Source organism: Streptomyces sp. AM25, from assembly GCF_058146165.1.
In genome coordinates this window covers 1-54,499 of record NZ_JBKIWN010000024.1, presented here as the reverse complement: position 1 = coordinate 54,499, position 54,499 = coordinate 1, and the positions used below count along the sequence as shown (strand labels likewise).

At 70.4% G+C, this 54,499-nt stretch carries 58 protein-coding genes, 1 tRNA gene and 1 pseudogene (1 of these 60 cut by a window edge); 36 read left to right on the top strand and 24 right to left on the bottom strand.

Features of this window, described 5'->3' with window-relative positions; all coding sequences use genetic code 11:
• Positions 1-150: the beginning of a hypothetical protein gene (locus tag ACLHRZ_RS28390; RefSeq protein WP_490421399.1), read on the bottom strand. Its footprint begins 651 nt before the window's first position; the window shows 150 of its 801 coding nt (coding positions 1-150); the start codon lies at positions 148-150; the stop codon falls past the left edge of the window.
• 3 nt (positions 151-153) lie between these two features.
• A complete protein-coding gene (locus ACLHRZ_RS28385) occupies positions 154-657 on the bottom strand; it encodes a hypothetical protein (RefSeq protein ID WP_490421398.1) in 504 nt (167 codons plus the stop codon).
• Positions 658-1,151: 494 nt separating this feature from the next.
• Here ACLHRZ_RS28385 and ACLHRZ_RS28380 point away from each other — a divergent pair, with 494 nt between their 5' ends.
• The 15 genes from ACLHRZ_RS28380 (at position 1,152) to ACLHRZ_RS28310 (ending at position 10,595) form a co-directional block, all read left to right on the top strand.
• Complete coding sequence (locus ACLHRZ_RS28380) at positions 1,152-1,499, top strand: hypothetical protein (RefSeq protein ID WP_490421397.1); 348 nt, start codon at positions 1,152-1,154, stop codon at positions 1,497-1,499.
• 23 nt (positions 1,500-1,522) lie between these two features.
• A complete protein-coding gene (locus ACLHRZ_RS28375) occupies positions 1,523-2,269 on the top strand; it encodes a RecB family exonuclease (RefSeq protein ID WP_490421396.1) in 747 nt (248 codons plus the stop codon).
• Positions 2,270-2,554: 285 nt separating this feature from the next.
• The gene (locus ACLHRZ_RS28370) at positions 2,555-3,379 is read left to right on the top strand and encodes a BRO family protein (protein ID WP_490421395.1); all 825 of its coding nucleotides are present in this window, start codon (positions 2,555-2,557) and stop codon (positions 3,377-3,379) included.
• A complete protein-coding gene (locus ACLHRZ_RS28365; protein WP_490421394.1) occupies positions 3,379-4,200 on the top strand; it encodes an AAA family ATPase in 822 nt (273 codons plus the stop codon). Before ACLHRZ_RS28370 ends, ACLHRZ_RS28365 begins: the two co-directional genes overlap by 1 nt.
• Positions 4,201-4,259: 59 nt before the next feature.
• Complete coding sequence (locus ACLHRZ_RS28360; protein ID WP_490421393.1) at positions 4,260-4,583, top strand: hypothetical protein; 324 nt, start codon at positions 4,260-4,262, stop codon at positions 4,581-4,583.
• Complete coding sequence (locus tag ACLHRZ_RS28355; RefSeq protein ID WP_490421392.1) at positions 4,580-4,999, top strand: endonuclease VII domain-containing protein; 420 nt, start codon at positions 4,580-4,582, stop codon at positions 4,997-4,999. Before ACLHRZ_RS28360 ends, ACLHRZ_RS28355 begins: the two co-directional genes overlap by 4 nt.
• Positions 5,000-5,011: 12 nt before the next feature.
• Positions 5,012-5,449 carry a CHC2 zinc finger domain-containing protein gene (locus ACLHRZ_RS28350; RefSeq protein ID WP_490421391.1) on the top strand — a complete coding sequence of 146 codons (438 nt, stop codon included), beginning with the start codon at positions 5,012-5,014 and terminating at the stop codon, positions 5,447-5,449.
• Positions 5,397-5,969, top strand: coding sequence for a toprim domain-containing protein (locus ACLHRZ_RS28345; protein WP_490421390.1), 573 nt, complete (start codon positions 5,397-5,399; stop codon positions 5,967-5,969). The genes ACLHRZ_RS28350 and ACLHRZ_RS28345 overlap by 53 nt, the downstream gene beginning before the upstream one ends.
• Positions 5,970-6,100: 131 nt before the next feature.
• Entirely contained in the window at positions 6,101-6,367 is a 267-nt protein-coding gene (locus tag ACLHRZ_RS28340; protein ID WP_490421389.1) for a hypothetical protein, read from the top strand.
• Positions 6,364-7,185, top strand: a complete 822-nt coding sequence (locus ACLHRZ_RS28335) for a metallophosphoesterase (RefSeq protein ID WP_490421388.1) — start codon at positions 6,364-6,366, stop codon at positions 7,183-7,185. The genes ACLHRZ_RS28340 and ACLHRZ_RS28335 overlap by 4 nt, the downstream gene beginning before the upstream one ends.
• Complete coding sequence (locus tag ACLHRZ_RS28330; RefSeq protein ID WP_490421387.1) at positions 7,175-7,741, top strand: hypothetical protein; 567 nt, start codon at positions 7,175-7,177, stop codon at positions 7,739-7,741. The genes ACLHRZ_RS28335 and ACLHRZ_RS28330 overlap by 11 nt, the downstream gene beginning before the upstream one ends.
• Positions 7,742-7,757: 16 nt before the next feature.
• Positions 7,758-8,300, top strand: a complete 543-nt coding sequence (locus ACLHRZ_RS28325; RefSeq protein WP_490421386.1) for a hypothetical protein — start codon at positions 7,758-7,760, stop codon at positions 8,298-8,300.
• A gap of 86 nt (positions 8,301-8,386) precedes the next feature.
• Entirely contained in the window at positions 8,387-10,186 is a 1,800-nt protein-coding gene (locus ACLHRZ_RS28320) for a DNA polymerase (protein WP_490421385.1), read from the top strand.
• Between the two features lie 8 nt (positions 10,187-10,194).
• On the top strand, positions 10,195-10,431 hold the full coding sequence (locus tag ACLHRZ_RS28315) for a hypothetical protein (RefSeq protein ID WP_490421384.1): 237 nt from the start codon (positions 10,195-10,197) through the stop codon (positions 10,429-10,431).
• 8 nt (positions 10,432-10,439) lie between these two features.
• Positions 10,440-10,595, top strand: a complete 156-nt coding sequence (locus tag ACLHRZ_RS28310) for a helix-turn-helix domain-containing protein (protein WP_490421383.1) — start codon at positions 10,440-10,442, stop codon at positions 10,593-10,595.
• Positions 10,596-10,628: 33 nt separating this feature from the next.
• On the opposite strand, the gene ACLHRZ_RS28305 is transcribed toward ACLHRZ_RS28310, so the two are convergent.
• The gene (locus ACLHRZ_RS28305; protein WP_490421382.1) at positions 10,629-11,171 is read right to left on the bottom strand and encodes a hypothetical protein; all 543 of its coding nucleotides are present in this window, start codon (positions 11,169-11,171) and stop codon (positions 10,629-10,631) included.
• Between the two features lie 114 nt (positions 11,172-11,285).
• Here ACLHRZ_RS28305 and ACLHRZ_RS28300 point away from each other — a divergent pair, with 114 nt between their 5' ends.
• Positions 11,286-12,644: a hypothetical protein gene (locus ACLHRZ_RS28300; protein ID WP_490421381.1), complete on the top strand. Its 1,359-nt coding sequence runs from the start codon at positions 11,286-11,288 to the stop codon at positions 12,642-12,644.
• 157 nt (positions 12,645-12,801) lie between these two features.
• On the opposite strand, the gene ACLHRZ_RS28295 is transcribed toward ACLHRZ_RS28300, so the two are convergent.
• Positions 12,802-12,889 (bottom strand) — tRNA-Leu (locus tag ACLHRZ_RS28295).
• A gap of 106 nt (positions 12,890-12,995) precedes the next feature.
• On the opposite strand from ACLHRZ_RS28295, the gene ACLHRZ_RS28290 reads away from it, so the two are divergent.
• Positions 12,996-14,315: a DUF2254 domain-containing protein gene (locus ACLHRZ_RS28290; RefSeq protein WP_490421380.1), complete on the top strand. Its 1,320-nt coding sequence runs from the start codon at positions 12,996-12,998 to the stop codon at positions 14,313-14,315.
• A gap of 88 nt (positions 14,316-14,403) precedes the next feature.
• Here ACLHRZ_RS28290 and ACLHRZ_RS28285 read toward each other — a convergent pair whose 3' ends face one another.
• Positions 14,404-15,960, bottom strand: coding sequence for an aldehyde dehydrogenase family protein (locus tag ACLHRZ_RS28285; RefSeq protein WP_490421379.1), 1,557 nt, complete (start codon positions 15,958-15,960; stop codon positions 14,404-14,406).
• A 200-nt stretch (positions 15,961-16,160) separates the two neighbouring features.
• Here ACLHRZ_RS28285 and fdhD point away from each other — a divergent pair, with 200 nt between their 5' ends.
• Complete coding sequence (fdhD, locus tag ACLHRZ_RS28280) at positions 16,161-16,994, top strand: formate dehydrogenase accessory sulfurtransferase FdhD (protein WP_490421378.1); 834 nt, start codon at positions 16,161-16,163, stop codon at positions 16,992-16,994.
• A gap of 151 nt (positions 16,995-17,145) precedes the next feature.
• Here the strand turns inward: fdhD and ACLHRZ_RS28275 are convergent, their stop codons facing one another.
• Complete coding sequence (locus ACLHRZ_RS28275) at positions 17,146-17,637, bottom strand: MarR family winged helix-turn-helix transcriptional regulator (protein WP_490421377.1); 492 nt, start codon at positions 17,635-17,637, stop codon at positions 17,146-17,148.
• Between the two features lie 130 nt (positions 17,638-17,767).
• Between ACLHRZ_RS28275 and ACLHRZ_RS28270 the strand changes: the two genes are divergently transcribed.
• Positions 17,768-18,700 carry a quinone oxidoreductase family protein gene (locus tag ACLHRZ_RS28270; RefSeq protein WP_490421376.1) on the top strand — a complete coding sequence of 311 codons (933 nt, stop codon included), beginning with the start codon at positions 17,768-17,770 and terminating at the stop codon, positions 18,698-18,700.
• Between the two features lie 122 nt (positions 18,701-18,822).
• Positions 18,823-20,754, top strand: a complete 1,932-nt coding sequence (locus ACLHRZ_RS28265) for an exo-alpha-sialidase (protein ID WP_490421375.1) — start codon at positions 18,823-18,825, stop codon at positions 20,752-20,754.
• A gap of 71 nt (positions 20,755-20,825) precedes the next feature.
• Here the strand turns inward: ACLHRZ_RS28265 and ACLHRZ_RS28260 are convergent, their stop codons facing one another.
• Entirely contained in the window at positions 20,826-21,863 is a 1,038-nt protein-coding gene (locus ACLHRZ_RS28260; RefSeq protein ID WP_490421374.1) for a bile acid:sodium symporter family protein, read from the bottom strand.
• 65 nt (positions 21,864-21,928) lie between these two features.
• Between ACLHRZ_RS28260 and ACLHRZ_RS28255 the strand changes: the two genes are divergently transcribed.
• The 5 genes from ACLHRZ_RS28255 to ACLHRZ_RS28235 all read left to right on the top strand — a co-directional run bounded on the left by ACLHRZ_RS28255 (position 21,929) and on the right by ACLHRZ_RS28235 (position 27,739).
• Positions 21,929-22,831, top strand: coding sequence for a LysR family transcriptional regulator (locus ACLHRZ_RS28255; protein ID WP_490421373.1), 903 nt, complete (start codon positions 21,929-21,931; stop codon positions 22,829-22,831).
• A gap of 102 nt (positions 22,832-22,933) precedes the next feature.
• A complete protein-coding gene (locus ACLHRZ_RS28250; protein ID WP_490421372.1) occupies positions 22,934-23,767 on the top strand; it encodes a PP2C family protein-serine/threonine phosphatase in 834 nt (277 codons plus the stop codon).
• Positions 23,764-24,741 carry an MASE1 domain-containing protein gene (locus ACLHRZ_RS28245; protein ID WP_490421371.1) on the top strand — a complete coding sequence of 326 codons (978 nt, stop codon included), beginning with the start codon at positions 23,764-23,766 and terminating at the stop codon, positions 24,739-24,741. Before ACLHRZ_RS28250 ends, ACLHRZ_RS28245 begins: the two co-directional genes overlap by 4 nt.
• 233 nt (positions 24,742-24,974) lie before the next feature.
• Positions 24,975-26,798 carry an AMP-dependent synthetase/ligase gene (locus ACLHRZ_RS28240; RefSeq protein WP_490421370.1) on the top strand — a complete coding sequence of 608 codons (1,824 nt, stop codon included), beginning with the start codon at positions 24,975-24,977 and terminating at the stop codon, positions 26,796-26,798.
• A gap of 98 nt (positions 26,799-26,896) precedes the next feature.
• Positions 26,897-27,739, top strand: coding sequence for an aldo/keto reductase (locus ACLHRZ_RS28235; RefSeq protein WP_490421369.1), 843 nt, complete (start codon positions 26,897-26,899; stop codon positions 27,737-27,739).
• Positions 27,740-27,792: 53 nt separating this feature from the next.
• Here ACLHRZ_RS28235 and ACLHRZ_RS28230 read toward each other — a convergent pair whose 3' ends face one another.
• Positions 27,793-28,098 (bottom strand): 4a-hydroxytetrahydrobiopterin dehydratase, encoded by a 306-nt coding sequence (locus ACLHRZ_RS28230; RefSeq protein ID WP_490421368.1) that lies wholly within the window; start codon positions 28,096-28,098, stop codon positions 27,793-27,795.
• Between the two features lie 149 nt (positions 28,099-28,247).
• On the bottom strand, positions 28,248-28,796 hold the full coding sequence (locus ACLHRZ_RS28225; protein ID WP_490421367.1) for a TetR/AcrR family transcriptional regulator: 549 nt from the start codon (positions 28,794-28,796) through the stop codon (positions 28,248-28,250).
• Positions 28,797-28,933: 137 nt separating this feature from the next.
• On the opposite strand from ACLHRZ_RS28225, the gene ACLHRZ_RS28220 reads away from it, so the two are divergent.
• Together ACLHRZ_RS28220 and ACLHRZ_RS28215 are read left to right on the top strand one after the other, a co-directional pair.
• Positions 28,934-30,379 carry an aldehyde dehydrogenase gene (locus tag ACLHRZ_RS28220; RefSeq protein ID WP_490421452.1) on the top strand — a complete coding sequence of 482 codons (1,446 nt, stop codon included), beginning with the start codon at positions 28,934-28,936 and terminating at the stop codon, positions 30,377-30,379.
• Positions 30,380-30,413: 34 nt separating this feature from the next.
• On the top strand, positions 30,414-31,223 hold the full coding sequence (locus tag ACLHRZ_RS28215) for a helix-turn-helix domain-containing protein (RefSeq protein WP_490421366.1): 810 nt from the start codon (positions 30,414-30,416) through the stop codon (positions 31,221-31,223).
• Here ACLHRZ_RS28215 and ACLHRZ_RS28210 read toward each other — a convergent pair.
• Entirely contained in the window at positions 31,213-31,587 is a 375-nt protein-coding gene (locus tag ACLHRZ_RS28210; RefSeq protein WP_490421365.1) for a nuclear transport factor 2 family protein, read from the bottom strand. The genes ACLHRZ_RS28215 and ACLHRZ_RS28210 overlap by 11 nt on opposite strands.
• A gap of 143 nt (positions 31,588-31,730) precedes the next feature.
• Entirely contained in the window at positions 31,731-33,113 is a 1,383-nt protein-coding gene (locus ACLHRZ_RS28205; RefSeq protein WP_490421364.1) for an amino acid permease, read from the bottom strand.
• 362 nt (positions 33,114-33,475) lie between these two features.
• Between ACLHRZ_RS28205 and ACLHRZ_RS28200 the strand changes: the two genes are divergently transcribed.
• Both ACLHRZ_RS28200 and ACLHRZ_RS28195 read left to right on the top strand, forming a co-directional pair.
• Entirely contained in the window at positions 33,476-34,000 is a 525-nt protein-coding gene (locus ACLHRZ_RS28200) for a GNAT family N-acetyltransferase (RefSeq protein ID WP_490421363.1), read from the top strand.
• A gap of 291 nt (positions 34,001-34,291) precedes the next feature.
• Positions 34,292-35,581, top strand: a complete 1,290-nt coding sequence (locus ACLHRZ_RS28195) for an RCC1 domain-containing protein (protein WP_490421362.1) — start codon at positions 34,292-34,294, stop codon at positions 35,579-35,581.
• Here the strand turns inward: ACLHRZ_RS28195 and ACLHRZ_RS28190 are convergent.
• A complete protein-coding gene (locus tag ACLHRZ_RS28190) occupies positions 35,559-36,593 on the bottom strand; it encodes an MBL fold metallo-hydrolase (RefSeq protein ID WP_490421361.1) in 1,035 nt (344 codons plus the stop codon). The genes ACLHRZ_RS28195 and ACLHRZ_RS28190 overlap by 23 nt on opposite strands.
• A gap of 47 nt (positions 36,594-36,640) precedes the next feature.
• Positions 36,641-37,849: an aminotransferase class I/II-fold pyridoxal phosphate-dependent enzyme gene (locus ACLHRZ_RS28185; protein WP_490421451.1), complete on the bottom strand. Its 1,209-nt coding sequence runs from the start codon at positions 37,847-37,849 to the stop codon at positions 36,641-36,643.
• A gap of 179 nt (positions 37,850-38,028) precedes the next feature.
• On the opposite strand from ACLHRZ_RS28185, the gene ACLHRZ_RS28180 reads away from it, so the two are divergent.
• Entirely contained in the window at positions 38,029-38,829 is an 801-nt protein-coding gene (locus ACLHRZ_RS28180) for a class I SAM-dependent methyltransferase (RefSeq protein ID WP_490421360.1), read from the top strand.
• 57 nt (positions 38,830-38,886) lie between these two features.
• A complete protein-coding gene (locus ACLHRZ_RS28175; protein ID WP_490421450.1) occupies positions 38,887-39,243 on the top strand; it encodes a VOC family protein in 357 nt (118 codons plus the stop codon).
• Positions 39,244-39,251: 8 nt separating this feature from the next.
• On the opposite strand, the pseudogene ACLHRZ_RS28170 reads toward ACLHRZ_RS28175, so the two are convergent.
• The 7 genes and pseudogenes from ACLHRZ_RS28170 to ACLHRZ_RS28140 form a co-directional block, all read right to left on the bottom strand.
• Positions 39,252-41,120: pseudogene (locus ACLHRZ_RS28170) on the bottom strand (DUF5107 domain-containing protein); the annotation flags it as partial.
• A complete protein-coding gene (locus ACLHRZ_RS28165) occupies positions 41,101-42,480 on the bottom strand; it encodes a CoA transferase (RefSeq protein ID WP_490421359.1) in 1,380 nt (459 codons plus the stop codon). The gene ACLHRZ_RS28165 and the pseudogene ACLHRZ_RS28170, both read right to left, overlap by 20 nt.
• A gap of 53 nt (positions 42,481-42,533) precedes the next feature.
• Positions 42,534-43,553, bottom strand: coding sequence for a methyltransferase (locus ACLHRZ_RS28160; RefSeq protein ID WP_490421358.1), 1,020 nt, complete (start codon positions 43,551-43,553; stop codon positions 42,534-42,536).
• A 32-nt stretch (positions 43,554-43,585) separates the two neighbouring features.
• On the bottom strand, positions 43,586-44,332 hold the full coding sequence (locus ACLHRZ_RS28155) for a polysaccharide deacetylase family protein (RefSeq protein WP_490421357.1): 747 nt from the start codon (positions 44,330-44,332) through the stop codon (positions 43,586-43,588).
• Between the two features lie 159 nt (positions 44,333-44,491).
• Positions 44,492-44,707, bottom strand: a complete 216-nt coding sequence (locus tag ACLHRZ_RS28150; protein WP_490421356.1) for a DUF397 domain-containing protein — start codon at positions 44,705-44,707, stop codon at positions 44,492-44,494.
• Positions 44,704-45,252, bottom strand: a complete 549-nt coding sequence (locus ACLHRZ_RS28145) for a DUF5753 domain-containing protein (RefSeq protein ID WP_490421355.1) — start codon at positions 45,250-45,252, stop codon at positions 44,704-44,706. Before ACLHRZ_RS28145 ends, ACLHRZ_RS28150 begins: the two co-directional genes overlap by 4 nt.
• Positions 45,152-45,445 (bottom strand): helix-turn-helix domain-containing protein, encoded by a 294-nt coding sequence (locus ACLHRZ_RS28140; RefSeq protein WP_490421449.1) that lies wholly within the window; start codon positions 45,443-45,445, stop codon positions 45,152-45,154. Before ACLHRZ_RS28140 ends, ACLHRZ_RS28145 begins: the two co-directional genes overlap by 101 nt.
• Before the next feature lie 204 nt (positions 45,446-45,649).
• Here ACLHRZ_RS28140 and ACLHRZ_RS28135 point away from each other — a divergent pair, with 204 nt between their 5' ends.
• The gene (locus ACLHRZ_RS28135; protein WP_490421354.1) at positions 45,650-45,820 is read left to right on the top strand and encodes a hypothetical protein; all 171 of its coding nucleotides are present in this window, start codon (positions 45,650-45,652) and stop codon (positions 45,818-45,820) included.
• A complete protein-coding gene (locus ACLHRZ_RS28130) occupies positions 45,775-46,071 on the top strand; it encodes a DUF6255 family natural product biosynthesis protein (protein ID WP_490421353.1) in 297 nt (98 codons plus the stop codon). The genes ACLHRZ_RS28135 and ACLHRZ_RS28130 overlap by 46 nt, the downstream gene beginning before the upstream one ends.
• 12 nt (positions 46,072-46,083) lie before the next feature.
• Here the strand turns inward: ACLHRZ_RS28130 and ACLHRZ_RS28125 are convergent, their stop codons facing one another.
• Entirely contained in the window at positions 46,084-46,917 is an 834-nt protein-coding gene (locus ACLHRZ_RS28125) for an NAD(P)H-binding protein (protein WP_490421352.1), read from the bottom strand.
• A 131-nt stretch (positions 46,918-47,048) separates the two neighbouring features.
• On the opposite strand from ACLHRZ_RS28125, the gene ACLHRZ_RS28120 reads away from it, so the two are divergent.
• The 3 genes from ACLHRZ_RS28120 (at position 47,049) to ACLHRZ_RS28110 (ending at position 51,657) form a co-directional block, all read left to right on the top strand.
• Positions 47,049-47,327, top strand: a complete 279-nt coding sequence (locus ACLHRZ_RS28120; protein WP_490421351.1) for a hypothetical protein — start codon at positions 47,049-47,051, stop codon at positions 47,325-47,327.
• Between the two features lie 69 nt (positions 47,328-47,396).
• Complete coding sequence (car, locus tag ACLHRZ_RS28115) at positions 47,397-50,879, top strand: carboxylic acid reductase (RefSeq protein ID WP_490421350.1); 3,483 nt, start codon at positions 47,397-47,399, stop codon at positions 50,877-50,879.
• 22 nt (positions 50,880-50,901) lie between these two features.
• Positions 50,902-51,657: a helix-turn-helix transcriptional regulator gene (locus ACLHRZ_RS28110; RefSeq protein ID WP_490421349.1), complete on the top strand. Its 756-nt coding sequence runs from the start codon at positions 50,902-50,904 to the stop codon at positions 51,655-51,657.
• Positions 51,658-51,670: 13 nt separating this feature from the next.
• On the opposite strand, the gene ACLHRZ_RS28105 is transcribed toward ACLHRZ_RS28110, so the two are convergent.
• The 3 genes from ACLHRZ_RS28105 to ACLHRZ_RS28095 form a co-directional block, all read right to left on the bottom strand.
• Positions 51,671-52,213, bottom strand: coding sequence for a hypothetical protein (locus ACLHRZ_RS28105; protein WP_490421348.1), 543 nt, complete (start codon positions 52,211-52,213; stop codon positions 51,671-51,673).
• A 131-nt stretch (positions 52,214-52,344) separates the two neighbouring features.
• Positions 52,345-53,412 carry an AbrB family transcriptional regulator gene (locus ACLHRZ_RS28100; protein ID WP_490421347.1) on the bottom strand — a complete coding sequence of 356 codons (1,068 nt, stop codon included), beginning with the start codon at positions 53,410-53,412 and terminating at the stop codon, positions 52,345-52,347.
• A 287-nt stretch (positions 53,413-53,699) separates the two neighbouring features.
• Positions 53,700-54,455, bottom strand: a complete 756-nt coding sequence (locus tag ACLHRZ_RS28095) for an SDR family NAD(P)-dependent oxidoreductase (RefSeq protein ID WP_490421346.1) — start codon at positions 54,453-54,455, stop codon at positions 53,700-53,702.
• Positions 54,456-54,499: the final 44 nt, after the last annotated feature.

The window sequence follows — 54,499 nt, the reverse complement described above, 5'->3', positions numbered from 1 at the left end:
GAAGGCGACGGTGATCGATCTGTTGGCGACGGTCGGTGCGCGTCTGGCCCGTATCAGGCAGAGCACGGTGACCAGTGCTCCGAGCACAGCGACGCTGGTGAAGATCACCCCGTCCCAGGGCGTGCTGGTGGATGTGGTGGTGCCGTTCAACTCTCAGAAACCTTCCAACGTGTCTGCCGCGTAGTCAGCAGCTTCCCTGCTCGTACGGCGGCGTCGGGGCGGTGCAGCGGGGGGAGGCTCCGGTTCACTGACGGCCTCGGCAGGTACCTGGCGCTCAAGGCCGAGTTGCCGACGGCGCTCCTGGACGAACGCCAGAACTGCAGCGAGTTCCTCCGGCGGCAAGCCGTGCAGGTGCCGGGCGATGTCGCGGGCCGCCGCGTTGTTGCGCAGGACATCGAGGGCGGTGATGTCGTCCCAGTCCGGCAGCAGGAATGCTGACGGTGCATCAAGGACGGCAGCCAGCTGGGTGAGAGTGCTGACCGTGGGGTTGTCGTCCTCGCCCCGCAGCATCTTGGCGACGGCGCCATGGGAGCCGCCCCGGGTGTAGCCGGGGAGCTGTCGGATGGCCCCGCTGATGTCACGGCTCGACAACAACTTCCCGTCCGGACGCGGCTTCCGCCGCAACAGGAACGCGAGCTTCGAAGCGAACGTGGGCATGATGGGTCCGTCGTGATCTGGTTGCGCAGCCTCGCGAGGCAGGGGCGCTGTCAGTGGCCGAAGTTAGCATTCAGGGTGCTTGTGCACTCTAGTTGACATAGTCCACTTGGGGATACATGCTCTCTACAAACGGTGACTGACCGTAAAACAGTCGCTTCGATCAGGTTTTTGGTGGTCTCTTAGGGGATGCGGGGATCTGCCGGAACATCGCAGCAGTGTCAACGAGGTGGGCAGGCCGGCGGTGCCGGCCCCGGCGCGGTGGGAGGTACTGCGAATGGGAGGCGCGGCCAGCCCTCGCTGTGTCCTGCGGACAACAGGACGCCACAGGAACCCCCGGGTGGGAACAGCCCCGGTCTCCGATACCGCGTCTTTCGCGCGCACCGTCGGCAGCGGAACGGGCACGGGCCTCTGACACTGACTGACCGTCACCTCTGCCCGACGCCCCCCACCGCGTCGGGCACCGTTGCGTTACCCCCTCACGAGGAGATATCCGCATGACCATGCGCTGTGTCATGGCGCCTGCCCCGCCTCCTGCCGCCCGGAGACTTGCCGAGGCCATACGCAGCGCCCCGTACGTTGCACCCGCCAGGTACCTGTTCCAGACCGCCGGCGTGCTGATCTGCAAAGTCGCCTCCCGGGAGTCCAGTCACTACCACCTGGTGGTCAGCGACCGGGCCACCGCCGACTGCGAGCGGGGGATCGACCTCGTCTTCCGCGCGGAGGGCATACCCCAGTGGCGCAAGGCCATCGTGGAGACCGAGCACGCCCCCCGGGCCAACAGCCATTTCCTCGGCAGCACCCACAGCACCCTCTACATCATTCACCCGGAGGTGACCCCCTGAGCATCGAAACCCAGACCCGCTCGGTGTCCCAGACCCAGCAGTACGAGGAATGCCCATGGAAGTTCTATCTGCGGCGAGTTGAACGTGTGCAGCCCCGGCCGGCCGGGTGGTCGCATCACGGCACGGCGTTCCACAGCTCGGCTGAGGCGGTCGAGGCCTCGGGGCGGACCATGACGGCCGATGAAGCTGTCTCGGTCTTCTCGGAGGAGTACAGCACGCTCGTCAACCGGGACCTGGAGCGGGAGCCGGACACCGACCGGTGGCTCAGCGCCGGCCGTTCCGGCGGAGAGGACATCGAGGTCCGCTACCACCTGGGCCAGCAGCAGACGCGCCGCTACGTCGAATGGACAACAGAGCACCAGCCCGAGGTGTGGACCACCCCGAGCGGCAAGCCGGCCCTTGAACTGCATTTCATGGCCGAGCTGGGCGGGGTGAAGGTCCAGGGCTACATCGACCAGCTCATCGCGGAACCTGACGACACGCTCAGGGTGCGCGACCTCAAGACCGGAAGCACCAAAAGCAAGTTCCAGCTTGAGACGTACAAGGCCGCCGTCGAGCAGGTCTACAACGTGCCCGTCGAAAGGGGTGACTGGTATCTGGCCAAGAACGGCAACCTGTCGCGCCCCGTCCAGCTCGGCCATGCCACCGAAGAACGTGTCGGCGAACGCTTCGCCGCCATGGACGCCGGAGTCAAGCGCGGCGACTTCCCCGCCCGCCCCGGATTCCTCTGCCGCTTCTGTGACGTATCCCACGCCTGCACGTACAAATAGCAGTTGATCCATGATCAACTCTCACGTACCTTGATCACCACCGCCTGACGCGGGCTTATTTTTTGGAGAGTTTCTTGAGACGAGACCTCAGGTTCCGTGGTGCCCCCCTTTGTGATGCAGGGCGGGGCTTCGGAATCTGAGCCATCGGCCTGCGGCCAGCGGTTCACGGGAGGACGGGCAGGCCGCAACGCCCTTCCTCCCGCATTTTCAGCCCCTGCGGCATTCGCCTGACGGACACCCCGGCAGGCCTTTCTTTTGGAGAGTTTCTTGAAGCGAGACCACGCGATGCGGCCGACGAGCATCCTCGCCAGTACCGACACGAACGTCAGCCTCTTCGACTCCATCAGGCAGAGCGACGACCAGGGCGGCGAGTTCTGGTCGGCCCGCGATCTTCAGCCGATGCTCGGGTACACCCAGTGGCGTCGCTTCGAGGAGGCCATCGACAGGGCCTGTGCAGCCATCGAGAACACCGGCGTTTCCGCAGGTCAGCACCTTTATGCCAGCGCCGGCAAAATGGTCCGGGTGGGATCCGGGGCCCTTCGGCAGGTGGCCGACTACCGGCTGACCCGCTACGGCTGCTACATGGTCGCGATGAACGGCGACCCCCGAAAGCCCGAAATCGCCGCCGCTCAGACCTACTTCGCCGTCAAGACCCGCGAGGCCGAGATAGCTACGGCCCCCCAGGTGCCGCAGACCTACGCTGATGCCCTTCGCGCCTACGCCGACCAGATGGAAGCCCGTGAGAAAGCACAGGCCGAACTCCTGGCCGTCCAGCCGAAGGCAGAGAAGGCAGAGAAGTTCCTCCGCTACAAGGGCGGCTCCTACCTCATCTCGGATGCCTTCAAGTTCCTGAAGGAAGACCTCGCCGAGCACGGCATCAGCCGGCGCAAGGACTTCATCGAAGCCCTGACCGACCGCTGCGTGCTCACCCGCACCGGCAGCGCCAAAATCCTCTGGCCCGCCAAGCCGTACCTCGACCGGTTCAAGCTCGAACACTTCTGGTCCGACTACGGCCGCAAGCCGAAGGAGTGCACCATCAAGGACGAGCACCTTGAATGGCTGCGGGACATGGCAATAGAGGGCGCCGGGCAGGCAGGGTACGCAGCCTGATGTACTCGCTCAGCCAGTCGGTACGCATGAAGGGGGCGGCAGGCGAACCCCTTCCGTCCCCTTTCAAAGGCCTGACCAAGCTGGAGTCGGAGTTCCGGCGCGGAGAGCTCTCGGTCATCGCCGGGGCAGCAGGGACGGGAAAGTCCGTGGTGGCCATCAACCTGGCCATCCAGAGCAACGTACCGACCCTGTACTTCTCCGCCGACTCCACCGCCGCAACCCAGCTCGTCAGAGCAACCGCCATCCTCACCGGCGACGACGCCACAAAGATCAAGGCGAAACTCCACGCCGATCAATTCGACGCTTACGAGTCCGCCCTAGCCAAACGCTGGTGGCAACGCTTCAACTACAGCGCCCGCCCGACCCCCGCAGAACTCGAACTTCACCTTGCCTGCTACGAGGAAGTGTTCGGCGTCAGCCCCCACCTTGTGGTGATCGACAACCTGAGCAATATCGACGCCGGTACCACGAACAGCGCCGAAAGCTACACCTTCGGACTCGAAGGACTCTGCGACTACCTCTCCGAGATGGCCCGCGAGACACACGCTCACGTGATGGCCACACACCATGTCATCGGCGAATACTCCGACGGCCTCAAACCGATCCCCCAGTCAGGAATCAAGGGAAAGATCTCACGAGTCCCCTCCCTGATCCTCACCATCCACAAGGAGATCGACGGCATGGATGGCCGAACCCTCCACATCAGCCCCGTGAAGAACCGCGAAGGCTTCGAGGATTCCAGCGGGGAGACCTACGCCTCGTTCGACTTCAACACACGCAACATCCGACTGACTGATCTCGAAACCGAGGTCGCGTTCTGACCAGCCAGGCAATGATCCAAGTGGCGCCATAGAGGGCGACCGCGAGAAGGGAAGACGGAATGACTCACATACGCCCCGGCTACCGATTTACCGTCGAGCCCGCAAGCCTCATCGCAGTCCGTTTTCCAGAACTGGATGACCGCTCCGTCGAGTGCCACAGTCAGACGACAGTCCCCGTCGTGGAATTCACCGGCCGGCCCGTGGCCTTTGACCGGCTGGCACGTGACCTGACGCACTGCCACGGGAGGGCCGTATACGTCTACCCGCAAAAAGGAGGGGCACGCTGGGTCCGCACGGTGGACGCGCAAGAAATTGCCGCCACAGCCAGAGCCCTGGACGACCTCGCCCACGACCGCCGCATACGGCAGGCAGTGAAGGCGTGATCCGGCCGGGCTACCGCAGATGCACACGCTGCGCGCGCAGCAGAGCCGAGAAGTTCTTCCTCGGACGAGGAAAGATCTGCGCCCCGTGCCGCAAGCAGGCACGAAGCAAGGCCAGCCACGAAGCCCGCATACAGACAACATATGGCCTGCTGCACGGCGAGTACGACCAGCTCTTCGAACTGCAAGAAGGCCGCTGTGCCATCTGCGACGGAACACGTCGGCAGCGCCTCAGCGTAGATCACTGCCACAAAACCGGACTCGTGCGAGGGCTGCTCTGCCGCATGTGCAACGGCCGTCTCCTCACAGCGGCCCGAGACCGCCCCGAGATTCTCCGCGCAGCAGCCGTCTACCTCGAAAACCCGCCCGCACAGCACCACATAGGACTCCGCTACCACGAAGACAAGAGGCCGAAATGAAACACCCCGCTCATGCCAGTACCCCGAAAGTCGGCGGGAGACCGGAGCGCGACTGTGAGTAGCCCCGCCAAGCCGCCCATCGCCGAAGTCCTCGTCCACTACTGCCCCCAGTGGCAGGCGCCGCCGCAGCGCGCCGGGTGGGTGAAGTGCCTCTGCCCGTTCCACGACGAAAGCACACCGTCCGCAGCCATCAACTTCGAGAAGGACCGGGTTCACTGCTTTGCCTGTGATCTGTCCCTGGACTCGATCGATGTCATTCAGAAGGAAGAGGGGGTGAAGTTCATTGAAGCGACGCGCATCGCCGAAGGCCGATTTGGTAGTTGCAGCCAAGCGGTACCACAGCTCCTACGAGGAGAGCCCAGCCGAACCGTACATAGTCCACCGCGGTTTGGGATCCGTGGCGGACAGGTTCAAACTCGGCTACGTTTCCGAGCCGATCACCGGACATGACCAGTACCGAGGCCGCCTGTCCATCCCCTATCTGAGGCCGGCCGCTGGAGAACACGCCGTTGCCACCATCCGCTTCCGGTGCATCGCAGACAGCTGCGTCAAACACCCTGACGGCGCCTACCGCGAACCCCACGAAGAGGAACACGAAGGACACCCCAAATACCTGGGGATCCCAGGGCACCCGCCGCACCTGTTCAACACATGGGCACTGATTCAGCCCAGCCCCCATGTTGCATTGAAGGAAGGCGAGTTCGACGCGATGTCCTCCGAAGTCGCCGGAGTCCCGGCCACCTCAGTCCCGGGCGTATCGAGCTGGAAAGACCACTTCACCCCCGCCTTCGCAGGATTCAGGGCCGTCTTCTCTCTCGGTGACGGAGACCGGGCAGGCCGCCAGTTCAACGAGAAGACCTGTGAACGCCTGCCCAACGCCGTACCCATCGACTATACGGACGGATACGACAGCAACCGATTCATCCGCGAATTCGGACACAAGGCATACCGAACAAAGCTGGGAGTTTGATGACACGAAAGTTCAAGACGGGCGACCAAGTGACCGTGAGAGGAGTCCCAGGACAAGCATCCAGCTGGCTCTTTGACGGAACACAAGGAGCCATCCACGCCATTCACGAATGCCGCCTCTACCCGAACGAAGTGAAGTTCCAGCACGGCGGAACCCTGTGCTTCGACGACAACGAACTGACCCACACCGCTGAGGAGAACCCCGGCCGACGCCTGCTCGACGAGACGAGCGGATTCCCGCACGGCATCGACTCGGAGGCAGCACAGAAGACGATGCGGGCCGCCGTCACCAGCCAAGACCCCGGCGAGCACATCGACATCGCGACGGTGATCAAGCACCTGGAGAACGCCAAGCAGTACCTCGAAACCGAGATCCAGCGCCTGAAGGAGGTCCTGTGAGCGTCAAAGAGATAACCATCGTCCCCGACATCCAGTACCCCCTTCACGACCGGCGCGCCGTCCGGAACCTCTGGCAGTACATCAAGGAACGCCAGCCGGGCGAGGTCCTCATCATCGGTGACTTCATGGACTACGCGGCACCGAGCCGCTGGTCCAAGGCCACCCGCGCCGAGTTCGAGAACGACGTCTTCCGGGAGTCCGAGGGCGGCAAGGCCCTGCTGGCCGACCTCCGTAACAGCTATGACGGCCCCATCAAGTTCGTCGTCGGCAACCACGACGCACGACCGGCTGACTACCTCCGCAAGTACGCGCCGGCACTGGCCTCCAGCCGCGCATTCGACGTCGATGTCCTCCTCGGATTCGAAGAGTTGGACATCGATGTCCTGCCGCCCTTCACCGAGATCGCACCCGGATGGCTCGCCATGCACGGACACGAGCTCAAGGGCCTCAACCAGCTCCCCGGCCGCACCGCCGCAGGCAAGGTCAAGAAGCTCGACAACAGCGTCGTCATGGGCCACACGCACAAGCTTGCGGTGTCCCCGGAAACCGTCGGGGTCGGCAAGCGCCGCCGCGTCCTGTTCGGCTTCGAGGTCGGGCACCTCATGGACGAGTCCAAGGCGCAGTACCTGGCCGGAGGGGTGGCGAACTGGCAGAAGGGCTTCGGCAAGCTCCTCGTCGGCCAGTACTCCGCGGTCCCCGTGCCCATCTACGTAGAGCGCGACGGAAGTTTCGTCGCTGACGGCGACCGCTACGGCGCCATCAAGCGCAACCGCAAGGGCCACTTCACCACCTCGAAGGAGACACGCATTGCAGCCTGAGACCGTCGACCTCGACTGGTCGTACCTCGCCAGCCTCGCCGACAAGGTTGCACACTCCATCGCGGAGAAGTGGAGCGTCGTCGAAAAGGACGACGTCAAGCAATCGATCCTGCTGCACGCCTACGAGCAGCGGCCGGCCATCGAAGCCAACTACGAGAAGGAAGACTTCCTCTGGAAGATCTTCCACAAGGCCGGAACCCAGTACGCGAGCAGGGAACGCAACTACCGGGACCTGCTTGACGACCAGTATTACTACACCCCGGACGAGGCCAAGGCCGCGCTCAAGTCCTTCATCTACACCGATGAAGAGATCGCGGCAATGATGGGCAGGAAGGACGACCTCCTTCAGGCCCGCGTCACCGACAACATGGTGTCGGCACGCATCGATGCCGCAGCCTCCCTCAAGAAACTCTCCGTGCGGTACCAGGAGCTCCTGATGCGCAGGTTCGTCTACGGCCTGCCCGTCGCGGACCAGGCCGACCGACAGGCCCTCAGCCGAGCCGCGGTCACACTCGCCCAGTATATGAACCGCAGCCTTCGCACCCGCGCCGCCTGAACCACCGGAGTAACTAATGACCCTGGACAACCCGTTCGCCGACGTCTCCCCGTGGGACGCCGAGACCAACACCCCCGCACCCGAGGAGATGCCTATGACCACTGCCCCCGTGACGAACGCTGCCGCGCACGCCCCGAGCGCCATGGAGAAGCCGATGACGGACGGCAACCGGGTGCGCGTGACGCTCAAGGGCGGCACCAGTTTTGATGCCCCGTGGATCACCATCGATGGCAGGGACGTCGCCGATGCCCTGGCCCAGCTGAACCGCAAGGATGAGGTCAAGCAGCTGGTGGACGCGGCGGCGAAGGTCGGCAGCTACTTCGCCTCGCTCGGCTCGGCTTCGGCCCCCGCACCGGCCCCGAAGCGGTTCGAGAACGGCAAGGTCGTCCCCGCCGGCCCCGGTGGTGACAACGGTGGTCACACCTGCGACCACGGCCCGCGGAACTTCAAGGACGGCGGGAGCTGGGCCGCCTACTTCTGTGGAGGCCGCGGACTCGACAAGTCGGCGCAGTGCCCGCCCCTTTGGCGCCAGAAGGATGGCAGCTTCCGGGCCAACTAGCCGATTTTCTTTACCCAATAACTTGAAACGAGACCTACCGGTGGGTGGGGGCACGTGCTGCCCGCCCCCACCGGACCCGGAGGTACATGAGGCTCATCACCCACCCGATCAATGGACAGCAAGTCCGCGTCCACGTCGTAGAAACCGAGGAAGACCTACCTGAGTTCGAGTCTTTCGTCCTCGCCAACCAGGACCTGCTTGGCCACGACAGCGAAACCACGGGCCTCGACTGGTGGAACGCAGACATCGGCGAATTCCGCGCCCGGCTCTGGCAGTTCGGCAACGACAGTGAAGCGTTCGTCCTGCCGGTCGAGAGGGGGAAACCGTACGCCCGCGCCGCCGCCTGGGCCCTGCGCACGGCTCGCCGGCTCGTCGCCCACAACGGCAACTTCGACCTCCACGTCGCCGAAAAATGCCTCGACATTCCTATGGAGGAGCTGGCACCGAAGTCCTGGGACACCCAACTGATCGCCCACCTCGTCGACCCGCGCGCCGTCAAGGAAGCCGGGCCCGGCCTCAAGCTCGAAGAACTCGCCAGGCACTACATCAGCGAGGAGGTAGCCGATGCCGTCAAGGGGTCCATGACCCGAATCGCGAAAGAACTGAAGGTCAAGAAGGCAGACGTGTGGAGGACCGTCCCGACCGGGCACGACGGATTTTGCCTCTACGCCGGGATGGACCCCATCCTCGCCGTCCGCCTGTTCCGCATCCTCATGCCGAAGGTCCCGGCCAGATCTCGGCGCAGGGGGTTGGTCTCCTGGGAGAACCGGACCGCCCACATCGCAGCCAAGTACGAGCGCAACGGCCTGCTCGTCGACTCCGAATACGCCGAGAAACGGTCCGCGGAACTGACCTGGAATCAGGACCGCTACGAGGAGATGGCACGCGGCTTTGGCGTCGAAAATGTCGGATCGAACCAGCAACTAGCCGAAGTCTTCACGGGCTTGGGCGTGCGGCTGACGAAGAAGACACCCAAGGGCAACCTCGCGATGGACGATGCAGTCCTGTCCGAGATCGAGCACCCACTAGCCCATGCGGTGAAGGAGGCCAAGAAGGCCGCGAAGTGGCGAACGACCTGGTTCGACCGGGCCCTCGCCGGCCGCGGCCCAGACGGTAAAGTGCACTGCAGTTTCAACACCGTTGGCGCCCGGACGGCCCGCATGTCCGTATCCGGATCCATCCCGGCCCTGACCTTCCCGAAGGGCTCGGGTTACGTCCGAGGCTGTTTCGTGGCTGAACCCGGTTTCGTCATCGTCTCGACGGACTACTCCAACATGGAGCTGCGGTTCCTGGCTGCCGACAGCGGCGACGAGACCATGCTGAAGGCGTTTCACGAAGGCCTTGACCTTCACCAGATAACCGCCGATGCCTCCGGGGTTCCCCGGAGCGTGGGAAAGACCGTCAACTTCGCCTACGTCTACGGCAGCGGACCGCGGAACATCGCCGAGACGTGCGGACTCAGCGTTGCCAAGGCCCGAGAAGTCATCACCGGCTTCGAGGAGACCTATCCCGCAGTCAAACGATTCTCGGAAAAGCTGCAACGGGAAGCCCGGAGACACGGATACATCTGGACAGCAACCGGCCGACGACTCCCCGTCGACCGCGCAAGACCCTACTCGGCCCTCAACTACCGCATCCAGTCCTCATGCCGGGACGTCACAGCCCGAGCCATGATCGAACTCGACCGACACGACTACTCGAAGCACACCAAGCTCGTCATCCACGACGAATTCATATTCGCATTCCCCGAAGACCAGGCCGAAGAACTCGCCCAAAAGACCGCCCGAATCATGGAGTTCACCTACAAGGGACTCCTCATCCCCGCCGAACCCGAGATCGCCGGACGCTCCTGGGGCGACCTGTACAACGGCAACACCAAGCACTAAGGACCAACTTGAGCAACCCTGACGGCTTCGAAGAACTCGTCTCCACCATTGAGGATGAGCTGAACCAGACCCTCATAGAGAAGCGCGGGGCTGCGGCCCTGATGTTCGCCCGCATCACCGGAGCCCTCTACACGGAGGCCACCACGTCCGGGGTCCCGCACATCGTGGCGCAGGAGATGGCACAGGACTACTGGGCATCCGAGATGCGGCCCACCGAGGTCGCCGTGGTGGAGGACGACGAGTGAGTCGACTCATGACGGCCACGGACGTGGCTAATCTTCTCGGTAAGCCGCTGAGCTGGGTGTACAACGAGTGGCGCGAGGCAGGCATTCCGTTCAAGCGCATTGGGAACCAACTCCGCTGCCGTCCAGCTGATTTGGAGCAGTGGATCGACCAGCAAGCCGCATGATGAAACGGCCGGGGCGGCATCGCCCCGGCCGTGTTACCTGCCTTGTGCCACGGCTTCGAGGTCGACGGTTTCGAGGATGCTACGAGCTTCTGCCGTGAGTTCGCCGCCGGCCTTGCCTGCCACCGTCGTCAGGTAACCGTCCCGGCGTGCTTGCTTGAGATGGGCCTTAACCGTGTCCGGGCGCCGGTCGATGAACGCCGCAAGGTCTGGAATCAACGCCTTCGCTCCGCGATCTGCCATGTCCTTGTACAGCGACACCAGAACTGCCAGGTATGCGGCTGAGACCCCTTCGTGCTCAAGCAGGGAGCGCGCGACCGATCCCCTGCGGGAGAAGCCCTCCGGGTCCGGCGATGCGGGAACCTCGGCCCTGGCCTGCTCTGTGGCGGTAACGGGATTGATCCTCCGCAGGATCGTCGTCGAGACGCCGCGGGCCACATCGCCAGGGGGCGCGCTGTCGGCCGCCTCGATGGTGACCCGTTGCGGGCCTCCCGAAATCGGCCCAGCTGGCCACCACAGACGCACGATCCATGCGCCTTGCTGCTGCACGACCTCCGTGCCGTTCACCTGGTCCGTCATGGTCAACAAGTTACACCACACCCTAAGACAACCCGGGGTTGACATACCCGGGTATGTCATGGTCAAACTGACTGCGGATCAGGCAGGGGCCTGGTCGGAAGGGAGACATAGCGCGTGACAGCGCGACGAGGTAACGGCCGGGGCGGCACGCCCGTCGAGATCAAGAGGAGTGGCCGGCCGAGCACGTGGGGTGTCAGAACCCCGCTGCATGAAGACCTGGAGACGGGGCAGCAAGTCCGCCCCTGGATAGGCCGCGACTACAAGAACAAGACCACGGCTGCAAAGGCTCTGGACAAGTGGCTGATCGAGCGCGAGGAAGCGGTCAAGCGACACGAGGAGCAGGTCCAGGCCGCTGCCGAAGCAGAGGCCAGACACGCGGATGCGGACCTGACGATGGGGGGTCTTCTCGACCGGTGGCTCGAAGGCCATGAGGTCGAGGGCACCACGATCCACGGCTACTTGCCCAAGGTCCGCCTCCACATCAAGCCCCGCATCGGTGACATGAAGGTGGTGGACGTGACGGGTGACCGTCTGACCGCGCTCTACAAGCAGCTGCAGAGCGAGCCCTGCGCCACGAACCAGGGCAAGCCGCTGGGGCCCAAGTCGGTGCGGCACATCCACAACATCATCTCCGCCGCCCTAACGTCGGTCACCGGCCCCACGAGGCTGCTGACGGACAACCCGGCCAGGGAGGCCAAGCCGCCGACAGAGCGGAAGATCAAAGCTGCGGAGCCCGACTTCCCCACCCTGGACGATTCGTCGACGGCCCGCTTCCTGAAGGACATATGGACGCCCTGCGGCAACAGCCGATGCGACAGCCTGTACCACCACTGCCTCAGAGACGCCCCGCTGTGGTCGTCGTACGCAGCGACCTCAAACCGCCGCAGCGAGCCTCTGGGGTGGATGTGGCCACTGATCAACTGGAACGACGGTTCGATCACGCTTCGGTACGTCGTGGTCGAAGAGGGCAACACGTTCCGGCTGCGGAAGCTGACCAAGGACGGCGAGTCCGATGCAGTGATCTACGTGGACGACGCCTTCCTCAGCGTCCTGTGGTGGCAGTACGAGCGCCAGCAGTACGAGAAGGAGCGCCTCGGGGACCGCTGGGTTGATCACGAGCTGGTGCACGCCCGCGACGGCTTCAAGCTCCAGCCCGGCCGCCTGGCGGGTGGCCCGCAGGACCCGGAGAAGGTCTCCGCCCGCTGGCGGACCCTGCGGGCCCGGCTGCACCTGCCGGAAGACTTCCGGCTGCACGACTGGCGGGCCAGCAAGATCAACAATGACCTCGACGCCAAGGAGAACCCCGTCGAGGTGTCCGCGAACGCACGGCACCACTCCGTGGGCTACACCCTCAGCCGCTACGGTCGGCGGCGTCCGGAGAGCGCGAAGAAGCTGGCCGCGTCGAGCGCCAGCCGGATCGGCCTCGCCGGAGCGACTCTCCTCAACGCTCCCGCGCTCTCGCCTTCGCTCTGATCCAAGAGCCCCGTCCGGTCTGGTCACGTGGTTGGTCACGCCGCCGGTCGTGGAAAATTTCGAATCCTACTGGTCACGCTACTGGTCACGACGACCGCTGAACCAGTCTGGGAAAACAGGAAAACCCCCGCTGAGCAGGGGTTTTGTCTGATCACGCTGGTGTCCGAGGGGGGACTTGAACCCCCACGCCCGATAAAGGACACTAGCACCTCAAGCTAGCGCGTCTGCCATTCCGCCACCCGGACCAGGTGTTTGTCTCTGTGGGGCGTTCCCCGCAGCGACATGGACAACTCTATCAAGGTTTCGGAGTGCCGTTGACCAGGCGCTTCGTCGCAGACATAAGGTCTGTTTATGGGCAATGACGGACACTCCTCCGCACCGCGGCGCGTGCCGCGCCCCTTGTCGCCGTTGCGGGAGCACCTGCGGGACACCTTCTGGTTCACGCCGACCGTCGGGCTCGTGGGTGCCGTGGTGCTCGCGTTGGGGGCGCTGGCGCTGGATCACCAGCTGATCCGGTTGCTGCAGGAGGACGGGGACTACGGCTCCGTCGACGAGCTGATCAAGATCTCGAACGACGCCAAGACGATCATCAGCGCCGTGGGGTCGGCCATGCTGACCTTCGTCGGCGTCGTCTTCTCGATCTCGCTCGTCGCCCTGCAGATGGCGGCCGGCCAGATGACGCCGCGCGTGGTGCGGCTGTACGTCCGCAACCGGATCACCAAGTGCACGTTCGCCGTGTTCCTGGCGACGTTCCTGTTCGCACTGCTGGTGCAGGCGTCGTACGAGGGGAACACCGACCCGCGCACGGTGTCGACCGTGCCGTTCGTCTCCGCGATCCTCTGTGTGCTGATGGTGCTCGTCAGCCTCGGGCTGTTCGTCGCGTACGTGAACTCCACGCTCCGGCTGATGCGGGTCGCCCACGTCATCGACCGCATCACCCGGGAGTCCTTCCGCGTGCTGGACAGGCACGTACGGACCGTCCCGGGCACCCCGGCCCTCCCGCCCGCCGGGGCGGAGATCGTGCACCGGGGGCGGGCCGGGGTGCTGCGGGACGTCCACATCGCGCGCCTGGTGCGCGTGGCCCGCCGGCACGGCACGGTGCTGCGGCTGATTCCCCGGATCGGCGACTACGTGGTGCCGGGCACCCCGGTGCTCGCCGTGCACGGCGGGACGGTGCCGCCGCCGCGGGCGCTCCGGTACACCGTGTCGGTCGGTGTGGAACGCACCTTCCACCAGGACCTGGGCTTCGGGCTGCGGCAACTGTCCGACATCGCCCAGCGGGCCCTCTCCCCCGCCGTCAACGACCCCACCACCGCCGTCCAGTGCCTGGACCGCATCGTCCAGTTCCTGGCCGCCATCGCGGACCGGCCGCTGGGCGTGCTGCACCACCACGACCGCAAGGGCGCCATCCGGCTCGTACAGGACCTGCCCGGCTGGACGGACCTGGTCGACCTCGGCTTCACCGAGATCCGCGGCTGCGCCACCGTGCAGCCCCAGGTGACGCGCCGTCTGATCGCCGGACTGGACGACCTGCTGCTCCTGGCGCCCGAGGAACGCCGCCCGCCGCTCGAACGGCACCGCGCGCTGCTGACGCAGGCCGTGGAGCGGGTGGTGCCGGAGGCACCGGAGCGTGCGTTTGCCCTGGCACCGGATCGACAGGGGATCGGCTGAGCGATCCGGTGACCACCGGCCGTCCTTGGCTGATCGCGCCCACGCGGCGGAGTCGCGTATCGACGCTGCCCCGCGCCCCTCCGGGGCGCTACGGCATCAAGTGGTACTCCGGGAAGTTCCCCGGCACCCGCTCCTCCCCCGGCCCCTCCGTCACCGCCCGTACCAGCAGCTCCCCTCCCACGAACGCGCCGCGCCACGACGCCCCGAAGCCGCCGAAGAGCTCGTCGCGGTCGCCGCGCGAACGCGGCACGCCGCGGCCCACCTTGAAGGCGCGGATCTGAGGGGCGAGGCGCTCGTGCACCGCAGGGTCGTCACACGACAACGTGGCCACCAACGCGCCGTTGCTCGCGTTCATCGCGGCGAGCAGCTCCGCCTCGGTGTCGACGAGGACGATCGTGTCGACGGGCCCGAACGGCTCCGCGTGATGCAACGGAGACGCCGACGGCGGGTTGAGGAGAGTGACCGGCGGGACGTAGGCCCGGGTGTTCTGACCCGGCAGGAAGCAGCCCTCGTCGAGCGTGCCGCGGTGCAACGGGACGGCACCGCGATCCACCGCCTCGTCGATCTGGGCCCTCAGCTCCTCCGCCTTGGCCACGTTGATGAGCGGCCCGAAATCCAGCTCCGGCAGCGCGTCCGCCGGGTCGGCGACCGCCAGCGGGTGACCGAGGCGCACGGACCGCACAGCAGGCAGGTACACCTCCAGGAACTCCGCGAACGCACTGCGCTGCACGACGAAGCGCGGGTAGGCCGTGCAGCGCTGCTTCGCGTAGTCGAACGTCTTGCGGATCTGCGGGGCGAGAGCGTCCCAGGCGGTGAAGTTCCAGATGCCCCAGGCGTTGAGGCCCTCCTGCTCCAGGATGTGCCGCTTGCCGAGGTCGGCGACGGCGATCGCCACGCTGGCGCCGGTGTCGCGGCCGCCGACGAACGACACGCAGCCGATCTCCGGGGCACGTACGAGCGCTTCGGAGAGCTCCCCGCCGCTGCCGCTGACCAGGGTCAGCGGCAGGCCCTCCCGGGCGATGAGGGCGGCAGCCAGGGTCAGACACGCCAGACCGCCGTCCGTGGGCGTCTTGGCGACGGCGGCGTTGCCGGCCAGCATCTGGACGAGCACGGCGTGGACGAGCACGCTCATCGGGTAGTTCCAGCTGGCGATGTTGCTGACGGGGCCGGACAGCGGGGTGCGCCCGGCGAGCATGCGGTCGATCCCGTCGACGTACCAGCGCACGCCGTCCACGGCACGGTCGACGTCCGCCCGGGCGAGCCGCCACGGCTTGCCGATCTCCCAGACGAGGAGCAGGGCGAGGAGGTCGCGGTGCTCGGCGAGGGCGTCGAGGGCGGCGTCCACCCGCGCCCTGCGCTCGGTGAGCGGCAGGGTGCGCCAGGCGCGGTGCTGGTCCAGGGAGGCGCGCACGGCGTGGTGGGCGGTGTCCCGGTCGAGGCGGGGCGGGCCCGGGATCGGGGTGCCGTCGACGGGGGTCGCGGAGGGCAGCGGACGGCCGTCCAGCTGCCAGGCGCCGTTCCAGAGGTTGAGGACGCGGTCGTCCCGGAAGGCCTCGGGGGCGACGGCCCGGCAGCGCTGCCAGGCGGTGGCCCATTCGGTGCCGGGTTTCAGAACGCGCGGAAGGGGCGGAAGGGTGGGTGCCATCACGGATCTCCGCTCTCGGTGCACGATCGGGGTCGTTCGGGGCGGGGAAGCGGGGAAGGTGGCGCTGCGGTGCTCACCGCTTGCTACCGAACGGTAGCCCCGGTGCGGACGGCGGGAAGGGTGCCCGGCGCCGATGAGGCCCACATCACGTGAGACGGTTCTCCGGACACTGCCGCCAACGCACACCAGGACTAATCGACATGGGACGGGTCACCGAACGCCGCCGCGTCATCCGCATCCGGGACGGGGCCGCGACCGCCCGCCCCGACACGCTCGTGGCCGAGGAGCCGCTGGAGATCCGGCTGAACGGCAAGCCCCTCGCCATCACCATGCGCACGCCGGGCGACGACTTCGCACTCGCCGCCGGCTTCCTCGTCAGCGAGGGCGTCCTGGGCAGCGCCGACGAACTGGCCAACATCGTCTACTGCGGGGGCGCGACCGAGGACGGCCGCAACACGTACAACGTCGTCGACGTCCGCCTCGCCCCCGGCGTGCCCGTCCCCGACATCACGCTCGAGCGCAACGTCTACACCACGTCCTCCTGCGGCCTGTGCGGCAAGGCGAGCCTGGACGCCGTCCGCACCACCGCCCGCTGGCCCGTGGCCGACGGCCCGTCACCGATACGCCTGACGCCGGAACTTCTGGCGAAACTGCCCGGACGGCTGCGCGAGGCACAGCGCGTCTTCGACCGCACGGGCGGCCTGCACGCCGCCGCGTTGTTCTCCCCGGAGGGCGAACTGCTGGACGTGCGGGAGGACGTGGGCCGGCACAACGCGGTCGACAAGCTCGTGGGCCGCGCCCTCCAACAGGGCCTGCTGCCCCTGTCCGGAACCGTACTGGTCGTCTCCGGCCGCGCCTCGTTCGAGCTGGCGCAGAAGGCGGTCATGGCAGGCATCCCGGTACTCGCGGCAGTGTCGGCTCCGTCCGCGCTGGCGGTGGACCTGGCGGCGGAGACGGGGATGACGCTGGTGGGCTTTCTGCGGGGGGCGTCGATGAACGTGTATGCCGGGGAGGGGCGGATCGACTTGGGGTGAGGGGGCACCGTCGGGAGCGGGGACAGGTGAACCGGATGTTGAGCGGACTTGGCGAAGTACGGTGTGTGATCGCGCCCCGAAGGGGCGCGGGGAACTGCGCGACCAGCCACGAACAGCCCGCAGCCGACGAACCGCGCTTCACATGGAGCGCCTAGCTGCCTTCCTCGCCTGCGATGCCCTCGACGACGCGCTGAAGGAGGGCGAGGAAGAGCTCACGCTCGGCGGGTGAAAGAGCGGACAGCAAGGCCTCGTTGGCCTCGTCACCGAGCTTGGCGAGGCGCGTGAGGCGCTTGCGGCCCTCGGGAGTGAGGGTGATGGCGTTCTTGCGGCGGTCGTTGGGGTCGGGGGCACGGGTGACAAGGCCGTGACCCTGGAGGTCGTTGAGGATGCCGACCATGTCCTTGGGGTCGAAGCCGGTGGTGCGCCCGAGTTCGGCCTGGGCGACCGGTTCGAGGTCGGCGACGGCGGAGAGCACTGCATGGTGCGGCATCCGCATCCCGTCGCGCGCGAGCGCCTCCGCCACGAGGCGGCGGCCGCGCGCGGAGGCACGGTTGAGCAGCCAGCTGGGGAGGGCCTGGATCCGGTCCAGCGCGGGCGTGGGGTCCGTGGTGTGCGCCGTGCGCTGCGCCTTGGTGTCTGCCATGGGGTGACCCTATCCGGAAAACCATTGGAGTTTCCAATGAAGTCGTGTACGGTGGAGCCATCCAGTCGTTGGGGATCCCAACGATGGGAGCCCCAACAACCCCCTGCTGAGCTGTGTGGAGGTGCATGCCATGCGTCGCGTCCGGTATCACGAGAACGGCGGCCCCGAGGTCCTGCGCGTCGAAGAAGCCGAGGCCCCCGGGCCCGGTCCGGGCGAACTGCTCGTGCGCACCGAGGCGATCGGGGTGACGCTGCCCGTCGTCCGCAAGGTGCGCGAGGGCGGAATGCCGCTGCCGGCGAGCCTGGGCGGCGAGGTCGCCGGGGAGATCGTCGCCGTCGGCCCGGGGGTGACGGAGTTCGCGGTGGGCGAGCGCGTGACGGGCCTGTGCTTCGGCGACGGTTACGCGGACTTCGCCCTGCTGCACACCGCGATGGCCTCGCGCATCCCCGAGGGGGCGGCGTCGGCCGACGCCGTGGCGCTGGTCCGCTGCGGCCTGGTCGCCCTCGGGGCGTACGAGGCCGCCAGGCCGGCCGAAGGCGAGTCGGTGCTGGTGACGGGCGCGGCCAGCGGCGTGGGCCACTTGGCGGTGCAGCTCGCCAGGGCGCGCGGCGCAGGGCGGGTCGTGGCGGCGGTGGGCTCGCCCGCCAAGGCGGAGTTCGTGCGGTCCCTGGGCGCGGACGAGGTCGTCACGTACGAGGACGCCTCCTGGGGCGACCCGGTCGACATCGCCCTGGACGCGGTCGGCGGCGAACTGCTCTCTCCCTGTCTGGCCGCGCTCGCGCCGGGCGGCCGGCTGGTGACCTACAGCTCGGGCGGCGGCACCCTCCAGGCCTACGACCTCCTGGTGGGCGCGAAATCCGCCATCGGTTTCCAGATGGCGCTCATAGCGCGCAACCGGCCCGCGCTGATGGAGCAGTGGCGGCAGGAACTGTGGGAGCTGTTCGCGGCCGGCCGGCTGCGGCCGCATATCCACGCGGAACTGCCGCTGGAGGATGCGGCGAAGGCACACGAGATCATCGAGTCGCGCGTCAACCAGGGCAAGGTGATACTGCGGCCCGCGTAAACCTTTGTGCCTCCTTCGGCTGACGGTCACCGAGGGTTCCTTGTGGGAGCGGAGGCCGCCCCGTACGTTGACCCACCGGACACGTGGGGCCTCGGCAGGCCCGTACGCGAAAGGGACGGGCCATGGCGGCGGCACATCCTTCCAACAGCCTTCATCCAGCGTTCATCAGACATGCCATCAGATGTTTCCGACGGCTCGTCACCACCCGCTCCCATCACCGTCACCATCACGCCGGACGGGTCACGGCAACACTGCTCTCCGGAGCCCTGCTCGCCCTGCTCCCCCACCCGGTCCCGGCCGGGGCCGAGGGTGCAGACGCGAACACCGGTGACGCGCGCGGCGGTTTCGAGGAGCGCGTGCTGTTCAAGGCGGAGCAGGACCCCGGATACGCCTGCTACCGCATCCCCGCCGTTGTCACCACGACCCGCGGCACTCTGCTCGCCTTCGCCGAGGGCCGCAAGCACAACTGTGGTGACGCCACCGACATCGACATCGTCCTCAAGCGCTCCACCGACGGCGGCCGCACCTGGGGGCCGCTCCAGGTCGTCGATCCCGGCGAGGGCGACACCCACGGCAACCCCGCGCCCGTCGTGGACCGGCGCACCGGGCGCATCGTCCTGGCCAGCACTTACAACGAGGGGCGCGACGACGACGCGAACTGCGACGTGCCGTGCAATCGCACCCCGCATCTGCAGTACAGCGACGACGACGGCGCCAGCTGGTCGGAGCCGCGCGATCTGACCGCGGCGCTCCGGCCGTCCGGCTGGAACTCCTGGTACGCCACCGGCCCCGGCCACGGCATCCAGCTCGCGCACGGTGCCCACCGCGGCCGTCTGGTGATCGGTGTCAACGCCGAGAGCTACGACGGAGTGCACACGTCCGCCAACCACGCCGCCCTCGCCCTGAGCGACGACGGCGGAGCCCACTGGCGCCTCGGCGCCACCGACACCTTCCCCATCGCCCGCGACAACACCTACCGCCAGAAACCTTCCGAACTCACCCTTGCCGAGCGCGATGACGCAGGCATCTATGTGAACGGCCGCGAGCAGGGCGGCACGGACCTCGGCAACCGCGACGAGGCCGTGAGCCGGGACGGCGGCGCGAGCTTCGCCGCGCCGTTCCGGGCCCTGCCGGACCTCTACACACCCATGGTGCAGGGGGCCGTCGTTCCCCTGCGCCCCGGCCGCTGGCTGTTCGCGGCACCCGCCGACCCCGACCGGCGCCGCACCATGACCATCCGCTCCTCCTACGACCAGGGGCGCACCTGGGAGAGCGCCGACCGCGGCCGGCGGGTCACGGCCGACTGGTCGGGGTACTCCGACATGACCGTGACCGGCCCGGGCACGGCCGGCCTGCTCTACGAGGCCGGGAAGCGCAACGCCCGCGACGAGATCCGCTTCGCCCGCTTCACCGAGGACTGGCTCGGCCCGCGGCGCGGGCCGGACCCCACGACGCCCGACCGCGCACCCGGTGCGGCAGGGGCCGCGGTCCTGGGCGGGGCGCGCCCGGTGGAGGGCCGGTTCGGCGGGGCGCTCGCCTTCGACGGCGAGGACAGTGCGGTGCGCCTGCCCTACCGGAAGGAACTCCCCCTGGGGAACCGGGAGTTCACCGCCTCCCTGTGGTTCCGCTACAGCGCCGAGGACGGGGAGCAGCCGTTCCTGTGGATGGGCGGGGTCGGCGGATCCCCGCAGGTGTCGTTGCGGGGCGAGCCGGCGGCGGGACGGGTGACGGCCCAACTCACCGCCGTCAACGGGCCGGCCCCGGCCCGGACGGCGACGGTGTACTCGGCCGGGGCGTACAACGACGGCCAGTGGCACCACATGACGCTGCGCCGTGCGGCGGGCCGGCTCACGCTCACCGTCGACGGCGCCACGACAGCAGTGCCCGATGTACCCGGGTCGGTGAGCCGGACATCGACGTTCGGGGTACACCTGGGCCAGAAGCCGGACGCACGCGAGTTCTTGACGGGCGAACTGGACGAGGTCCGGGTGACGTCACAGGGCGAGACGGTGCTGTGGCTCCCACTGGACACGGTCAACGCCCCTGCCCCATAAAGCAACCGCGCCCCGAAGGGGCGCGGGGAACTGCACGACCAGCCACAACCGACCCGCAGCAAAAGGGCCGCTCAGCCGGCAACGGCGCCCGCCGCCAGACCCACGGGCGCAGTCACCTCCGACTGCCGCCCGTACCGCTTGGCCAGCACCGCACACACCATCAACTGCAGCTGGTGGAACAGCATCAGCGGCAGAATCATCAGCCCTGCGTCCACGCCGAACAGCACGGTCGCCATCGGCAGCCCGGCCGCGAGGCTCTTCTTCGAGCCGGCGAAGGTGATGGCGATGCGGTCCTCGCGGCCGAAGCCGAGCCGACGGGTGCCGAGGGTGGTGAAGGTGAGCATGAGCGCGAGCAGCACCGCCTCCACGCCCAGGAGCGCCACCAGCCGCAGCGGCGTGACCTGGTGCCAGATGCCCCGGACCACGCCCTCGCTGAACGCGGCGTAGACGACGAGGAGGATCGAGCCCCGGTCGACGTAGCCCAGGACCTTCTTGTGGCGGGTGATGAAGCCGCCGATCCAGCGGCGCAGGAGCTGTCCGGCGGCGAACGGCACCAGGAGTCGCAGCACGACGGACAGGAGGGAGTCGAGGGAGAAGCCGACGGAGTCGTTGCCCAGCAGTGCCGCCGCGAGGAGCGGGGTCAGCACGATGCCCACGATGCTGGAGAACGATCCGGCGCAGATCGCGGCCGCCACGTTGCCGCGGGCGATGGAGGTGAAGGCGATCGAGGACTGGATGGTGGACGGCACCAGGCACAGGAAGAGCAGCCCGGTCTGCAGCTGCGGGGTGAGCACGTAGGGAACGAGGCCGTGGGAGGCCAGGCCGAGCAGCGGGAAGACGGCGAACGTGCAGGCCAGGACGGTCAGATGGAGCCGCCAGTGGCGCAGGCCGTCCATGGCCTCACGGGTGGAGAGCCGTGCGCCGTAGAGGAAGAAGAGCAGGGCGACCGCGCCGGTGGAGGCGCCGTCCGCCGCGGTCGCGACCGTACCGCGGGCCGGCAGCAGGGCGGCGAGGAGGACGGTGCCGAGGAGGGCGGCTATGTAGGGGTCTATGGGGAGGCGGGAGAAGATGCGGCGCATGCCGCCCAGCCTGCCCGCCGGCCGGTTCATCGGGAACCCCGTTCACCGTGCTCACTGCCATCACGGAATCCGATAACCAGAGCTATTCTGGCCATGTGTTCGATCCGACGCAGCTGCGCACGTTCCTCACCGTGGCCCAGACGCTCAGCTTCACCCAGGCCGCGCGCCGCCTCGGGGTGCGGCAGTCGACGGTGAGCCAGCAGGTGCGGCGCCTGGAGGAGGCCGCCGGGCGGCAGTTGTTCGCCCGGGACACGCACAGCGTGACGCTGACCGAGGACGGCGAGGCCATGCTCGGCTTCGCCCGCACGATCCTGGAGGCCAACGAGCGGGCGGCGGGCTGGTTCGCGGGCACCCGGCTGCGCGGGCGGCTCCGGTTCGGCGCCTCGGAGGACTTCGTGCTGACCCGGCTGCCGGAGATCCTGGAGGCCTTCCGCCACGACCACCCCGAGGTGGACCTGGAGCTGACCGTCGAGCTCTCCGGCACCCTGCAGCGCCGGCTCGCGGCCGGGCGGCTGGACCTGGTGCTCGCCAAGCGCCGCCCGGACCACCCCGGCGGCCCGCAGGAGCCGCCGGGCCGCCTGGTCTGGCGGGACCAGCTGGTGTGGATCGGCAGCGAGCGGCTGCGCCTGGACCCGCACCGGCCGCTGCCGCTGGTCGTCTTCCCGCCGCCCGCGGTGACCCGGGCCCGCGCCCTGGAGGTGCTGGAGCAGCACGGCCGCGCCTGGCGGGTGACCTGTACGAGCGGCAGCCTCAACGGACTGGTGGCGGCGGCCCGCGCGGGTCTGGGCGTCATGGCGCACACCAGCGGGATGATCCCGCCGGGCCTGGCGCGGCTCCCGGCCCGGGCCGGGCTGCCGGAGCTCGGCGGCATCGACGTGGTGCTGCTCCACGGCGCCGCCCGGGGCAGTGCGGCCCGGGGCGCCGCGGAGGCGCTCGCGGAGGCGATCCTCGCGGGCGGCGACCGCCTCCAGGCCCCTGCGGCCACGGCGACGGGATGATGACCCCTCCCGTACTCGTGCGCGACACCGCAGCCGCCCAGGATTAGACTTCACGCAGGCCAAATGCGGCATATTCGGGCGAATTCCCATTTCGGAGTCTCTATGCGCTGGCGCCGCCCCACCCCGTCGCCCAGGACGCCGGAGCCCCTGGGAACGCTGCGGCGCCTCGTCGGTGACGTGGACAAGCAGATCGACCTCCAGCTGCCCCGGATCGAGCTGGCCGCGGCACTTCAGCGCGACATGCTGCCCCCGCGGTTGCCGGAGATGCCCGGCCTGCGGATCGCGGCCCGGTACGCCCCCGCACGGGACGGTCTGGCCGTCGGCGGTGACTGGTACGACGCCTTCCTCATGCCGGACGGCTCCCTCGCGCTCGCCATCGGCGATGTGCAGGGCCACGACATGGACTCCATCGCCTTCATGGGACAGGTGCGCACCGGGCTGCGGGCCATCGCCACGGTCGCCACCGACCCGGGCGACATCCTCCGCAGCGCCAACGACCTGTTCATCTCCATGGACTGCGACCTCTTCGCAACCTGCTGTTTCCTCCGTTTGGAGGCACGGACCGGCGAACTGGCCGGGGCCCGCGCGGGTCACCCGCCGGTGGTGTGGGCCACCGTCGGCGGCCACTCGGGCACGGCCCTCGACGAGGGCGGTCCGCCCCTGGGCATACAGCCCCACGAGCGCTATCCCGTGACCCGGCGGCGGCTGACGGAGCCGGGGGCCTTCGTCCTGATCACCGACGGGGTGGTGGAGGGCCCGTCCTTCCCCGTGGAGGAGGGCCTTGCGCAGGTGGCCCGGCTGGTCGCCGCCCATGCCGACGCCGACCCGGACGTCCTGGCCACCGAAGTGATCAAAGTGGCCGACCTGACGGGTCACAGCGACGACGCCGCCGTCCTCGCGGTCCGCTACGACGGAATCCCCCAGACGGTCGCATGAGCACCGCGACAGACGGTGCGGGGCTCCGCCGCCACGGCACCACCGCCCTGCAGTGCCTGGCCGTCGCCGCCCTGTCCTACGGAACAGGCAAGCTCGGTGAGCTGACGGAGGTGGTCAGCCTCCAGGTCACCCCGGTGTGGCCGCCGTCCGGCGTCGCCCTGGCCGGCCTGATCCTGTTCGGCCTGCGGATCTGGCCCGGGATCGTGCTCGGCGCGTTCCTCAGCAACATCTCGCACTGGTCGGGGAACTCCGCCCTTCTGCTCGCCCCCCTCGGCGACGCACTCTCCGTCGTCTGCGCCTACCTGCTCCTCCGCCGCGCGGGCTTCCGCCGGGAACTCGACCGGCTGCGGGATCCGCTCGCGCTGATCCTCTGCGGCATCATCGGGATGCTCATCAGCGCGACCGTGGGCGTCGGCACCCTGCTGCCGACAGGCGTACTGCCCGGAAGCTTCTGGCCGACATGGTCGGTGTGGCTGGCGGGCGACACCATGGGCGTCCTGCTGGTCGCACCGTTCCTGCTCGTCGTGGCCTCGGCCCGGCGGCCCCGGAACGCCCCGCTCTCCCGCTGGGCGGAGGGGGCGGCGCTGGCGCTGGCCACCCTCCTCGTCGCACCCGCGATGGCCCGCGGCTCCTCGCTGCTCTTTCTCGGCTTCCCCCTGCTCATCTACGCCGCGTTCCGCTTCCAACGGGCCGGGGCCGCGCCGTGCGCCCTGGCCGTGTCCATCTTCGTGACCGTGGCCGCCGCCCACCGGGTGGGACCGTTCAACGGCCATGATCTGTCGCGCAACATGATGACCCTCACGCTGTTCAACGGTGCCGTGTCACTGACCGCCCTGCTGCTCGCAGCGGCCATCACCGAGCGGAACCGCACCCAGGAGGAGATCACGGCGCTCTGCACCCGGCTCTCCGGCGTGGTGACCAAGCTCGAACGGGACGAGCACGGCCACCGGAACCCGCCTCGGGACGAACCGTAGCCCTACGGTTTCCGGCCATGCGTGCGAGTCCGAGGCCGTGACGCCCCTGTGCACATCGCCCGCAGATCGCGCGGAGGTTCGGTGCGGATCCCGTCGAGGCCGCGCCGCGCGGCGCGGCGGAGGGGTTCGCTCCGCCGAGGAGCCGGGTACGGTCACGGCGCTGTGCGGGCACCCTGCCGTGCCGCGCCGGCCGTGCCGCCGCACGCCCGGACACCGCGAGGAGCGAGGAGCCGTTGCACGAAGCCACCGAGCCGTCGCTGGTGACGGCGCCCCGGGCCGGAGGCCTGGCGGACGCCGTCTTCGACCGTGCGGAGGAGGACCCCGGGCGCATCGCGTTCGGCCGCCGCGTGGCCGGCGCATGGCAGGACGTGACGGCCGCCGCCTTCCGGGACGAGGTGCTCGCCCTGGCCAAGGGCCTGCTCGCGCAGGGCGTCCGGTTCGGCGACCGGGTCGCCGTCATGTCCCGTACGCGCTACGAGTGGACGCTGTTCGACTTCGCGCTGTGGTGCATCGGCGCCCAGCCCGTGCCGCTGTACCCCACGTCCTCCACCGAGCAGGTGTTCTGGATGCTGCACGACGCCCGCGTGACCGCCTGCGTCGTCGAGCACGAGGACCACGCCATGACCATCGGCTCGGTCATCGGCCGGCTCCCGCACCTTGCCCGGCTGTGGCAGCTCGACTCCGGGGCCGTGGAGGAGCTGACCGAGGCCGGGGCCCGCATCGACGACGAGGTCGTGCACCGGCACCGCATGGCCGTCACCCCCGACTCGCCGGCCACCGTCATCTACACCTCGGGCACCACGGGCCGCCCCCGGGGCTGCGTCCTGACCCACGCCAACTTCATGACCGAGACCGACAACCTCGTCCGCCGCTACGAACCGGTCTTCCGCACCCGGCCCGGCGACGAGGCGTCCACCCTGCTCTTCCTCCCCCTGGCCCATGTCTTCGGGCGGATGGTGCAGGTCGCGGCGGTGCGCGGCGGCGTCAAGCTGGGCCACCAGCCCCAGTTGTCGGCCGAGGAGCTGCTGCCCGACCTGCAGGCGTTCCGGCCGACGTTCGTCCTGGCGGTGCCGTACGTCTTCGAGAAGGTCTTCGCCACGGCCCGCCGCGAGGCCGAGCGCGCGGGCCGGGAGGGCCCGTTCGAGCGGGCCGTCGAGGTGGCCGTGCGCTACGCGGAGGCACAGGAGGCCCGCGCCTTCGGTACGGGGCCCGGCCCCGGCGCCGCCCTGCGGCTGCAGCACCAGGTGTTCGACCGGCTGGTCTACTCGCGCTTCCGCGAGGTGCTGGGCGGACGGGTGCGCCATGCGATGTCCGGCGGTTCGGCGATGGAGCGGCGGCTGGGGCTGTTCTTCGCGGGCGCCGGGGTCGCCGTCTTCGAGGGCTACGGGCTGACGGAGACCACCGGCGCCGCCACCGCCAACCCGCCCGAGCGCACCCGCTTCGGGACGGTCGGGGTCCCCGTGCCCGGCACCACGGTGCACATCGCCGACGACGGCGAGGTGTGGGTGCGCGGCGGCCAGGTCTTCAGCGGCTACCTCGGCGATCCGCGGGCGACGGAGGCGGTACTGCGGTCCGGCTGGCTGGCCACGGGGGACCTGGGCTCGCTGGACGAGGACGGGTATCTGACGATCACCGGCCGCAAGAAGGAGATCCTGGTGACCTCCGGCGGCAAGAGCGTCTCGCCGCTGGTGCTGGAGGAGCGGGTGCGGGCGCACCCGCTGATCTCCCAGTGCATCGTGGTCGGCAACGACCGTCCCTACATCGCCGCGCTGGTCACCCTCGACCCGGAGGCCGTGGCGCACTGGCTGCAGATGCGCGACAAGCCGCCCATGGAGCCGGCGGAGCTGGTGCGCGACCCGGACCTGGAGACCGAGATCCGGCGGGGCGTGGTGGCCGCCAACACCCTGGTCTCGCAGGCCGAATCGATCCGGACCTTCCGGATCCTGGGCGCGCAGTTCACCGAGGAGCAGGGCCTGCTGACGCCGACGCTGAAACTCCGGCGCCGGGCGATAGAGAAGGCCTACGCCGTGGAGGTCGAGGCGCTCTACGGCAAATGAGTTCACTTGAGTCGCCCGAGCGGGAATGCGGCTGAGGTGGTTCCGGTTGACGCTTGGAGTAAGCGCTTCCGAACCGAACCAGTAAGGATCGATTGCTCGTGAGCAAGGTCCCGTCCATCACCCTCAACAACGGCGTCGAGATGCCGCAGCTCGGCTTCGGCGTCTGGCAGGTTCCGGACGCCGAGGCGACCGCCGCGGTGTCGAACGCCCTCGAGGCGGGTTACCGCAGCATCGACACGGCTGCGGTGTACGAGAACGAAGCGGGTACCGGCAAGGCGCTGACCTCCTCGGACATCCCGCGTGACGAGCTGTTCGTCACCACCAAGCTCTGGAACAGCGCGTCCGAGACCTGGACGCGCGACGGCGTCCTGCGCGAGTTCGACGCGTCCCTGGCCAAGCTGGGCCTCGACTACGTGGATCTGTACCTCGTCCACTGGCCGCGCGCCATGCGCGACGACTACCTGACCATCTGGCGCACCTTCGCCGAGATCGCCGAGAGCGGGCGGGCGAAGGCGGTGGGCGTCTCCAACTTCCACGTCCCGCAGCTGGAGCGGCTGCTCGCCGAGACGTCGCTCGTCCCGGCCGTCAACCAGATCGAGCTGCACCCCAACTTCCCGCAGGCCGAACTGCGCGCGTTCCACGCCGAGCACGGCATCGCGACGGAGGCGTGGTCGCCGCTCGGCCAGGGCGGCGAGCTGCTCAAGGCCCCGGTGCTGGCCGGCATCGCCGCCAAGCACGGCAAGTCGGCGGCCCAGGTGGTGCTGCGCTGGCACCTGCAGCTGGGCAACGTGGTGATCCCGAAGTCGGTGACGCCGGCCCGCATCCGCGAGAACATCGACGTCTTCGACTTCACCCTCGACGAGGACGACATGAAGGCCGTCGCCGCGCTCGACAGCGGCACCCGACTGGGCCCGAACCCGGACGAGTTCGACTGGAACTGAGTCGCTGAACCGCCGGACGGGCCCAGGAATTCGGCCCGTCCGGCGGTGCGGGGTCATCGCGCCCCGTGCCCGGGTGCAACCGCCTCCACCCGGCGGGCCAGTTGCACGTCCAAGTCCGTGACCTTGCCCCCGACACTGTGCTTGTTCACGGCAAGTGACACCGTGTTGTACCCCAGCACCACCTCCGCATGGTGGTTGAGCTCCTCCTGGATCTGCGCGATGTGAATCACCATGGCAGCAGCCGGGAAGTGCCCCTCGAAGGAGTACGCCCGGGTGATCCGGTCACCGTCGACGGCCCAGCCGGGCAGTTCCTGAAGGCGCACCTCGACGTCCTTCTGCGAGAGCGGTTCGACAGCCATCGCTCTTCCCTTTCGTCGTGAGCCTCGTGAGCCTCGTAGGCCTCTGTGATGCAAGCGTCCCATGGGGCGGGGGCGCTTTCGCGCCCCTGTGTACCCACGCCCCTCCCGTACCCGCTTCGGCCTTCCGGGGCACACGGCCCACGGCCGGATCAGGCGCGGTCCCGGCCCACTCCCCGCAGATAGGTCTCCACCAGGACGTCGGCCGCCTGCCCCGCGTCGAGGTCCGGCAGCTCGTCGGTGACCAGGTGCAGGAGCTGCCGCAGGAGTGCGCCGGCCCATCCGGTCGGCAGGTCGGCGCGCAACAGGCCTTCGTCGGTGGCGCGTTGGAGGAATGCGTCGACCTGCTCGATGAATCCGTCGCGGCGTGCGCGGATCGTCTCGTCGGCGCGCATGCGACCGAGCTCCACGGGCCAGGTGCGGTTGACGGTGACGATGCCCTCGGCGTAGCGGTGCAGCGCCACCGCGACCGGGGCGCGGTCGAGGCGGGCGGCGTCGATGGCCTGCTCGATCGCGTCGAGGCGGGCCCGGTAGACGGCGGCCAGCAGCTCCTCGCGGGAGGCGAACCGCCGGTAGACGGTACGCCGGTCGACCCCCGCGGCGGCGGCGATGGCGGCAATGCTCGCGGACGGGTCCGTGGCGAGCAGGCGGGCGCCTGCGGTCAGGACGGTTTCCAGGTTGCGCGCGGCATCGGCTCTCATCGCTGCAGTCTACCCATCGACGCCGCACATACTGAGACTCCCGCCACACTGCAGAGCACTTAGACAGATAACTGCTACATTTAAGTGACAGTTAGACAGTGAGACGAGACGTGCCGACCAACAGAGGCGGGAAGAACGTGATCATCAACGACAGGCTCTACATCGGCGGCACCTGGACCCGGCCCAGCGCCCCGGCGCACACACTGGAGGTCCGCTCCCCCCACGACCGGTCCGTCATCGGCCGCGCCGCCCAGGCCTCCCCCACGGATGTGGACCGCGCGGTGGCCGCCGCCCGGCAGGCCTTCGACCACGGGCCCTGGCCGCGCACCGCCCCCGCGCAGCGCATCGAGGTCATCCGCCGTCTGAACGCCCTGCGCGAGGCACGCGCGGAGGAGATCGCGGCGCTGATCTCCGCCGAGAACGGCTCGGCGGGCTGGTTCACCAGGGCGGGACAGGCAGGGCTGACCCGGCAGGCCAACGCCTACCTCAAGGCGGCCGAGGAGTTCGGCTGGGAGGAGACGCTCCAACCCTCCGACCCCGCACTGCCGTTCCGCAGTGTGGTGCGTCGCGAGGCGATCGGCGTGGTCGCCGCGGTGATCCCGTGGAACTCCCCGTTCTCGGCCGCCCTGGCCAAGGTCGTCCCGGCGCTGCTGGCGGGCAACACCGTCGTCCTCAAGACCTCCCCCGAGAACTCGCTCAGCATGAACCTGCTCGCCGAACTCCTGGACGCGGCCGGCCTGCCCGAGGGCGTGGTCAGCGTGCTCCACGCGGACCGCGGGACCAGCGAGTACCTGGTCTCCCACCCCGGCGTCGACAAGATCTCCTTCACCGGTTCCACCCGCGCCGGCCGGCGGATCGCCTCCATCGCCGGCGAACAGCTCAAGCGGGTCGGCCTGGAGCTCGGCGGCAAGTCGGCCGCGATCATCCTGGAGGACGCCGACCTCGCCGAGGCCGTCGCAAGTCTGAAGTTCGCCTCGCTGCTCAACAACGGCGAGGCGTGCATCGCCCAGACCCGGATCCTCGCGCCGCGCTCGCGGTACGAGGAAGTCGTCACCGCACTCGGGGAGATGGTCGGGTCCCTGACGGTGGGCGACCCCGCCGACGAGGACACCTTCATCGGTCCGATGGTCCGTCCCGACCAGCAGCAGCGGGTCCGCGACTACATCCGGCTCGGCGTCGAGGAGGGGGCGCGCCTGGTCACCGGCGGCCCCCAGGTGCCTCCGGGCCTGGAAGGCGGCAACTACGTCACCCCCACCCTCTTCGCGGACGTCGACAACGGGATGCGGATCGCCCAGGAGGAGATCTTCGGTCCGGTGCTGGTGGTCATCGCCTACGACGACGAGGACGACGCGGTCCGGATCGCCAACGACTCGGAGTACGGCCTCTCCGGCGGCGTCTGGTCCGCCGACGAGCAGCGCGCGATGGCCGTCGCGCGCCGCGTGCGGACCGGCACGGTCACCGTCAACGGAGCCCCGGTCGGCTTCGACGGCCCCTTCGGGGGCTTCAAGTCCAGCGGTATCGGCCGCGAGTACGGCGCCGCCGGACTGGCCGGCTACGTCGAGTACAAGACGATCACCGCCTGACCGTCCCCACCGGCACCAGCAGTACGGTCGGACCATGACAACTGTGGTGGCACCCGGAACCGGTGTGGGCGCACTCCTGCGCGACTGGCGCACCCGGCGCCGTATCAGCCAGCTCGAACTCGCCCTGCGCGCCGACTCCTCCGCCCGGCACATCAGCTTCATCGAGACCGGGCGCTCCCGCCCGAGCCCCGAGATGGTGCTCCGGCTCGCGGACCACCTGGACGTCCCCGTGCGCGAGCGCAACGCCCTGCTCATGGCAGCCGGATATGCCCCGCACTACCCGGAACGGCCGCTGGACGACCCGGCGTTGGACGGCCTGCGGGAGGGGGTCGAGAGCCTGCTGAAGGGCTACGAGCCCTTCCCCGCCCTGGTGGTGGACGGCGCCTACCAGGTGATGGCGGCGAACAGCGGCATCGCGATGCTCCTGGAGGGCGTCGCGGAGCCGCTGCTCGCTCCCCCGCTGAACGCCATGCGCCTCACCCTGCACCCGGGCGGGCTGGCCCCGCGCATCCGCAACCTCCGTGAATGGCGCGGGCATCTGCTGCACCAGATGGAACGGCAGCTGGCACACGTACGGTCGGCCGCCCTGCGGGCCGTCTACGACGAGGTGAGCGCGTACCCCTTGCCGGAGCGGCCCGAAGCGGAGGATGCGACGGCCGGGCGGAGCACCACACCCTTCGCACTGCCGCTGGTGATCGAGCACCGCGGCCGGGTGCTCTCCTTCGTCTCGACGATCACGACCTTCAACACCCCCATGGACGTGACCGTTTCCGAACTGGCCCTGGAGACCTTCCTCCCCGCCGATCCGGAAACGGCCGCGGCCCTCAAGGAGTTCACCCGGTAGCGGAGGGCACCCGGTCGAGGAACCCGAGGACGGTACGGATCCGGCCGTCCCCGGCCAGGGTGATCACGTCCGACCCGGCGACGGGCGCCGACCCGTCGGCGGCGGACACCAGCTCCCACGAGAACCGGGCAGTGCCGTGGTGCCCGTCCACGGCACCGGTCTGCCGGAACACGAAGCCGGGGAACTGCTCGTGCGCACCGGCTATCACGGCCGCGAGCTGCTCGTGCCCGCTGACGTCGGCGAGCGGGTCGGTGTAGGAGCCGTCCTCGCTCCACGCGGCGGCCACGGCGGCGGCGCGGGCCGCAGGGTCGGTGGCGTTCCAGGCCGCGAAGTAGCGGGCGACGGCGGTCTCGTACTGCGACATGGGGCATCTCCTCGGCAGGTGAAAACACGGGTGAAAACAGAGGGCCACGGCCCCTCCGGACCCGAGTGCGCGGGTCCGGAGGTCCGTGGCCATCACCTTGCCGTGGGAGGGGCCCCGGCGCGATTACGTCAGAGGTAAGGGGATCAGCCGGCGACACGCTCCGCGACCGGCTCGGCAGCAGCCGGAGCCGCATCGGCGGCCTCGGCGGCCTTGCGCCGTCCCGCCATCCACACGTAGACGAGGATGCCCGCGAACAGGAACAGCGTGCCCTGGTACACGGCCGCGTAACCGGCGCCCGCCACCAGCCAGAAGGAGAACGCGAACGCGCCCACCGCCAGCACCATGTCCCGCGTCATCCGGCCGGGGTTGACCTTGTGGCCCTGGCCCGTCAGCAGGAAGTACACCTGCGCCGCCGCGGCGAGCAGGTACGGGACCGTCGCGGAGAACGTCGTGACCAGGACGAGGATGTTGAACACCCCGCCCGAGCCGGACGTGTAGTTGATGACGGTCAGGCCGGTGGCCAGCACGGCCGCGGCCAGCACGCCGAAGGTGGGCACGCCGCGCTTCTCCTTGGCGAAAGCGGCCGGGAACAGGCCGTCCTTGGCGGCCGCGAACGGCGAGTGGGCGCTCATCAGCGTCCAGCCGTTGAGGGCACCGAAGATGGAGATCGCCGCGGCGGCCGCGATGAGCATGCCGCCCCAGCTGCCGCCGAACATCACGTCGACGGCGTCGGAGAACGGCGCGGTGGACTTGACCAGCTTGTCGTGCGGGACGGTGCCGAAGACCGACAGGGTGCCCAGCAGGTAGACCAGGGCGGCGCCGATGGTGCCCAGGACGCTCGCACGGCCCACGTTGCGCGCGGGGTTGCGGACCGCGCCGGCGCTGACGGAGGCGGATTCCACGCCCACGTAGCTGTAGAGCAGTATCGCGGCGGACGCGGTCAGGCCGCCGGTCCAGTTGCCGCCGCCCACGGTGAAGGGGCCGAGGTTCTTCGGGTCGAAGAAGAAGATGCCGACGACGGCCACGAACAGCAGCGGCAGGAACTTCAGCACCGTGGAGACCATCTGCACCGCACCCACCCAGCGCGTGCCGGCGAGGTTCGCCAGCGCCGGGAGCCACAGGAAGGCCAGGGCCACGGTGAGGTCGGCGGCCGTCGAGGGCTTCACGCCGGTCAGGAAGTGGAAGTAGCCGACGCCCGCCACGGCGAGGGCGGCGTTGCTGACCCAGGTCATGGTCCAGTACGACCAGGCCGAGAGGAACCCGGCGAAGTCGCCGAAGGCTTCACGCGCGTAGACGTACGGACCGCCGGTGCGCGGGTCGCGCTCGGCGAGCCGGCCGAAGACCAGGGCCAGCGCGATGGCACCGACGGTGAGCACGCCGAAGGCGAGCAGGCTGACGGTGCCGAAGGGGGCGACGGAGGCGGGGAGCAGGAAGATGCCGCCTCCGATGATGTTCCCCGTGACCAGCGCGGTGGCCGTGGGGAGGCCGAAGCGGCGGGACTTCGCGCCGTCGTCGGTGTCGTGCATGGGTGTGGTGCGCCTCTCGTCTGGCGTGGCAGGTCGCCGGTTCCGGGCGACAGCACAGGGCTGTGCGACTGCACATGCTCACCCTGGCATCGCACCGCGCAAAATCAGCGATTTTTGTCCCGCGAGGGACGCATGAGAACCGTAAAAGGTGTGGTGATCAAGGTCAATGGCCGTGATTCGTTCACGGCCCGGAAACCGTGTCGCAATAACGGTTCACCCGCAGCGACGGAGCGCAAAGGCGCAGGAAAAGGACCGCGGCCCCCTCATCTCCGGCGCCACGGGGGCGGCGCCCCGGATGCCTTCGGGCCGGGCGAAACGGCCCGCACGGGTGACATCCGTATCCCCGCGGGCAGGATCCCCCCATGACGACGACCTCCCTGCGCACGCCCCGGCTGACGCTGCGCCGCTGGCGCGCGGACGACCTCGACGCGATGGCGGCGATCAACTCCGACCCGGAGGTGATGCGCTGGATCGGGGACGGCTCGGTGCAGGACCGGGAGCAGACGGCCGCCCGGATCGCGGTGTGGGAGCACGCATGGGAGGAGCGCGGGGTCGGGCTGTTCGCGGTGGAATGCCGGGACAGTGGTCAACTGGCGGGGTTCGCCGGGCTGTCGGTGCCGCTGTTCCTGCCGGAGGTGCTGCCCGCCGTCGAGATCGGGTGGCGGCTGGGGCGGCCGTTCTGGGGGCGCGGGCTGGCCACCGAGGCGGCGCGCGCGGCGCTGGACTTCGCGCTGCGCGAGCGCGGCCTGGCCCGGATCGTGAGCATCCACGCCGTCGGCAACACCGCCTCCGAGCGGATCATGCGCAAGCTCGGCATGCGCCCGGAGCGCGACACGGTGCACCCGGTGTCCGGGAGGCCGCTGCGCGTGCACGTCCTGGAGACGTAGCGCACCGCCCCGTAAGGGGCGCGGGGAACTGCGCGAGCAACCACGATGCGCCGCAGCCGACCTTCTCCCCCAGCCAACGCTGGGAGGTGCCCCCAGGGGCTTCGCCCCGGACCCCGGGGTGGTGCGTCGACTGCGGACCGTCTGTGGCTTGTCGCGCAGTTCCCCGCGCCCCTTACGGGGCGCTGCGCGTCACCCGTTCGCCGGTCCGCGGATGCCGGGGTACCGCACAGCGCCCAGCGTGGAGGCGTGCGGGAGACCACCGCGCACCGCGCTGCACCGCCAGGAGGGCCCATGTCCACGTCCACCGCCCCGGGAGAGCACGTAGCGGACGGCAGGACGCGGACGCCCGGGCAGCTGTGCGCCGCCGGCCGGGACGGTTACGGGCAGGTGCGGGACATCCTGCAGGCGGCGGAGGGCCAGGAGGTCACCGCCATCGCGGCCGGGGCGCACCACAGCCTGGCCGTCACGGCCGGGGGGCAGATGCTCGCCGCCGGGTACGACAGCGACGGTCAGGCGCACGGCATGTGGAAGGCGGCGCAGGGCAAGCGGATCGCCGCGGTCGCCGCCGGGCCGCTGTTCAGCCTGGCGGTGACCGAGGACGGGCGGCTCCTGGGCACGGGCCTGGACGACTTCCGGCAGGTGTCGGGCATCGTCGAGGCGGCGCACGGCAGGCAGGTCGTCACCGCCGCCTGCGGGGGTTTCCACGCGCTGGCGGTCACCGCCGAGGGCCGGCTGCTGGCCGCGGGCCAGGACCAGCACGGCAGCGTGTCGGGGATCCTGGCGGCGGCCGGGAGCGCGAAGGTGGCCGCGGTCGCCGCGGGCGAGCTGCACAGCCTGGCGGTGACCGAGGACGGGCGGCTCCTCGCGGCCGGGCTGGACGATCTCGGCCAGGTGTCGGGGATCCTCCGGGCCGCGCAGGGCAGGAGGATCGCGTCGGTGGCGGCCATGGGCATGCACAGCCTCGCCGTCACCGAGGACGGCGAGCTGCTGGGGTCCGGCCGCGACGACCACCACCAGGTCTCCGGGCTGCTGCGGGCCGCGCAGGGCAGGAGGATCCGCGCGGCCTCGGTCGGCAGCCTGCACGGGCTGGCCGTGACGCAGGACGGCCGGCTGCTGGCGGCCGGCCGGGACCGGGACGGCCAGGTGTCGGAGCTCACGGCGGCCGTGGCGGACCGGACGGTCCTCACCGTTGCGGCGGGCGGCGCGCACAGCCTCGCGGTGGTCGCGCCGGACGGGCCCAGGGGCCGGGCGGTCCGGACCGACTTCGTGCACACCGGGGGCCCGGACGACCGGCTGTCCCTGCAGTTCCTGCGCACGGCCGACGGCATCGACACCACCCTGGTCTCCGGGCAGCCCGCCCGGGACTTCGGCATCCGTGAGGGCGTGCCCGTCCAGGTGGTCGTGCGGCGGATGGCGGCCGGCCGGGACGAGGTGCTTGGCGACGGGTCGGTGTGCTTCACCTACGACGAGCTCACCGGCGTCGTCGGCATCGACACCCGGGCCAGCAGGCCGCCGTCCTGTCTCCTGTGCACCGGGCACGGCTCCAGCCGGTTCACTTTCACCTGGTCGGCGCAGGAGTGAGCGTCACTCCCGCCGCGTCCATCACCCGAGACCCGCCGACCGGCAGGTCCCACAGGTCCTCCCGGGGCCGGCCCGTGGCCGCCCAGGCGGCCCGGACGCGGAGCAGCGGCTCCAGCGGCGGCTCGGCGGAGAGCAGGAACGTCGCCCAGTGCATGGGGGCCATCAGCCGCGCGCCCACGTCCTGGCAGGCGCGGACGGCCTCCTCGGGGTCGGTGTGGACGGTGCCGAGCATCCAGCGCGGCTCGTAGGCGCCGATGGGCAGCAGCGCGAGGTCGATGCCCGGGTAGCGCTGCCCGACCCGCTCGAACCAGTGGCCGTAGCCCGTGTCCCCCGCGAAGTACACGCGCCGCCCGCCGGGCGCGGTGACCACCCAGCCGCCCCACAGCGAGCGGCAGGTGTCGAGCAGGGTGCGCTTGCTCCAGTGGTGCGCGGGGACGAAGTCGAAGCGCACCATGCCCGCGGGGCCCGGCAGTTCGACCGCCTCCCACCAGTCGAGCTCGGTGACCCGGGTGAACCGCCGGCGGCGCGCCCAGCCGCCCAGGCCCGCCGGGAGCAGCAGCGGGGTGTCGCGGGGCAGCCGTTTGAGGGTGGGGGCGTCGAGGTGGTCGTAGTGGTTGTGGCTGATGACGACCGCGTCGACTCTCGGCAGGTCCTCCCAGCGCACCCCGACCGGGGTGATCCGCGGCGGCGTGCCCAGGATGCGGCGGGACCACACGGGGTCGGTGAGCACGGTGAGCCCGCCGACGGAGAGCACCCAACTGGCGTGCCCGGCCCAGGTGGCGGCGACGGAGGCGGGCTCCACGGCCGGGACGGGGCCGGGCTCGACGGGCAGTTCGGCGATCTCCGGCAGGGCTTCGGATCCCGGGCGCAGCCGGCCCTCGCGAGCGAGGCGGGCCAGGGCGCGGACCCCGGGGAGCGGTGCGGTGAGGCGGTCGGCGAACGACCGGGGCCAGGTGCGGCGCTCGCCGAAGGGGCGTGGACCCGCCAGGGGGCGCTCGGTCTGTTCGGTCATCTACGGGCTCCATTCGTGGGGAACCGAGGCACGCTCATGACGGTAGGTCAGCCACCGGCGAGTTCACTGAACACCGATCCAAAAGTGGACAACGCCTCCGCGACGTCCTCCAGAGCCAGCGGATCGCGGGCGTCCAGGGCGCGTTGCCGCTGTTCGTCGGTGGGGCCGAGGAGCGGTGGAGTGGACAGACGGACGCGCAGGGCGTCGGGTTCGTCGCCGAAGTGGTGGCTGCCGGGCACCGGGTGGCCGAGCGCCTCGCCGAGGTGGGCCTCCAGTTCGACGGAGTCGGTGATGCCGCGGGCGGCGAGGGGCTCGCGCAGCTCGCCCAGGTCGGCGTAGAGGTGCGGGCCGGTCTGCGGCGGGCGGCAGAGCACCCCGGCCGCGGAGAGCCGCTCGCGCGCGGCGCCGGCCAGGGTCCCGTAGAGCCGCCCGGCGGCCGTGATCCGGTTGCGGACGGGCTTGGGTTCGGTCAGCGCCCAGGCGGTCGCGGCCGCGACCGGGGGCGCAAGTTCGGCCCGGAGGGCGGTGAGGACGGACAGGACGCGGGTGCGCAGCACGGTGCCGCTCTCCGGGAAGCGGGCGACGGCGGCGGGCCAGCCGGCCGGGAGCAGGGTGCCCGCGAGGTCGGTGAGGACGACGACGTTGTCGGGGCGCATCTCGGCGGGGCCGACGAAGACGGTGCCGTGCGGGTCGTGCCGGGTGTCGCGCCAGGTCTCGTCGCTGATGACGGTCAGTTCCTCGGCGGCGGCCGCCTCGCAGACCTCGTGCAGGATCTCGGGCGGGGCGACGGTGCCGGTGGTGTCGTCGGCGACGGACAGGACCAGGAACCGCGGCCGCCCGCCCTCGGCGCGGATCCGGCGCACGGTCTCCAGCAGCGCGAACGGGTCGGGGACGCCGCCGCACTCGGCCGGTACGGGCACGGGGTAGGCGAACCGCCCGGCGAGCCGGGAGACCGGCACGTACCAGGCGGCGCACGGGCGGGTGAAGAGCACCTCGCCGCCCGCCGCGGCGAGCAGCGCCATGAGCAGGGGCTGGGCGCCGGAGGCGGCGACCACGCGCTCGGGCCCCACCGGCAGACCGCGCCGCGCCCAGTAGCGGCAGGCCGCCTCGCGCACCTCCGTGCCGCCGCCGACCGGCTCCGGCCCGCTGCACCCGGCCGCCTCCGCCAGCCGTGCGGCGAGCTCCGGCAGGACGGGCAGGCCGCGCTCGGCCGCCGGGAGGGCGGGGGCCGCCGGAGAGCCCTTGCCCTTCTGCATCCGCACCTCCGACGCGCTCGGCTTCACCCGGTAGCTCACACCTTTGCAGACGGGTGTGGTGTGCGGCGGGCCGACACGGGCGGGCGGGTGACGAACTGGTCCCACATGGTGATACGCGCTTCTCGCCATGCGGGACGCGCGCGTACCGTCGGAGCGACGAACCGCCGAAAGGGGAACCCGTGGAACCCGTGTACACCCATGGCCATCACGAGTCCGTCCTGCGCTCGCACAGCCGGCGCACGGCCGCCGACTCCGCCGCGTACCTGCTGCCCGCGCTGCGGCCGCACCACGAGATCCTGGACGTGGGCTGCGGCCCCGGCGCCATCACGGCCGACCTGGCCGCGCTCGTCCCGCGGGGCCGGGTCACGGGTCTGGACGCGGCGGCGGAGGTGCTGGACCGGGCACGGGCAGTGGCGCACGAACGCGGCGTGGACAACGTCGAGTTCACCACGGGCGACGTGCACGCGCTGGACTTCCCCGACGACTCCTTCGACGTCGTCCACGCCCACCAGGTGCTGCAGCACGTGCCCGACCCGGTGGGCGCGCTGCGCGAGATGCGGCGCGTGTGCCGGCCGGGCGGCGTGGTCGCGGTGCGCGACGCGGACTACGCGGCCATGACCTGGTACCCGCGGATACCCGGCCTGGACGGCTGGTTGGACCTCTACCGGCGCGTCGCCCGCGGCGCCGGCGGGGAGCCGGACGCGGGCCGGCGGCTGCTGGCGTGGGCACGGGCGGCCGGGTTCACGGACGTCACCGCCTCGGCCGGCACCTGGTGCTACGCGACTCCGGAGGACCGGGCGTGGTGGAGCGGCCTGTGGGCCGAGCGCACGGTGGCCTCCTCCTACGCCGCCCTCGCCGTGGCCGGCGGGCACACGGACCGCGCCGGTCTGGAGGCGGTCGCCGGGGCGTGGCGGGAGTGGGGATGCCAGGAGGACGGCTGGTTCGCAGTCCTGAACGGCGAACTGCTGTGCCACGTCTGAGGGTTGAGGCCAAGGCATGCTCCCGCGGCACGCCCTTCGCCAACTAGCCTTGATCCCATGAACATTCTGGGGACCTCGCTAAGGGTGTGCGTCGGCGATCTGGACCATGCGGTCGCCGTGTACGAACGGCTGACCGGAACAGAGGCGCTGCGCTTCCAGCGCGGGGGCGTCAAGGTGGCGGCGGTCGGCTGCTTCTTCCTGATGAGCGGCCCGGAGGCGGAGCTCTCCATCCTGCGGAAGATCACCGCGACGATCGCGGTGTCGGACGTCGACGAGGCCGTCGACGACCTCCGCGCCGTGGGCGCGGAGATCATCGCGGGCCCGGTCCCGACCCCGATCGGCCGCAACCTGGTGGCACGCCACCCCGATGGCTCGGTATTCGAATACGTGGACCGCAAGGAGGGCGCCCCGTAAGGGGCGCAGTCCTCGACCTCGAACTCTTCGTCGAGGACTTCCGATTCGCCCTGCGCCACCAGAACCCGCGCATGCAGCAACCGGAACCGCCCCCGCTGCCGGACGGCAGCAGGCAATGCAGCCAGCACAGTGGCCGCATCATCCGCCCTCCCGGCCGCCAGCATGGCTTCCACCGCCTCCCGCGCCAGCGCCGTCCGTGCCGGCCGCGAGGCCTTCACCGCCTCCGCCACGGCGCGCGCGTACCGCTCGGCCGCCCGCTCCGGGTGACCGGACTCCGCGTCCGCAGCAGCCAGGCACCGCAGCGCGGCCCAGCCTAGGCCGAGTTCGAGGGCACGCTCCCAACTCCGCACCGCCTGCGAGCGGTCGCCCGCATGCCACTGCGCCACGCCCAGGTGGTAGGCGCCGTGCGCGCCCGGTTCCGCGGCCTCCAGCACCTCGCGCCAGTGCGGCGAGACCAGCGACGGCCCGGGCTCGGCGCCCTCGTCCGGAAAGGCACCGGTGCGCAGCAGTTCCCGCCAGGGCCGCTGTTCCGCCCCCGGCGTGCCGAAGGGCGTGCCCGGCAGTTCGTACCCCCCGCGCTCGACTTCGAGCGCGCCCCAGCCGGAGCCCGCCGCCAGCAGCTCCTTCGGCTCGTGGTCGGCGAACGGCCGCCACGCGGCGTACGCGGCGTCCACCGCGGCCCGCGGCAGCGCGGCTTCGAGCCGTCCGGCCGCTTCGGCGCGGGCGGCGGCCCAGTCCGCGCCGTGCACCGCGGCGGCGTCGGCCTCCAGCGGTCCGTACGCCTCCAGCCACGCGAACTCCCCGCCGGCCTCCAGCGGTACGTGCTCCAGCTGCGTGCGCGCCAGCCCGGCCTGGATCTCCGCGTACCCGCCCGTCCCGGGCTCGGTCAGCCACTGCTGCCACCGCCGCCCGCGCTCCCCCGACCCCCACACGAACAGCTTGCGCCCGCGCAGGAGATCGGTGGAGGTCTGCACGAGGCCGCGGCCCTGCTCGTCCAGCGCGGCGATCCAGCGCCGTTCGCCGTCCGGCACCTCGTGGAAGAAGTCGGCGGGGTGCTCGCCGCTCAGCGGGTACGAGCGGTCGGCCCCGTCCCAGGACGGCACCGGGACGTGCTGCAGCGTGTGCTCGTACCCGAAGTGCCAGGCGGATTCGGCCGGTACGAGGATCCGGGTGTGCGGCGTCTCGGGTACGGCGGTGTTCGACCACCAGTAGACGGGGGCGGGTTCATGGTGCGGATTGCGGATGCGTACGCCCGCGTAGAGGAAGTCCGAGCCGTCGGGCAGCCACAGGTCCACCTGGAAGGGCAGGTTGCGCAGCCGCTCCCACTCCCACAGGCGCAGCATCTCTCCCCCGTCGGGCGCGGGCACGCGCGCGGCGTGCAGCGGGGCGACGGACAACGTCGAATGGCCCGTGGCGCCGATGTTCCACTCGATGCCGCCGGAGAACCAGGCGCCGTTGAGGGCGAATCCGGCGGGCTGGAACACGGGGTTGGTGTACAGCAGCGAACGCCCGGACGGCTTGTGCTCGATGGAGTGCACCCGGCCGCCCAGCCCGGGGAGGACGGTGGCCTTCAGCCGGTCGTTCTCGATCACGATCGCGTCGAGATCGGCCGGCAGGCGCTTGCGGGTGTAGTCGTCGCGGCGCCGCACGGGCTGCACGGTGCGCAGCGGGGCATTGGCGATCTGCCGCGCCATCTCGGCGGGCAGGCCCTCGGCCGTCCCGGGGTCGATGCGGTGCGCGTCCTCGGGGGGCCGCAGCGAGGGCAGCGGGTTCTCGGGGCCCGGCGGAGCGGCGGGCAGGGACAGGACCGCTGGACGGATGGTGGTCTTGGCCACGGGTATCCTCACCTCTCGGACGTCAGCGCCAGGCCGGTGCATCGCTCCCCCAACGCCCCGGCGGACGGGACCAGTCGCGCGGCCCGCCGTCGAAGGACACGGGCGGCAGGGCGTACCGGACGCGCCCCAGCGGGCCGTCCGCCTCGGCCAGCCATGCGGCGGGGTCGTACGCCCCCGAGGTTCTTCCCTCGTCCCTGCCCATGCCCTGCATCAGCCATGCCGCGGTCTGCGCGAGGGCGAGCCGGACGAGACGACTCCCGCCATCCGTCAACTGCCGGGTGACGGCCCGCAGTACGGCGGCGGCGAGCAGATAGCCCGTGCCGTGGTCGAGCGCCTGCGCGGGCAGGGCGCCGGGTTCGCCGCCGTCGCCCTCGATGGACGCGATCCCGCAGGCGGCCTGCACCAGGGAGTCGAACCCGCGCCGCCCGCCCCACGGCCCGTAAGCGCCCCAGGCGCTCAACTGCCCGACGACCAGCCCCGGCCGGCGCTCCGCCAGGGCTTCGGGGGCCAGCCCGTGGGCGTCGAGCGCGCCGGGCCGGTAGCCGGTGACGACGACGTCGGCGGAGGCGAGCAGCTCCTCGAAGACGGCCCGGTCCGCGCGGCGGGCGAGGTCGAGCACGGCCGAGCGCTTGCCGAAGCCGGTGTCGCTGTGGGCGTCCTGGCTCTCGGGGAGGCGCGGGGAGTCGATGCGCAGGACGTCCGCGCCGAGCAGGGCGAGGGTGCGCGTGGCGACGGGGCCGGCGATGACGCGGGTCAGGTCCAGCACGCGCAGCCCGGCGGCCGGCCCCTCGGCCGGGCTCTCGACGGGGCCGAGGGTCCGTACGGGCCCGTCCGCGAACCGTTCCAGGGTGAGCAGCGGACGCTCCGCAACGGCCGCGCCCTGCGGGTGGGCGGCCCACTGCCCGGGAGTGCGTACGACGACGGCCGGCCCGCCTGCCGCGCACACGGTTTCCTCGACGTCCGCGGCGGTGCGGCGGGCGAGTTCGGCGGCCACGCGCGGGACGAGGGCCTCGTCGTCACCGCAGTCGGCGACGCCGAGCGCGGCGAGCAGCCGGGCCCGGTGGTGCGGATAGTTGGCGTGGGTACGCACCCGTCCGTCGGCGGTGCGCCAGAACCGGGACAGGGGCGCGAAGGCGGCCGGGGCGCGCCCGTTGATCCGCAGGTGACGTTCGCTGACGAACGCGGTGGCGACGGCGCCGTCGTCCACGCGGACGGCCGGTATCGCACCCCCGTTTCGCGCACCGGCCAGTTCGGCGGCGGCCAGGGCGCACACGGCGACGGTGGACCGCGCCAACTCCCGCACGGGCAGGCGCGCCGGGAGTACGGCGGCGGGGCCGCCGTACTCGATCGCGGCCGTGCAGGCGGGGTCCCCGCCGAGGACGGCCCAGGCGTGCTTGATCATTCCCGCAGCCTGGCACTGAGTGCCGCGCCCCGCAAGAGGCGCGGGGAACCCTCTCAGACGGCAGCTGCCTCGATCACGAAGTACGGAATCCCCGACCCGATGGGTGTGACCGAAACGAGCGACAGCCCCGCCCCCGCGAAGAGTTCGGAGAACTCGTCCCTGGTGCGCTCCCGTCCTCCGAGATTCACCAGCATGTTGAGGTCGCTCAAATAGTTCAGCCCTTCCTGCCGGTCGTCGGCGACCTCCGGCAACACCGTCTCGATGACGATCACCCGGCCGTTCGCGGGAAGAACGGCACGGATGTGGCGGAGGATCGTGGTGGACCGGTCGTCCGACCAGTCGTGCAGCACGCTCTTGAGCACGTACGCGTCGGCGCCCGCGGGGGCGGCGGCGAAGAAGTCGCCGGCGACGAGGTCGCAGCGCCCCGCCAGCCCCGCCCGCTCCAGCTTCGCCCCGGCCTGGGACAGCCCCTCGGCGGAGTCGTAGAGGATCCCGCGGAGCCCGGGGTTGGCCCGGAGCACCCCGGCGAGCAGCGTGCCGTCGCCGCCCCCGATGTCGGCGACGGTGCCGAACCGCCCGAAGTCACAGGCCTTGGGCAGGAGTTCCGCGGCGGTCCGGGTGCCCTCGCTCATGGCGATGTTGAAGTTCTCGGACAGCTCCGGTTCGCCCTTCAGATAACTGAAGTAGTCCGTACCGAAGACCCTCGCGAAGGACGGCTCGCCCGTCCGCATGCTCTCCCCGAGATACTCCCAGGAGCGGAGCATCGACGGCTCGGTCAGCAACCTGACCATGTAGGCCATGGACTCAGGGTGATCGGTGCGCAGGTAGGCGCCCATGTCGGTCACGGCGAAGGTGCCGGGGGCGGTCTCGGCGAGCAGGCCTATCCCGGTCAGCGCCCGGAGCACCCGGGTCGTCGCCTGCAGATCGGTCTTCCCCTCCGCGGCCAGTTCCTCCGCGCTGCGCTCGCCCTCGCCGATCCGGTCCAGCAGCCCGAGGCGCAGGGCATGGCCTGTCAGAAGCCCGATCATCGGGCCGAAGGCCAGTTGCATCATCCGTGAGCGGTACTCGGTCATACGACACCCCTTCGGATTCGAGTAAGCCCACCCTAACTCCCTTGCGGACAAAGCCGGGTGAGAGTTCGCAAATCCACGATGCGGTAGCCGCGCGCCCGGACGGCGTCGATGATCTGCGGCAGGGCCTCGGCGTCGAGGACGTGGCCGCCGTCCCCCACATCGTTGCCGACGTGCATTTGCACGATCTCGCCCGGGGTGAGGGCCGCGAGGGCCCGCTCGACCACCTTCTCGACGGTCATGCCGTGCGCGGTGCCGAGGTACCCCTTGGTGTCGGTGGTGAACTCGACGTCCGTGAACCCGAGGGCGTTCACCTCCGCGATCGCCTGCGGGGTGGTCTCGCTGTACGGGAACCGGAAGAGGGGCAGCGGATCGGTGTGCGCTGCCCGGCGGATGGCGGCATCGGCGCGCCATACCTCTTTGGCCATCGCGAGGCGGCCGAGGGTGCTGAAGTGCGGGTGGCTGTAGGAGTGACTGCCGAGGCCGTGGCCTGCGGCGGCCATGGCCCGTACGGCGTTGGGGTGTTTCTGGGCGAACCGCCCGGTGGGGAAGAAGGTTGCCGGCGCGGCGCGTTGGCGGAGGGCGGCGAGGGTGGCGGCGATGCCGCCTTCGTCCCAGGCGGCGTTGAAGGTGAGCGCGACGACGCGGTCGGCGGTGGGGATCCGGCGGACGGCGGTGTGGCAGACGTCCGGCTCCACCGGTCGGCTCGCCGCCGGGGCCGGGGCGGTGGCGGTGGCGAGCAGGGTGACGGTGATGGCGAGCACCCTCGCAAAACGGTTCATACCAGCTCAACGCGGGTGCCCTGCGGGCGGATTCGGGATTTGGGCTGTCGGAGTTACCGGTTCCGGTGATTGACGGGCGGCAAGTCGGGAGAAAAGGGACGCATGGCGGGGTTGCTCGGGCTTCCGGCAGTCCAAATCCCGAATCCGCCTCGGCCGCGACTACGGCCGAAACGTTCCTTCTTGGAGGGCGGCCACGAAGGCGGCCCAGGCGGGGGCGGGAACGGCGAGGGCCGCCCCGCGGGGGCGCTTGCTGTCCCGGACAGGGACTACGCCGGTGGTGGCGCCGCTCCGGCTGAACTCGACGCACTCCCCCTCATTGCCGCCGCTGTAACTGGACTTGATCCACTCCGCACCGGATATGGCACATATCGTCATTCTGTCCATTCCTCCATCACCCTGCGAATCAGGGCCAGCGATTCATCCGGGGACAGCGCGTCGGCGCGCAGCCGATCGTAGGTCACGACTGCTTTGGCCACGGTCTCCGGGGAGTCGATCACCTGTCCCGAGACCGGGTTCTCGACGTAGAGCGCGTCGGACTCTCCATCGCCCATCCTCAGCACGATGAAGCCCATATGCGTCGACGGGGCCCCCGACCTGAACGGGAGCACCTGGAGGGTGACATGCGGCGTGCTTCCCTCCGCAAGCAAGTGCGCCATCTGCCTGCGCATAACCTCGGGACTGCCGACCATGCGGCGCAGGCAGGCCTCGTCCAGGACGACCCAAAGGAGCGGAGGATTCTCCGCCGCCAACACCTGCCGCCGCTTCGCACGTCGACCCACCTTCGCGGCAATCTGGTCCGCGGTGTCGCGCGGGTGCGCCTTACGAAAAACCGCCTCCGCGTACTCCTCCGTCTGCAGCATCCCCATGACGAGCCCGGAGCAGTAGCTCAGAATCGCCGTTGCCCGCTGTTCCAACTCCACGTAAGGCTCGAACCACTCGGGGTACCCACGGCGGGCCGCCCTCTTCCGCAGCCGGGCGAAAGTGCCCGGCGTACCGAAAACCCTGTCGCACGCCTCGGCAAAACGCCACGCTGCCCAGCCGCTCCCCCGCCTCCACCTTGGCCACGTACTGCTGCCCGTACTGGGCCAGTTCACCGAGCTCCCGCTGACTCATACCCCTGGCCGTGCGCCACTCGCGCACCTCCGTGCCGAAATAGGCCGCTCCGCTGACAGGTGTCGTCACGCAAACCCCCTTCACCCCAGTGCCGTTGGGGTGGCCCCAACCCTGGTCACGGTAGGGGCGGGGCACCACGCTGGGGGCGAACCCCGAAGAACATCGCTCGCGTGAGTGAGCGACCGGCAAACAAAGGTTGCCCCGATGCCCCATACCCCGGAACCGACCCGCGAAGCCGCCCGCAGGGCACCCCGTTGTGCGGCGTGCGCGTGGATCAAGGACGAGCATGCCAAGGCCACGGCGGCGGGCGACCGTATGGCGGCCGACAAGTGGGCCGTCCTGATGGGCCGCCACCAGCGCTCGGACCACGGGTGAACAACTGCGCCCACCCGCAGGGGTGGGCCACCCACGACGGAGTCGACCACTGCGCCGCCGATTGCGGCACCAGGCGCTACCCCGGGTACGAGGCCCTCCGGATCGGGCTCGGTGAACGGCCCCGTTCAACTGCGCAAGCAGGAATCGCGCCAATGTCGGATCCCGTGGCCGTAGGATCCATTCCGCTGCCGCCGAACGGCGCCGGCAAGGGGGATTCAGCACCGCGCAGCGGCCCCGCTGCGCGGTGCTGATGGTCACCCGCGTCAGCGGAAAGCGGCCACGTTCTCCCGCGCCCACTGCGCGAAGGTCCCGGCCGGGAGGCCCGTCACCCGCTGGACCGTGTCGTGCACCTCGAAGAGACCGGGCCGCGGATCGCCGCCCATGAGATCCAGTACCTCCTTGGCGGTTTCGTCGCCGAGCGCGGCGGCGTACTGCCGGTGCGCGGCGTCCCGCGCGACCTCGACGCAGGTGAGGTCACGGCCGAGGGCCTCCGCGATGGCCGCGGTCTGCTGCCGCGGCGAGACCGCCTCGGGGCCGGTGAGCGGGTACGTGTGCCCGCGGTGCGCCGGGTCGGTGAGGGCGGCGTGGGCGACCGCCGCGATGTCGGCGGGGTGGACGGCGGGCAGGCCGGTGTCGGGGAACGGCGAGAACACCGAGCCGTGTTCGCGGATGGCCGCGGCCCACCACAGGGCGTTCGAGTCGAACTGCGTCGGGCGCAGGATCGTCCAGGCCGTCCCGCTGTCCTTCAGGGCCTGTTCGAGGGCCAGCCGCTCCCGGCTTCTGGCCAGGTGCGGGTGGGTCCCGGCGCCGAGGGACCCGAGCAGGACGACGTGCTCCACGCCGGCGGAGCGGGCGGCGGCCAGGACGTCCGTCTCGCCGCCGAAGCCCGGCACGAGGAAGAGCGAACGCACGCCGTCCAGGGCGCGCTTGAGCGTCTCGGGCCGAGCGAAGTCGCCCTCGACGGCCTCGATCCCCTCCGGGAACGCGGCCCGCCGCGGATCACGCGTCAGCCCGCGCACCGGCGAGGCGCCGGAACGGTGCAACTGCTCCAGCAGGATGCTGCCGACGGTTCCCGTCGCGCCGGTCACCAGAATCATGTTCAGGTCTCCGTGTCTCTCGCCCCGAGGTCGCTTCCTGCCACACGCTGGATCCTCAACTGCGCTTCAGGTCAAGCAGAAGCGGTGTAATCGACATCGCTGCCCCTCGCGATCCGGATTACCGTCGCCCCATGGAGATCGTCGTCGTGTACGAGCTCGACCGGCCGCCCGGCGCGGCCCGTACCGGGGAGGCCGGGGCGCAGGCCCCGGTGCGCGTGGTGCACGTGGCGCCGGGGGCCCCGGGGGACCCGGCGCATCCCGGGCCTCGGACGTTCTGCGGCAAGGACACCTTCGCCATGCAGAAGGCCCCGTGGCGGCCCGCGGACCGTCCCGGTTCCCCTTGGTACCCGCCGGAGTTCGCCGACCGCATCTGCGGCACGTGCGACAGCACGATGGAGGACGAGGGCTGAGCCCTGTCCACCACCCGCTTGGGCGAACCGGGTGAGCCGTGTTCGTACTCCCGTGCCATCGTGTTGACCATGGTTTCCGGACGCGACGCAGCGGCGCAGGAGACCGCCCGCCGCGTCCAGGAGCTGTGCGCGGTCGACGAACAGGTCCGCAAGGCGCTGCCGCTCGCTTCCGTCGTCGAGGCGATCAGCCGGCCCGGGCTCCGGCCGGCCGAGATCGTCGCCACGGTCATGGAGGGCTACGCCGACCGGCCCGCGCTCGCGCGGCGCGCGCGGGAGAGGCGGACGGCCGCGCAACTGCTGCCCTCCTTCGAGACGATGTCGTATCGCGAACTCTGGGCGCGGGCACGGGCCGTGGCCGCGGCCTGGTACCACGATGCCGACCGCCCGCTCCGGCCCGGCGGCGCCGTCGCCGTCCTCGGCTTCACGGGAGTCGACCACACGGTCCTCGACCTGGCCTGCACCTGCATCGGCGCCTTCTGCGTCCCCCTCCAGACCACCAGACCGGAGGATCAACTCCTCGCGATCCTGCGGGAGGTCGAGCCGCACACCGTCGCCGTCGACTCCGCGCACCTCGGCACCGCCGTCGGCTGCGCCCTCGGTGGTGCGCCGCCGGTACGGATCGTCGTCTTCGACCACGATCCCGAGGACGAGGCGCAGCGCTCCGCGCTCGCCTCCGCGCGCCGGCGCCTGACCGCTGCCGGGGTCGTCGTCGAAACCCTGGACGCGGTGCGCGAGCGGGGAGGCACGGCGCCGCCCGCACCGCTGCACACCTCCGGCTCCGAGGACGCGCTCGCGCTGCTCATCTACACCTCCGGCAGCACCGGCAACCCGAAGGGGGCCGTCTACACGGAGAAGATGTGCGCCACGCTCTGGCAGCCGTTCGGCGACGAGTCCGGCATTCCCGCGATCAGCCTCGACTTCATGCCCATGGGTCATCTCGCCGGGCGTGCCGGGCTGTTCCAGACCCTCGCGCACGGCGGCACCGCCTGCTTCACGGCACGCAGCGACCAGTCGACGCTGCTGGAGGACATCGCCCTCGCGCGGCCGACCCGGCTCACGGCGACCCCGCGCCTGTTCGACATGCTCCACCAGCGCTACCAGAGCGAGGTCGCGCGCCGCTCGGCGACGGGCACGGCCCGGGACGCGGCCGAGCGCGAGGTGAAGGACGAACTGCGGAACACCGTCCTGGGCGGACGCCTCCTCGCGGTCGACTGCGGGGCGGCTCCGCTGACCGAGGAGATGAAGGCCTTCGTCGAGTCCGTCGTGGAGGTGGAGGTCCGCGACCTCTACGGCGCCACCGAGACGGGCGGTCTGGTGACGATCGATCACCGCGTGCTGCGCCCGCCCGTCATCGACTACAAGCTGGCCGACGTGCCCGAGCTCGGCTACTTCGCCACGGACAAGCCGTATCCCCGGGGCGAGTTGCTGGTCAGAACGGAGAACGTGTTTCCCGGCTACTACAAACGCCCTGACCTCTCGGCCGGATTCTTCGACGCGGACGGCTATTACCGGACCGGCGACATCATGGCCGAGACCGGCCTGGACCGACTGGTCTACGTGGGCCGGCGCAACGACGTGCTGAAGCTGTCCCAGGGGGAGTTCGTGACCGTCTCCCATCTGGAGGCGGTGTACGCCGAAAGCCCGTTGGTGCGGCAGATCTATGTCTACGGCAACAGCGCACGTCCGTACCTTCTCGCCGTGATCGTCCCCACCGCGGAGGCCCTGCGCGACCACGACGCCGAGGCACTGAAACCGCTCCTCCGGGAATCGTTGCAGCACACGGCGCAAGCCGCCCGGCTCCAGCCCTACGAAATCCCGCGGGACGTCCTCGTCGAGACCGAACCCTTCACCGCGGACAACGGGCTGCTGTCGGGCGTCGGCAAACTCCTCCCCCCGAAACTCAAGGACCGCTACGGCGCGCGGCTCGAACGGCTCTATTCCGACCTGGACCGCGACCAGGCCGACGAACTCCGTTCGCTGCGCGAAGGAGCAGGCGGGCAGCCGGTCGTCGAGACCGTCGGGCGGGCGGCGCAAGCCGTGCTGCAGAGCGGACCGGCAGCCGCCGGCACGGACGTCCGCTTCGGCGATCTGGGCGGCGACTCGCTCGCCGCCCTGTCCTACTCGACCCTGCTCGGGGAGATCTTCGACGTCGAGGTCCCGGTGGGCATGATCCTCAGCCCGGCCAACAGCCTGCAGCAGCTGGCGGATTACATCGAGGAGCAGCGCCGGACCGGCCGCACCCGGCCCGCCTTCGCGTCCGTGCACGGGCGGGACAGCACCGAACTCCGCGCCGCCGACCTGACGTTGGACAAGTTCATGGACACCGGAACAACGGCAGCCCCCGCTGCCGCCGGTCCCTTCAGGACGGTCCTGGTCACCGGGGCCAACGGCTTTCTCGGCCGGTTCCTGTGCCTGGACTGGATGGAGCGTCTGGAGGCCGTCGACGGCACGGTGATCTGCCTCGTACGCGGAAGCGACGCGACTGCCGCACGCCGGCGCCTCGATGAAGCCGTCGACAGCGGCGACCCGGAGCTGAACGAGCGCTTCCGGGAGCTGGCCGCCCGGCGCCTGGACGTCGTGGCCGGCGACGTCGGCCTGCCGGACCTGGGGCTGGACGCCGCCACGTGGAACCGTCTGACGTCCTCGGTCGACCTCATCGTCCACGCGGCCGCGCACGTCAACCACGTTCTCGCCTATGACAAGCTGTTCGACGCCAACGTCGTGGGCACCGCCGAGATCGTCCGCCTGGCCGTCACCGGCCGCCTCAAGCCGCTGGCCTTTCTGTCGACCCCGGCCGTCGGCGCGCAGATCGATCCGGCGGTCTTCGAGGAGGACGGCGACATGCGCACCATGAGCCCGGTGCGCGTGATGGACGACAGTTACGCCAACGGCTACGGCAACAGCAAATGGGCGAGCGAGGTGCTGCTGCGCGAGGCGCACGACGCCTGCGGGCTGCCGGTGACCGTCTTCCGGGGCACCATGATGCTCGCCCACAGCCGGTACACGGGCCAGCTCAACCTGCCTGACGCGTTCACCCGCTGGCTGATCAGCACGGTCGCCACCGGCCTCGCACCGCGCTCCTTCTACCGCACCGACGAGCACGGCCGACGGCAACGGGCGCACTACGACGGCCTGCCCGTCGACTTCATCTCCGGGGCCGTCACTGGGCTGTGCGCCCGGCCCTGGACCGGGTTCCGCTCCTTCGACGTGCTCAACCCGCACGACGACGACGTCTCGCTCGACCGGTTCGTGGACTGGCTGACCGAAGCGGGCCTGCCGATCGAGCGGCTCGACGACTACGACGACTGGTTCACCCGCTTCGGCATCGCCAACCGCGCGCTGCCGGAGGAGCAGCGCGGACACTCGGTGCTCCCGCTCCTGCAGAGCTACCGCGAGCCGCAGCGGCCGCTCCACGGCCCCGTCCTCCCGGCGGACCGCTTCCGCGCCACCGTCGACGGCATCCCCCACGTGTCGCGGACGCTCGTCGAGAAGTACGTGTCCGACCTGCGCCACCTCGGTGTGCTGGCCACCGAGCCCGGTGGGCAGCAGTGATTCCGTTTGTCATGCTTGAGGGATGGCACAGCTCAGGATCAAGGACTATGAACGCATCCTCGACCTCGTCACCGCGGTGCTTCGGGAACGCGACCCGGATGCCTCCTGGCACCTGATAGCACGCGAGCTGTCCGCGGCCATGGGGGCGAACACGGTGCTCCTGTCCAAGTTGTGCCCCCTCGGCCGCACCGGTGTCATCGAGGCGTGGGCCCCGGACTGGCTCGGTCCGGAAGTCGGCGAGCTCATGCGGCTCCGGCTGCAGCAGGGGCACCCGATGATTCCGTATTTGCAGACCCACGAGCACAGCCCCGTCAGGATGACCGACCTCTGCGACACCTGGCGGAAGGCCGACTGGTACAACGACGCCCTCCGCACCTACGGCACCAGGCAGCAGCTCGGCGTTCCGCTGCCCGGGGACCCGGGCGGGCTGCGAGCCGTCACCTTCGGCCGTGAGGGCGACTTCGGTGAGCACGACATCGCCTTCGTCCGCCGGGTGCAGCCGTTGCTGATGGCGGTCGACAACCACATGCGCGAGCTCCGCCGCCTGCGCGCCGCGGTGGGTGCGCAGGCGCCCGTCGGCGACGTCGGCCTCACCCCGCGCGAGGGCACCGTGCTGGGGCTGCTCGCCGAGGGCCTCACCACGGAGGCGATCGGCCGCCGCCTGGCCATCTCGCCGCACACGGTCAACCGCCATCTGGAGAAGGTCTACCGGAAGCTGGGCGCCAACAACCGCGTGACGGCCACCGCCCGGGCGAGGGCGGCCGGGCTGGTGGTCTGACGCACGTCCGGGGTCAGGGCAGGATCTCCAGCTGAACGCCGCTGTTGCTGCCCTGGAGGCCGGAGGTCAGGCAGTCCGTGGGCAGTTGCCGGGGAGGGGCGGCAACGGTCCGCCGTGCGAAGTGTCCTGCGCCGCGGCCTTCGGTGACCCGGCCCGACTGCAGGGTGACCAGGACGCCCGCGACACGGACCGTGCCGGCGCTGTCGATGACGACCACCGACCGTCCGCCGTCGGCGTACCGGACGGTTTCGGCGCCGCCTCCATCGGACAGCGAGACGCAGGACGCCACGGTCGGGGGCCTGTCGAAGGAGCCGACGGCTGCGAGGGTGCGGCCGGGTCCGGTGGTGCAGGTGTACCGCTCGTCCGCGTGGACGCCGACCGGCCGGGGCAGCAGGGTGAGGGGTGGGGCGTAGCGGCTCATGGCCTGCCCCGTGCAGGTGACGGCCCCGTCCCCGCCGGTCCCGGTCCGGGCCTGACCCGCCGGGGCCCACACCAACGACGAGCACACCAGGGCCAGTGACCCCAGCGTCACCGCCATACCGCGCATTCCGAACACGCCCCCTCCAAGATGTCCGCACTGCAACTGCCGCTTGCCTGCCCCTCAGTCGCAGCCACCACCCCGTTGTCCCGAAGCACACCGCCCGCGCGTACCCGCCCGCACGCGCGGCCCCGTTCAGCCGGGCCACCTCACCGGGAGCCCACGGGCTCCGGCGCGCCCTCGGTGCGCCGCGCGGAGCTTCGGGACAACCACCCCTGGAGCAGGGGAAGCAGAAGCACCATGAGGAACAGCCGCAGCGTCTGCACGCTGGAGATCAGCCCCAGGTGCGCGTCGCCGGCCGATGCACTGGCGAGGACGGCGTTGATGCCGCCGGGCGTCGTCGCGAGATAGGCGTCGGCCCGGCTCACGCCGAGCACCGGGGCCAGACCGACGGCGAGCCCTCCGATGACTCCGGTGAGCAGCACGATCGCGCCCAGCACCAGCGGGATCATGCTCTTCAGCGCCCCCACGGTCGCACGGTCGAAGCGCAGGCCCACCTCCAGCCCGACGAGCACCAGCAGCGCCTGTTTGAACAGGCCCGTCGGCGAGTAGCCGTGCGTCAGGCCGAGTCCCGTGACGAGCGCGGAGAGCAGCATGGGCCCCAGGAGCACTGCGCTGGGCAGCCCGATGCGCCGGGCCAGGCGCGTACCGACGGCGGCCAGGACGAGGGTGACGGAGATCCCGGCCAGTTGGTCGCCCCTGGGCACCAGGGCCCAGGACCACCCGGCGGCAGCGCTCGCACCTCCGTCCGCGGGCTCGGCGATCAGCAGGGCGACCAGGGGTGCGGCAGCCGAGATCACGGCGACGCGCAGGTACTGCATGAAGGCCACGACCCGGGAATCCGCGCCCATGTCCTTCGCGCAGGACGTCACGGCCGCCGATCCCCCGGCGATCATTCCGAGGGTCGCGGTGAGCCGGTCCATGCGGCCGGTCCGGGCGACCAGGACGGCGATTCCGACACTGAGGACGGTCGTCACCAGCGTGATCATCGTCAGCGGAAGCATGGCGCCGACGGCGTCGCGCAGGACCGAGATCTGCAGGCAGGCACCGATCATGACGCCGATGAGGGCCTGCACGCTCTGGTCGACGGTTTTCGATATGGAACGCCGCCGTCTGCCCCGCAGGGCGATCACGGCCCCGGCGAGCAGCCCGAGGAGGAGCTGGGGCGCCGGGGCGCCCAGCGGTTCGAGGACCGCCGCGACGGCGAGGATTCCCACCGAAATGAAAGTGATTTCCAGCGGGCCGCCGGCTGAATTCCGGACCCGGCTGGAAATCCGCTCGGCCACGTACATCGCGCACTCTCCGGGGTTATCGGCAATCCGGAGACCATAGCGGACGAAGAGAGGTTACCAATGGGTAAATTCCTCTCTTCATCGCCGTGCACAAAACTCGGGACCGACATCCTGCGGTAAACCCGCAATGGAATTGCAGGTTTGTGCGGATGTGCCGCAGCACAGTAATTCCTGCCGGATGAAAGGGGGCTGACGTTGCGTCCGCCATGCCCTCAGTAGTCCATGATCGCCCCGCACGAGATGTTCACCGTGGCCGCCGTCATCGTGCGGGCGCGGTCGGAGGCGACGAAGGCCGCCACGTGACCGACGTCCGCCAGCGTCGCCGTCCACGTGAGCAGGCTCGCCCGCTCCAGGCCGGCGACCATCTCGGTGCGGCCGGGGAAGCCCTCGGGAATGGTCTCCGGCACCCCGCCCGTCTTGAGGGTGACGAACCGGATGCCGTGCCGCCCCAGTTCGCTCGACCACTGGCGGCGCTGCCCTTCCAGGGCGTCCAGCGCGATCTTGAAACCGCCGAGCTCGGGCAGCGTGTGCGGGCCCGAGCCGCCGAAGGCGAGGATCACGCCCGTGCCGCGCGGGATCATGTGGCGGGCCGCGGCGCGGGTGGTGAGGAAGTGCGTGCGGGTGGCGGTGGTGACCGGCCGGAGGAAGTCCTCGGCCGAGATCTCCATCAGCGGCGCCTGGACGTCGCCGTACGAGATCAGGTTGAACGAGATGTCGATCCGCCCGGCCCGCTCGGCCACCGCGTCGACGTAGAGGTCCACCGCCTGTTCGTCCAGGGCGTCGACCCGGTCCGTCTCGGCCGTGCCGCCCACCGCGCGGATCCTGTCGGCCACCGCGTCGAGCGACTCGAAGGACCGGCCCGACAGGAAGACCTTCGCCCCCTCACGCGCGAACGCACGCGCCACCGCACCGCCGACGGGGCCGCCCGCGCCGTAGATCAGGGCGACCTTGTTCTCCAGGAGCGCCACGACCGCTCACCGCCTAGCCCTTCAGTTGGAGATCAGGGGCCCTG

Bases quoted from the DNA above. Each gene is read 5' to 3' on its own strand.
- ACLHRZ_RS28385 (WP_490421398.1), bottom strand. From the start codon at position 657: ATGCCCACGTTCGCTTCGAAGCTCGCGTTCCTGTTGCGGCGGAAGCCG.
- ACLHRZ_RS28380 (WP_490421397.1), top strand. From the start codon at position 1,152: ATGACCATGCGCTGTGTCATGGCGCCTGCCCCGCCTCCTGCCGCCCGG.
- ACLHRZ_RS28370 (WP_490421395.1), top strand. From the start codon at position 2,555: ATGCGGCCGACGAGCATCCTCGCCAGTACCGACACGAACGTCAGCCTC.
- ACLHRZ_RS28365 (WP_490421394.1), top strand. From the start codon at position 3,379: ATGTACTCGCTCAGCCAGTCGGTACGCATGAAGGGGGCGGCAGGCGAA.
- ACLHRZ_RS28360 (WP_490421393.1), top strand. From the start codon at position 4,260: ATGACTCACATACGCCCCGGCTACCGATTTACCGTCGAGCCCGCAAGC.
- ACLHRZ_RS28350 (WP_490421391.1), top strand. From the start codon at position 5,012: ATGCCAGTACCCCGAAAGTCGGCGGGAGACCGGAGCGCGACTGTGAGT.
- ACLHRZ_RS28325 (WP_490421386.1), top strand. From the start codon at position 7,758: ATGACCCTGGACAACCCGTTCGCCGACGTCTCCCCGTGGGACGCCGAG.
- ACLHRZ_RS28320 (WP_490421385.1), top strand. From the start codon at position 8,387: ATGAGGCTCATCACCCACCCGATCAATGGACAGCAAGTCCGCGTCCAC.
- ACLHRZ_RS28310 (WP_490421383.1), top strand. From the start codon at position 10,440: ATGACGGCCACGGACGTGGCTAATCTTCTCGGTAAGCCGCTGAGCTGG.
- ACLHRZ_RS28305 (WP_490421382.1), bottom strand. From the start codon at position 11,171: ATGACGGACCAGGTGAACGGCACGGAGGTCGTGCAGCAGCAAGGCGCA.
- ACLHRZ_RS28290 (WP_490421380.1), top strand. From the start codon at position 12,996: ATGGGCAATGACGGACACTCCTCCGCACCGCGGCGCGTGCCGCGCCCC.
- ACLHRZ_RS28285 (WP_490421379.1), bottom strand. From the start codon at position 15,960: ATGGCACCCACCCTTCCGCCCCTTCCGCGCGTTCTGAAACCCGGCACC.
- fdhD (WP_490421378.1), top strand. From the start codon at position 16,161: ATGGGACGGGTCACCGAACGCCGCCGCGTCATCCGCATCCGGGACGGG.
- ACLHRZ_RS28275 (WP_490421377.1), bottom strand. From the start codon at position 17,637: ATGGCAGACACCAAGGCGCAGCGCACGGCGCACACCACGGACCCCACG.
- ACLHRZ_RS28270 (WP_490421376.1), top strand. From the start codon at position 17,768: ATGCGTCGCGTCCGGTATCACGAGAACGGCGGCCCCGAGGTCCTGCGC.
- ACLHRZ_RS28265 (WP_490421375.1), top strand. From the start codon at position 18,823: ATGGCGGCGGCACATCCTTCCAACAGCCTTCATCCAGCGTTCATCAGA.
- ACLHRZ_RS28260 (WP_490421374.1), bottom strand. From the start codon at position 21,863: ATGAACCGGCCGGCGGGCAGGCTGGGCGGCATGCGCCGCATCTTCTCC.
- ACLHRZ_RS28250 (WP_490421372.1), top strand. From the start codon at position 22,934: ATGCGCTGGCGCCGCCCCACCCCGTCGCCCAGGACGCCGGAGCCCCTG.
- ACLHRZ_RS28245 (WP_490421371.1), top strand. From the start codon at position 23,764: ATGAGCACCGCGACAGACGGTGCGGGGCTCCGCCGCCACGGCACCACC.
- ACLHRZ_RS28230 (WP_490421368.1), bottom strand. From the start codon at position 28,098: ATGGCTGTCGAACCGCTCTCGCAGAAGGACGTCGAGGTGCGCCTTCAG.
- ACLHRZ_RS28225 (WP_490421367.1), bottom strand. From the start codon at position 28,796: ATGAGAGCCGATGCCGCGCGCAACCTGGAAACCGTCCTGACCGCAGGC.
- ACLHRZ_RS28215 (WP_490421366.1), top strand. From the start codon at position 30,414: ATGACAACTGTGGTGGCACCCGGAACCGGTGTGGGCGCACTCCTGCGC.
- ACLHRZ_RS28210 (WP_490421365.1), bottom strand. From the start codon at position 31,587: ATGTCGCAGTACGAGACCGCCGTCGCCCGCTACTTCGCGGCCTGGAAC.
- ACLHRZ_RS28205 (WP_490421364.1), bottom strand. From the start codon at position 33,113: ATGCACGACACCGACGACGGCGCGAAGTCCCGCCGCTTCGGCCTCCCC.
- ACLHRZ_RS28200 (WP_490421363.1), top strand. From the start codon at position 33,476: ATGACGACGACCTCCCTGCGCACGCCCCGGCTGACGCTGCGCCGCTGG.
- ACLHRZ_RS28195 (WP_490421362.1), top strand. From the start codon at position 34,292: ATGTCCACGTCCACCGCCCCGGGAGAGCACGTAGCGGACGGCAGGACG.
- ACLHRZ_RS28190 (WP_490421361.1), bottom strand. From the start codon at position 36,593: ATGACCGAACAGACCGAGCGCCCCCTGGCGGGTCCACGCCCCTTCGGC.
- ACLHRZ_RS28185 (WP_490421451.1), bottom strand. From the start codon at position 37,849: ATGCAGAAGGGCAAGGGCTCTCCGGCGGCCCCCGCCCTCCCGGCGGCC.
- ACLHRZ_RS28175 (WP_490421450.1), top strand. From the start codon at position 38,887: ATGAACATTCTGGGGACCTCGCTAAGGGTGTGCGTCGGCGATCTGGAC.
- ACLHRZ_RS28165 (WP_490421359.1), bottom strand. From the start codon at position 42,480: ATGATCAAGCACGCCTGGGCCGTCCTCGGCGGGGACCCCGCCTGCACG.
- ACLHRZ_RS28160 (WP_490421358.1), bottom strand. From the start codon at position 43,553: ATGACCGAGTACCGCTCACGGATGATGCAACTGGCCTTCGGCCCGATG.
- ACLHRZ_RS28155 (WP_490421357.1), bottom strand. From the start codon at position 44,332: ATGAACCGTTTTGCGAGGGTGCTCGCCATCACCGTCACCCTGCTCGCC.
- ACLHRZ_RS28150 (WP_490421356.1), bottom strand. From the start codon at position 44,707: ATGACGATATGTGCCATATCCGGTGCGGAGTGGATCAAGTCCAGTTAC.
- ACLHRZ_RS28140 (WP_490421449.1), bottom strand. From the start codon at position 45,445: ATGAGTCAGCGGGAGCTCGGTGAACTGGCCCAGTACGGGCAGCAGTAC.
- ACLHRZ_RS28135 (WP_490421354.1), top strand. From the start codon at position 45,650: ATGCCCCATACCCCGGAACCGACCCGCGAAGCCGCCCGCAGGGCACCC.
- ACLHRZ_RS28125 (WP_490421352.1), bottom strand. From the start codon at position 46,917: ATGATTCTGGTGACCGGCGCGACGGGAACCGTCGGCAGCATCCTGCTG.
- ACLHRZ_RS28120 (WP_490421351.1), top strand. From the start codon at position 47,049: ATGGAGATCGTCGTCGTGTACGAGCTCGACCGGCCGCCCGGCGCGGCC.
- car (WP_490421350.1), top strand. From the start codon at position 47,397: ATGGTTTCCGGACGCGACGCAGCGGCGCAGGAGACCGCCCGCCGCGTC.
- ACLHRZ_RS28110 (WP_490421349.1), top strand. From the start codon at position 50,902: ATGGCACAGCTCAGGATCAAGGACTATGAACGCATCCTCGACCTCGTC.